Source organism: Micromonospora chalcea (genome assembly GCF_002926165.1).
Taxonomy (GTDB): domain Bacteria; phylum Actinomycetota; class Actinomycetes; order Mycobacteriales; family Micromonosporaceae; genus Micromonospora; species Micromonospora chalcea.
This window is the reverse complement of record NZ_MAGP01000129.1, coordinates 1-49,484: the sequence shown is the minus strand read 5'-3', so window position 1 is coordinate 49,484 and position 49,484 is coordinate 1. Positions and strand designations below refer to the sequence as shown.

The 49,484-nt window shown below is 73.7% G+C and carries 45 protein-coding genes; 20 read left to right on the top strand and 25 right to left on the bottom strand.

Annotated features, from left to right (window positions below; translation table 11 throughout):
- Positions 1 to 18 precede the first annotated feature (18 nt).
- Positions 19 to 471, bottom strand: coding sequence for a pyridoxamine 5'-phosphate oxidase family protein (locus BAW75_RS21040; protein WP_104114633.1), 453 nt, complete (start codon positions 469 to 471; stop codon positions 19 to 21).
- 43 nt (positions 472 to 514) lie between these two features.
- Positions 515 to 1,108 carry a pentapeptide repeat-containing protein gene (locus tag BAW75_RS21035; protein WP_104114632.1) on the bottom strand — a complete coding sequence of 198 codons (594 nt, stop codon included), beginning with the start codon at positions 1,106 to 1,108 and terminating at the stop codon, positions 515 to 517.
- A 56-nt stretch (positions 1,109 to 1,164) separates the two neighbouring features.
- On the opposite strand from BAW75_RS21035, the gene BAW75_RS21030 reads away from it, so the two are divergent.
- The gene (locus BAW75_RS21030; protein ID WP_104114631.1) at positions 1,165 to 2,397 is read left to right on the top strand and encodes a serine hydrolase domain-containing protein; all 1,233 of its coding nucleotides are present in this window, start codon (positions 1,165 to 1,167) and stop codon (positions 2,395 to 2,397) included.
- A gap of 54 nt (positions 2,398 to 2,451) precedes the next feature.
- A complete protein-coding gene (locus tag BAW75_RS21025) occupies positions 2,452 to 3,093 on the top strand; it encodes an NAD(P)-dependent oxidoreductase (RefSeq protein WP_043326240.1) in 642 nt (213 codons plus the stop codon).
- Between the two features lies 1 nt (position 3,094).
- Here BAW75_RS21025 and BAW75_RS21020 read toward each other — a convergent pair whose 3' ends face one another.
- Positions 3,095 to 3,559, bottom strand: a complete 465-nt coding sequence (locus tag BAW75_RS21020; protein WP_104114630.1) for a PPOX class F420-dependent oxidoreductase — start codon at positions 3,557 to 3,559, stop codon at positions 3,095 to 3,097.
- A 31-nt stretch (positions 3,560 to 3,590) separates the two neighbouring features.
- The gene (locus BAW75_RS32375; RefSeq protein ID WP_104114629.1) at positions 3,591 to 4,232 is read right to left on the bottom strand and encodes a DUF6642 family protein; all 642 of its coding nucleotides are present in this window, start codon (positions 4,230 to 4,232) and stop codon (positions 3,591 to 3,593) included.
- A gap of 256 nt (positions 4,233 to 4,488) precedes the next feature.
- Here BAW75_RS32375 and BAW75_RS21010 point away from each other — a divergent pair, with 256 nt between their 5' ends.
- Positions 4,489 to 5,268 (top strand): D-Ala-D-Ala carboxypeptidase family metallohydrolase, encoded by a 780-nt coding sequence (locus tag BAW75_RS21010; protein ID WP_043326248.1) that lies wholly within the window; start codon positions 4,489 to 4,491, stop codon positions 5,266 to 5,268.
- 124 nt (positions 5,269 to 5,392) lie between these two features.
- On the opposite strand, the gene BAW75_RS21005 is transcribed toward BAW75_RS21010, so the two are convergent.
- The 4 genes from BAW75_RS21005 to BAW75_RS20990 form a co-directional block, all read right to left on the bottom strand.
- On the bottom strand, positions 5,393 to 5,977 hold the full coding sequence (locus BAW75_RS21005) for a hypothetical protein (RefSeq protein ID WP_104114628.1): 585 nt from the start codon (positions 5,975 to 5,977) through the stop codon (positions 5,393 to 5,395).
- Positions 5,978 to 6,064: 87 nt separating this feature from the next.
- Positions 6,065 to 7,489 carry an ATP-binding protein gene (locus BAW75_RS21000; RefSeq protein WP_244206197.1) on the bottom strand — a complete coding sequence of 475 codons (1,425 nt, stop codon included), beginning with the start codon at positions 7,487 to 7,489 and terminating at the stop codon, positions 6,065 to 6,067.
- A 70-nt stretch (positions 7,490 to 7,559) separates the two neighbouring features.
- Positions 7,560 to 8,252, bottom strand: coding sequence for a response regulator (locus BAW75_RS20995; RefSeq protein WP_420915042.1), 693 nt, complete (start codon positions 8,250 to 8,252; stop codon positions 7,560 to 7,562).
- A complete protein-coding gene (locus tag BAW75_RS20990) occupies positions 8,228 to 9,463 on the bottom strand; it encodes a sensor histidine kinase (protein WP_104114626.1) in 1,236 nt (411 codons plus the stop codon). Before BAW75_RS20990 ends, BAW75_RS20995 begins: the two co-directional genes overlap by 25 nt.
- Before the next feature lie 132 nt (positions 9,464 to 9,595).
- On the opposite strand from BAW75_RS20990, the gene BAW75_RS20985 reads away from it, so the two are divergent.
- The 10 genes from BAW75_RS20985 (at position 9,596) to BAW75_RS20940 (ending at position 19,318) form a co-directional block, all read left to right on the top strand.
- Positions 9,596 to 10,495, top strand: a complete 900-nt coding sequence (locus BAW75_RS20985) for an ABC transporter ATP-binding protein (protein ID WP_104114625.1) — start codon at positions 9,596 to 9,598, stop codon at positions 10,493 to 10,495.
- Entirely contained in the window at positions 10,492 to 11,277 is a 786-nt protein-coding gene (locus tag BAW75_RS20980) for an ABC transporter permease (RefSeq protein WP_104114624.1), read from the top strand. The genes BAW75_RS20985 and BAW75_RS20980 overlap by 4 nt, the downstream gene beginning before the upstream one ends.
- 2 nt (positions 11,278 to 11,279) lie before the next feature.
- Complete coding sequence (locus tag BAW75_RS20975) at positions 11,280 to 11,984, top strand: YqeB family protein (RefSeq protein WP_104114623.1); 705 nt, start codon at positions 11,280 to 11,282, stop codon at positions 11,982 to 11,984.
- 153 nt (positions 11,985 to 12,137) lie between these two features.
- Positions 12,138 to 12,944 carry a CDP-alcohol phosphatidyltransferase family protein gene (locus BAW75_RS20970; protein ID WP_244206196.1) on the top strand — a complete coding sequence of 269 codons (807 nt, stop codon included), beginning with the start codon at positions 12,138 to 12,140 and terminating at the stop codon, positions 12,942 to 12,944.
- The gene (locus BAW75_RS20965) at positions 12,941 to 14,704 is read left to right on the top strand and encodes an alkaline phosphatase family protein (protein ID WP_104114622.1); all 1,764 of its coding nucleotides are present in this window, start codon (positions 12,941 to 12,943) and stop codon (positions 14,702 to 14,704) included. Before BAW75_RS20970 ends, BAW75_RS20965 begins: the two co-directional genes overlap by 4 nt.
- 13 nt (positions 14,705 to 14,717) lie before the next feature.
- On the top strand, positions 14,718 to 15,461 hold the full coding sequence (locus BAW75_RS20960) for an FkbM family methyltransferase (protein WP_104114621.1): 744 nt from the start codon (positions 14,718 to 14,720) through the stop codon (positions 15,459 to 15,461).
- Between the two features lie 37 nt (positions 15,462 to 15,498).
- Positions 15,499 to 16,038, top strand: a complete 540-nt coding sequence (locus tag BAW75_RS20955; RefSeq protein WP_104114620.1) for a DUF1697 domain-containing protein — start codon at positions 15,499 to 15,501, stop codon at positions 16,036 to 16,038.
- A gap of 42 nt (positions 16,039 to 16,080) precedes the next feature.
- The gene (locus BAW75_RS20950) at positions 16,081 to 17,256 is read left to right on the top strand and encodes an endonuclease (RefSeq protein ID WP_104114636.1); all 1,176 of its coding nucleotides are present in this window, start codon (positions 16,081 to 16,083) and stop codon (positions 17,254 to 17,256) included.
- Between the two features lie 115 nt (positions 17,257 to 17,371).
- Positions 17,372 to 18,226, top strand: coding sequence for an aldo/keto reductase (locus BAW75_RS20945; RefSeq protein ID WP_043330601.1), 855 nt, complete (start codon positions 17,372 to 17,374; stop codon positions 18,224 to 18,226).
- Between the two features lie 108 nt (positions 18,227 to 18,334).
- A complete protein-coding gene (locus BAW75_RS20940) occupies positions 18,335 to 19,318 on the top strand; it encodes an aldo/keto reductase (RefSeq protein ID WP_104114619.1) in 984 nt (327 codons plus the stop codon).
- 80 nt (positions 19,319 to 19,398) lie between these two features.
- On the opposite strand, the gene BAW75_RS20935 is transcribed toward BAW75_RS20940, so the two are convergent.
- On the bottom strand, positions 19,399 to 20,940 hold the full coding sequence (locus BAW75_RS20935) for a carboxypeptidase-like regulatory domain-containing protein (protein ID WP_146074875.1): 1,542 nt from the start codon (positions 20,938 to 20,940) through the stop codon (positions 19,399 to 19,401).
- A 353-nt stretch (positions 20,941 to 21,293) separates the two neighbouring features.
- On the opposite strand from BAW75_RS20935, the gene BAW75_RS20930 reads away from it, so the two are divergent.
- Together BAW75_RS20930 and BAW75_RS20925 are read left to right on the top strand one after the other, a co-directional pair.
- Positions 21,294 to 22,307, top strand: a complete 1,014-nt coding sequence (locus BAW75_RS20930; protein WP_104114617.1) for an ATP-binding cassette domain-containing protein — start codon at positions 21,294 to 21,296, stop codon at positions 22,305 to 22,307.
- Entirely contained in the window at positions 22,304 to 23,158 is an 855-nt protein-coding gene (locus BAW75_RS20925; RefSeq protein ID WP_043326269.1) for an ABC transporter permease, read from the top strand. Before BAW75_RS20930 ends, BAW75_RS20925 begins: the two co-directional genes overlap by 4 nt.
- A gap of 51 nt (positions 23,159 to 23,209) precedes the next feature.
- On the opposite strand, the gene BAW75_RS20920 is transcribed toward BAW75_RS20925, so the two are convergent.
- From BAW75_RS20920 to BAW75_RS20900, 5 genes are all read right to left on the bottom strand, one after another.
- Positions 23,210 to 26,419: an ATP-binding protein gene (locus tag BAW75_RS20920; protein WP_104114616.1), complete on the bottom strand. Its 3,210-nt coding sequence runs from the start codon at positions 26,417 to 26,419 to the stop codon at positions 23,210 to 23,212.
- Between the two features lie 43 nt (positions 26,420 to 26,462).
- Positions 26,463 to 26,870, bottom strand: coding sequence for a hypothetical protein (locus tag BAW75_RS20915; RefSeq protein WP_030501892.1), 408 nt, complete (start codon positions 26,868 to 26,870; stop codon positions 26,463 to 26,465).
- Positions 26,867 to 27,127, bottom strand: coding sequence for a hypothetical protein (locus tag BAW75_RS20910; RefSeq protein ID WP_030501893.1), 261 nt, complete (start codon positions 27,125 to 27,127; stop codon positions 26,867 to 26,869). Before BAW75_RS20910 ends, BAW75_RS20915 begins: the two co-directional genes overlap by 4 nt.
- 13 nt (positions 27,128 to 27,140) lie before the next feature.
- On the bottom strand, positions 27,141 to 27,854 hold the full coding sequence (locus BAW75_RS20905) for a hypothetical protein (RefSeq protein ID WP_064446897.1): 714 nt from the start codon (positions 27,852 to 27,854) through the stop codon (positions 27,141 to 27,143).
- Between the two features lie 138 nt (positions 27,855 to 27,992).
- Entirely contained in the window at positions 27,993 to 28,379 is a 387-nt protein-coding gene (locus tag BAW75_RS20900) for a globin family protein (RefSeq protein ID WP_244206195.1), read from the bottom strand.
- A 331-nt stretch (positions 28,380 to 28,710) separates the two neighbouring features.
- Here BAW75_RS20900 and BAW75_RS20895 point away from each other — a divergent pair, with 331 nt between their 5' ends.
- Positions 28,711 to 29,916, top strand: coding sequence for an IS110 family RNA-guided transposase (locus BAW75_RS20895; protein ID WP_104114634.1), 1,206 nt, complete (start codon positions 28,711 to 28,713; stop codon positions 29,914 to 29,916).
- A gap of 223 nt (positions 29,917 to 30,139) precedes the next feature.
- Here BAW75_RS20895 and BAW75_RS20890 read toward each other — a convergent pair whose 3' ends face one another.
- The 3 genes from BAW75_RS20890 to BAW75_RS20880 all read right to left on the bottom strand — a co-directional run bounded on the left by BAW75_RS20890 (position 30,140) and on the right by BAW75_RS20880 (position 34,344).
- Entirely contained in the window at positions 30,140 to 31,804 is a 1,665-nt protein-coding gene (locus BAW75_RS20890; protein WP_449843714.1) for a PucR family transcriptional regulator, read from the bottom strand.
- 87 nt (positions 31,805 to 31,891) lie between these two features.
- The gene (argG, locus tag BAW75_RS20885) at positions 31,892 to 33,343 is read right to left on the bottom strand and encodes an argininosuccinate synthase (protein WP_064445361.1); all 1,452 of its coding nucleotides are present in this window, start codon (positions 33,341 to 33,343) and stop codon (positions 31,892 to 31,894) included.
- 44 nt (positions 33,344 to 33,387) lie between these two features.
- Positions 33,388 to 34,344, bottom strand: coding sequence for a TrmH family RNA methyltransferase (locus tag BAW75_RS20880; RefSeq protein WP_420915041.1), 957 nt, complete (start codon positions 34,342 to 34,344; stop codon positions 33,388 to 33,390).
- Here BAW75_RS20880 and BAW75_RS20875 point away from each other — a divergent pair.
- On the top strand, positions 34,302 to 36,134 hold the full coding sequence (locus BAW75_RS20875; RefSeq protein ID WP_104114614.1) for a thiamine pyrophosphate-requiring protein: 1,833 nt from the start codon (positions 34,302 to 34,304) through the stop codon (positions 36,132 to 36,134). The genes BAW75_RS20880 and BAW75_RS20875 overlap by 43 nt on opposite strands.
- A gap of 4 nt (positions 36,135 to 36,138) precedes the next feature.
- Here the strand turns inward: BAW75_RS20875 and BAW75_RS20870 are convergent, their stop codons facing one another.
- From BAW75_RS20870 to BAW75_RS20855, 4 genes are all read right to left on the bottom strand, one after another.
- Positions 36,139 to 36,699, bottom strand: coding sequence for a dihydrofolate reductase family protein (locus BAW75_RS20870; protein WP_104114613.1), 561 nt, complete (start codon positions 36,697 to 36,699; stop codon positions 36,139 to 36,141).
- A gap of 106 nt (positions 36,700 to 36,805) precedes the next feature.
- A complete protein-coding gene (locus tag BAW75_RS20865) occupies positions 36,806 to 39,958 on the bottom strand; it encodes an AfsR/SARP family transcriptional regulator (protein ID WP_167435596.1) in 3,153 nt (1,050 codons plus the stop codon).
- A 162-nt stretch (positions 39,959 to 40,120) separates the two neighbouring features.
- A complete protein-coding gene (locus BAW75_RS20860) occupies positions 40,121 to 41,428 on the bottom strand; it encodes a hypothetical protein (RefSeq protein WP_104114611.1) in 1,308 nt (435 codons plus the stop codon).
- Positions 41,429 to 41,438: 10 nt separating this feature from the next.
- Complete coding sequence (locus BAW75_RS20855) at positions 41,439 to 42,536, bottom strand: TOMM precursor leader peptide-binding protein (protein WP_051611437.1); 1,098 nt, start codon at positions 42,534 to 42,536, stop codon at positions 41,439 to 41,441.
- 330 nt (positions 42,537 to 42,866) lie between these two features.
- On the opposite strand from BAW75_RS20855, the gene BAW75_RS33020 reads away from it, so the two are divergent.
- Complete coding sequence (locus BAW75_RS33020) at positions 42,867 to 43,007, top strand: hypothetical protein (RefSeq protein WP_244206194.1); 141 nt, start codon at positions 42,867 to 42,869, stop codon at positions 43,005 to 43,007.
- Between the two features lie 36 nt (positions 43,008 to 43,043).
- Positions 43,044 to 43,241, top strand: a complete 198-nt coding sequence (locus BAW75_RS33015; RefSeq protein WP_244206193.1) for a hypothetical protein — start codon at positions 43,044 to 43,046, stop codon at positions 43,239 to 43,241.
- A gap of 14 nt (positions 43,242 to 43,255) precedes the next feature.
- Here BAW75_RS33015 and BAW75_RS20845 read toward each other — a convergent pair whose 3' ends face one another.
- From BAW75_RS20845 to BAW75_RS20830, 4 genes are all read right to left on the bottom strand, one after another.
- Complete coding sequence (locus tag BAW75_RS20845; RefSeq protein ID WP_244206192.1) at positions 43,256 to 45,457, bottom strand: transglycosylase domain-containing protein; 2,202 nt, start codon at positions 45,455 to 45,457, stop codon at positions 43,256 to 43,258.
- A 90-nt stretch (positions 45,458 to 45,547) separates the two neighbouring features.
- Positions 45,548 to 46,351, bottom strand: a complete 804-nt coding sequence (locus BAW75_RS20840; protein WP_043329731.1) for a hypothetical protein — start codon at positions 46,349 to 46,351, stop codon at positions 45,548 to 45,550.
- A gap of 129 nt (positions 46,352 to 46,480) precedes the next feature.
- A complete protein-coding gene (locus BAW75_RS20835; RefSeq protein ID WP_104114609.1) occupies positions 46,481 to 47,587 on the bottom strand; it encodes an SPFH domain-containing protein in 1,107 nt (368 codons plus the stop codon).
- 5 nt (positions 47,588 to 47,592) lie between these two features.
- Positions 47,593 to 48,066, bottom strand: coding sequence for an NfeD family protein (locus BAW75_RS20830; RefSeq protein WP_104114608.1), 474 nt, complete (start codon positions 48,064 to 48,066; stop codon positions 47,593 to 47,595).
- Positions 48,067 to 48,164: 98 nt separating this feature from the next.
- Here BAW75_RS20830 and BAW75_RS20825 point away from each other — a divergent pair, with 98 nt between their 5' ends.
- Complete coding sequence (locus BAW75_RS20825; RefSeq protein ID WP_104114607.1) at positions 48,165 to 49,475, top strand: serine hydrolase domain-containing protein; 1,311 nt, start codon at positions 48,165 to 48,167, stop codon at positions 49,473 to 49,475.
- The last annotated feature ends 9 nt before the right edge of the window (positions 49,476 to 49,484 follow it).

Genomic DNA, 49,484 nt, shown 5'->3' with positions numbered 1-49,484 from the left:
GCGGGATGGTGGGTGGCGTCAGTGGCGGGTGCGGCGGTGCAGGCCCCGGGTGGGGTGCCAGCTCTCGATCAGCAGGTGGTCGGGCGGGTCACCCACCCGGGTGAGCACCACCTCGGTCAGCTCGATCCGGAAGCTGTGCGAGCCGTCCTCGGCGGGCTGCTCCTCGTGCGCCCGGCCGGCGATCTTCGCGTCCCCGTCCCAGGTGGACGGGTCGTCCGGCGGGGCGTCCTCGGTCGGGCTGTGCAGCGCCACCCGAGGATCGCGGCGCAGGTCGAGCGCCTTGACCGCGCCGGCCATGCTGCCCAGCCGCAGCTGCCCGTCGTCACCGAAGTCGAACTCGGTGCCGCTGATCCGCGGCGAGCCGTCCCGCCGCAGTGTCGCCATCGTGCCGTGCTTGCGGACCGCGAAGCGGGCGCGTATCCGCGCCGCGAACTCGGGTTCGGCCGCCACCAGATCGGACCACCATGTCATGCGCCCGATTCTGGCCGGGAAACCTGACAACCCGCGGCAGCTTTCAGCCGACCTGGAAACCGAGCGCCTGGGCCAGCATCACCGCCTGCTCGGCGTCGATCCGCGCGCCGGAACGCTGCACCGCCGTCGGGTCGAGCGCGGACAGGTCGCTGCCGCGCAGGTCGGCCCGGATCAGCTTGGCGGCGTGCAACTGGGCGCCGGACAGGTCCACGCCGGTCAGCGTCGCGCCGGTGAGGTCGGCGCCGCTCAGGTCGACCTCCCGCATCCGTACGTCGGTGATCCGCGCCCCGCGCAGGTCGGCGCCGGCCAGCGTGACGAAGGACCAGTCGCCCCGGTCGACCCGCAGCGGGCGCAGGTCGCAGCGGTCGAACGTGCTGCCGACCAGCTTGCAGCCGGTGAACTCGGCCTCGAAGAGGTTGCACTTGCTGAACGAGCACCTGGTGAACGCCGAGTCGGTGTGCCGGGAGGCGTTGAACGCCACGTTGCCGAACACGCAGTCGGTGAAGACCGCGCCCCGGCTGACCGCCTCGGTCAGGTCGACGTGGAAGAACTCGCACCGTACGAAGTGCCTGTCGGCCAACTCCTCGGCGTACCAGTCCTCCTGGCGGTAGGTGACGTCCTCGACCGGCTCCGGCATGCCACCGACCCTAGTGACACTTCCCGGCCGCGGTACCTGCGGGTAGGTTCGCGGTCGTGAGTGTCACCGTGAGCACCGACCCCGGACGTGTCGGCCTCGATCCCGCCCGGCTGGCGCGGATCGACGAGCACTTCGCCCGGTACGTCGACGACGGCCGGCTCGCCGGCTGGCAGATCGTCGTCACCCGCCGGGGCGAGATCGCCCACTCCTCGACGTACGGGCTGCGCGACCGGGAGGCCGGTACGCCGGTCGAGGCGGACACGCTCTGGCGCATCTACTCGATGACCAAGCCGATCACCTCGGTCGCCGCGATGATGCTCTGGGAGGAGGGCCGGCTCGAGCTGAACGACCCGGTCAGCCGCTGGCTGCCGGAGTTCGCCGACGTACGGGTCTACGACCGGGGTTCGGTGCTCAAGCCGTACACGGTGCCGGCGGTCGAGCCGATCCGGATCTGGCACCTGCTCACCCACACCGCCGGCCTGACGTACGGCTTCGCCCAGGTGTCGGTGGTCGACGGCCTGTACCGGGCGGCGGGCTTCGACCTGGGCGTGCCGCCGGGCGCGGACCTGGCGGCGGCCTCGGCCGGGCTGGCCCGGCTGCCGCTGCTGTTCCAGCCCGGCACGAGCTGGAACTACGGCGTCTCCACCGACGTCCTCGGCCGCCTGGTCGAGGTGATCTCCGGGCAGTCGCTCGACGCGTTCTTCGCCGAGCGGATCCTGGGCCCGCTGGGCATGACCGACACCCGCTGGTGGGTGGACGCGGCGGACGCGAAACGCCTGGCCGCCCTCTACGCCCCGCACCCGGCGACCGGTCAGGCGGTACGCGCCGACGGGGTGGGCCGGGCCGCGCTGGCGGAGCCGACGTGGCACTCCGGCGGCGGCGGGCTGGTCTCCACGGCGGCCGACTACCACCGGTTCACCCAGTTCCTGCTGCGTGGCGGCGAGCTGGACGGGGTGCGCCTGCTCGGGCCGCGCACGGTGCGCTTCATGACCCGCAACCACCTGCCCGGCAACCGGGATCTGGCCTCGTTCTCGCCGGAGGGCTTCGCCGAGACGATCCTCGACGGGGTCGGCTTCGGGCTGGGCTTCGCGGTCGTGCTGGACCCGGTGCCGTCGCGGGTGCCGAGCAGCGTCGGCGAGTTCTACTGGGGCGGCCTGGCCAGCACCGCGTTCTGGGTGGACCCGGTGGAGGAGGTCACCGCGCTGCTGTTCACCCAGTTGATGCCGTCCAGCACGTACCCGCTGCGCAGCCAGTTGCGCCAGCTCGTCTACTCGGCGATCGTCGACTGAGCCGGTTCGGCGGAACTCCCGCCGCCCGCCGGCAGGCTGCCTAGCCTGTGAGTCATGAGCGACATCGTCGTGTTCGGCGCCGGCGGGACGGCGGGCTCGCGGATCGCCGCGGAGGCGGTCGAGCGGGGGCACCGGGTGACAGCGGCGGTGCGGCGTCCGGAGGCGGTCGGCTACCTACCCCCAGGCGTACGCACGGTGACCGGCGACGCCACGTCGGCGCGGAGCGTACGCGAACTGGCCGAGGACGCGGACGTGCTGGTGGTGGCCATCGGCGGCGGCGAGCGGGCCCTGTGGCGCGACGCCGCGCGGACGCTGGTCGACACGCTGCGTGAGTTGCCGGACCCACCTCGGGTGATCCACGTCGGCGGTGGCTCGACGCTGCTCACGCCAAAGGGGACCCGGTATCTGGACGAGCCGGACTTCCCGGAGGAGTACCGGGACTCGGCGCACGGTCAGGCCGACGCGCTGGAGTTCTACAGGTCCAGCGCCGACGGGGTGACCTGGACGTACGTCTCCCCGCCGCCGCTGGAGTTCCACCCGGGCGAGCGGACCGGGCACTACCGCACCGGCACCGACCACCCGGTGACCGACGCGCAGGGCCGTTCGGTGCTCACCTACGAGGACCTGGCGGTGGCGATCGTCGACGAGATCGAGGATCCGCGCTTCGGCAACGCCCGGTTCACGGTCGCGTACTGATTCAGTCGGCCAGCCGGGCCGGGAAGCCGCCGGTGGCGATCGGGCCCCAGGACTCGATCGTGACCCGGATCAGCGACTTGCCCTGCGCGACCATGGCCGACCGGTACTCGTCCCAGTCCGGGTGCTCGCCGGAGATGCTGCGGAAGTACTCGACCAGCGGTTCCAGCGCCTCGGGCAGGTCGAGCACCTCGGCCACGCCGTCGACCTGCACCCACGGGCCGTTCCAGTCGTCGGAGAGCACGCACGCGGAGACGCGCGGGTCGCGGCGGATGTTGGTGACCTTGGCACGCTCGGGATAGGTGGAGATCACCAGCCGGCCCTCGGCATCCACCCCGCAGGCCACCGGGGAGGACTGCGGGCGCCCGTCGGAGCGGGTGGTCATGAGCACGACGTGGTGGCGGGGGCGGAGGAACTCGATCAGGGCGTCCCGGTCGACCCGGGTGTTCTTCGCGATGCTGCGTGCCATGCCTCGGTTCTACCAGGCATGTCCGTCGTTCTCAGCGCGGGCGGCCGGCGGACCGCTGCGCGGTGACCTGCTCCGGCACGCGCGGGCGGGCCGAGGGCCGCCAGGCGCGGCCGTTGGCGTAGATCACCCGGAAACCGAGGTACGCGGCGAGCGGCGCCCAGTGCGCCGAGCGCATCCGCAGCTCGGCGGCGTTGTGCCGCTGCCCGTTGGCGAGCACGTCGAGCAGCACCGTCTCGAAGGCGGCCGACTCGACCCAGTCCACCTCGCGGGTGAAGCCGCAGATCAGCGCCGCGCCGGTGACGTCGAGGAACGCGCGCAGCGTGGCGTCGGAGGCGCGCAGCACCGAGCAGCTGCCGAAGTAGAGGCGGCGGCCCTCGCAGCGGCCGGCCATCCGCTCGGCCACGTCCGACAGCTCGACCGAGTCCCAGTCGGTGAGGCAGAGCCGGCTCGGCTCGCCGTGCATGGCGAAGAAGCCCACCCGGTGGTCGGCGTACTGCTTGAGCAGCCAGCGGTCGACGAAGTAGAACAGCTCGTCGCGGGTGGCCGCGTCCTTGTGGATGTAGCGGATGCGGCCGAGCCGCTCCAGCAGGTCGAGCGTGGGCAGGACGGACCCGCGTTCGTTGAGGTCGCGGTGCCACTGCCCCTCGACGCAGAACACGCCGCCACGCGCCAACGCCCACCTCCCCGCCCGTCGAGGTCGCCGCCCGGTCCGGGAGCAGACGTTACCGGTCACGTCCGACGGGCGACACCCGGCAGCGCGTACGCAAACAGGCAGTATTCACAGCCAATACCCAGCAACCGGGCGATGTGAGAACAATTTCCGCTAATCACCACGAAGAATCCTCGTACCTGTCACGGTGAGAGGGACGGGACGTACCGGTCGATGTGCCCGTCGGATCCCAGTTCCGCTCTGACATCGGGAGGACTCTGTGCGCGTCAACACCCTGAAGCGGGCGGCGGTCGCGTTCGCGCTGGCCCTGCCCGGGGCCGCCGTGGCGACAGTCGTGGCCGCGCCACCGGCGCACGCCGACGGCTGCTACACCTGGAACCGGACGCTGTCCCAGGGAAGCTCCGGCGACGACGTCCGGCAGCTCCAGATCCGGGTGGCCGGCTGGGCGGCGTACGGCGGCATCGTCCGGGTCGACGGCGTGTACGGCCCGGAGACGGCCGCCGCGGTCAAGCGCTTCCAGACCGCGTACGGGCTGCGCGCCGACGGCGTGGCCGGGCCGCAGACGTTCGCCAGGATCTACGACCTGCAGAAGGACAGCGACTGCACGCCGAAGCACTTCAGCTACGCCGAGCTGGACAACGGCTGCGGCAAGGGCGGGTGGGCCGGTGGCCCGCTCTCCGCGTCGGCCACCCGGGAGAACGCGCTGCGCACCATGTGGAAGCTGGAGGCGCTGCGGCGCAGCCTCGGCGACAAGCCGCTCTACGTGACCAGCGGGTTCCGCAGCATCGCCTGCAACCGGCAGGTCGGCGGCGCCGCGGACAGCCAGCACCTCTACGGCAACGCGGCCGACCTGATCGCCAAGCACCGCAGCCTCTGCGACATCGCCCGCTCGGCCCGCAGCCGGGGCTTCAGCGGCATCTACGGCCCCGGCTACCCGGACCACGACGACCACACGCACGTCGACTCGCGGCGGGAGAACAACCGGGACAAGTCGTCGAACACGAAGGGCTGGTCCGCACCGGACTGCGGAGTCAAGTGATGCGGTGACGGCGGCCCGGACCGGGGGTGGGGGCTCCCCGTCCGGGCCGCCGTCGGCATGCTCCGGCGCGACCGACGCCACTCCGCGACGGGGCGTCGGCGCGACCGGAACCGGGCGCCGGGCGTCAGCTCGCCCGGGGCCAGCGGGGCCGGGCGGTGGGAGCCGACCGCCCGGCGACCGGCCGCAGACCGGGCCGCACCGGCGGCGCGGCGGCCCGCGGAACCGCACCGCGCGCCGCCTGCGCCGCGGCGGGGCGGGCGGCCTGACCCGGCACCGACCGGGCCGGCTGTCCGGGCACAGGGCGGCCGGCCTGACCGGGTACGCCGGGCCGCGCCACCTGACCGGGTACGCCCGGTCGCGCCGTCTGACCGCGGGCGGCCTGCCCGGGGGCGGGACGGGCGCCGGACGGTCCGGTCAGCACGAACGGGAAGGGCACGTGCACGAACGGGTTGCCGTGCCGGATCAGCGCGTCGATCTGGCGGTCATTGAGACCGTGTGTCTCCAGCACGCGCCGGCCCCAGCGATGCAACCGGCAGGGGAACGACGAACCGTCGTTGCGGCACTTCGGCCCCGCGGGCCACTCCTCGGCGGCGTGCACCACCACCGCCCGGACCGCGAGGCGGACGTCCTCGGGGGTCAACGGCGCCGGTACCGGCACCTCGCCCAGGATCTGGTCGATGGGATCCGTCGACTGCTCACCAACTCGCACGGCAGGCCTCCCGCAGTTCGGCAGCGGTGCGGCGGAACGGCCGCACCACATCCTCGACCACTGGTACGGCCGGATGACGGCAGCAGTTCAATCCCGCCACGCGGCGAGCAGTTCGGCCGGCCCGAGCGCGGTGACTCCGTCGACCGCACGGCCACTGCGCACCACCGCGACGACCGGTGTGTGGTCGTCGGCGCCCGGTAGCTGGGCGCGGTGGTGAAGCAGCCGGGCCAGGTCGTGACCGTCGAACGCGCCGTTCTCCAGCCACTTGACCGAGCCCACGAACGTGATCCGCTTGGCCACCGGGCTCCGATCGCCGCCGACCAGGTCGATCTCGGGATCGTTGGTACGCGTCCAGTAACCGCCCACCTCCGCCGTCCCGGACGGCAGGCTCCCCGGCGGCAGCCGCCGCAGGGACTCCCGGATCACCGGCTCGACCGCACGCCCTCGCCATGAGGTCCAGGACGAATGGATGCGGGCGAGCGTCAGATCCCCTCTGCCGCGCTCGATCTCGGCGAGGTAGGGGTCGAGGAAGGCGAGCCAGAAGCGGAGATACGGATCGGCGACCACGTAGCGGGTCTCGCGCGACGGACGGGTGGACAGCGGGACGGCGGCCTCCACGACCCGCTTGTCGGTCAGCAGTCGGAGCGCGCGGTGCAGCGACGCCTGCGGGATTCCGCCGGCCGCCCGCGCGATGGAGGAGGAGGTGCGCTCCCCGGAGCCGATGGCGCGCAGCACCACGCCCGGCTGGGACTGCGGCGGAAACTCGGCAGCGAGGGCCCGTTCCCCGCTGACGAGCAGCGCGGAAGTGGGGTCCGGGACGGCCTGGGCGAGGTAGTCGCGCACGGTCTCGCCGGGGGCCCAGTCGTCGAGGACGAGCGGCAGGCCACCGGTGACGAGGTACGCGTCGATGGCATCCGCCGGCGGCAACTGGAGCATCTCGGCCACGTCGCCGGGGCTCAGGGGCGGCACGACCATCTCGGTCGCGCGCTGGTGGAACGGGCGGCCGTAGTCGTTGAGCGCCTCCATCATCGCCAGGTCCGAGCCGACGCAGATCAGCAGGACCGGCCGACGGGACAGCTCCCGGTCGAAGACCTTCTGGAGGGTGCCCTCGAAGCCGGGGTCGGTGGCGATGAGGTAGGGCATCTCGTCGAGCACGACGACGCTGGGCTGATCCGTGGGCAGCGCGGCGGCGAGGAGGGTGAGAGCCGCGTCCCAGGTGGCCGGCGCCTGTCCGGCGAACAGACCCGCTCCAGGGAGCGTCGAGCCGGCCGCCGCTTCGACGAAGAGCCGCAGGTCGGCGGCGGGGGTGGGTTGCGCCGAGGCGGTGAAGAAGAGGTGGGGTACGCCCGCGCGCTCGACGAACTCCTCAACGAGGCGGGACTTACCCACCCGTCGGCGTCCACGCATGAGCAGCGCCCGTCCCGGGCGCCCCGCCCGGCCGCCGCGTTCGACGCGCGCCAACATGCCGTCGAGCCGGGCCAGCTCCCTCGTCCTGCCGACGAAACCGGCCACGTCATCACCTCATACTATCAGGACGGATACTCTCATCTCTGATAGTATCCCGAATGAGAGTGTCTGCGCCTCAGACCAGGCCGGCGTCCTGGACCAGCAGGGCCACCTGCACACGGTTGTTCAGGCCGAGCTTCGTCAGCAGCCGCGACACGTACGCCTTCACCGTCGCCACGCTCATGAACAACTCGGCGGAGATCTCCGCGTTGGTCCGGCCCCGGCCGAGCAGCACCGCGACCTCCCGTTCCCGTTCGGAGAGCCCGTCGAGCAGCCGTACCGCCCGCTCCCGCTTCGGGTCCGGGCCGGGTGCCGGCGCGGCACCGGTGACGTGCGCGATGAGCTTGCGGGTCACCGCCGGGGACAGCGTCGCCTCCCCCGCCGCGACCCGGCGTACCGCCGCCACGATCTCGGCCGGCGGGGTGTCCTTGAGCAGGAAGCCGCTCGCCCCGGCCCGCAGCGCCCGCAGCACCTGCTCGTCCGCGTCGAACGTGGTGAGCACCAGCACCTCGGGCGGTTCCGCTGTGGCACGCAGCGCCTCGGTGGCGGCCAGGCCGTCGACCCGGGGCATGCGGATGTCCATCAGCACCACGTCCGGGGCGTGGGCGGCGACGGCGTCGGGCACCTCGGCGCCGTCGGTGGCCTCGCCGACCACCGCGAGGTCGGGTACGCCGCCGAGGATCATCGACAGCGCGCCACGGACCAGCGGGTCGTCGTCGACGATCAGCACCCGTACCGGGGCGCTCACTGCGCCGCCCAGGGCAGCCAGGCGGTCAGCCGGAACGTGCCGTCGGCGTCCCGCCCGTGTTCCAGGCGGCCACCGGCGAGCGTGACCCGCTCGGCGATGCCGACCAGGCCGGTGCCGGTGCCCGGGATCGCGGTGGCCGGGCTGCCCACCGGCCACGGGTTGCTGATCTCCACTACCAGCCCGTGCCCCGGGCCACCGGCCAGCCGGACGGTCACCACCGCGCCGGGCGCGTGCTTGCGGGCGTTTGTCAGCCCTTCCTGCACGATCCGGTACGCGCTGCGCCCGATCGCCGCGGGCACCGCCTCCGGCTCGGCCACCTCCTCGATCACGCCGACCCGTACCCCGGCGTCGCGGCTCTCGGCGACCAGCGCGGGCACGTCGGCCAGCGTGGGCTGCGGCCGTTCGGGCGTGGCCTCGGAGCCGACCTCGGCCCGCAGCACGCCGATCACCTCGCGCAGGTCCTGGAGCGCGGCGTGCGCGCTGGCCCGGATCACCCCGGCCGCCCGCGCCACCTCCTCCGGCGGCGCGTCCGGCCGGAACTCCAGCGCGCCCGCGTGCAGGCTGAGCAGGGAGATCCGGTGGGCGAGCACGTCGTGCATCTCCCGGGCGATCCGGCCGCGTTCGAGCTGCCGGGCCTGGTCGAGCCGGAGCTGCTGCTCGGCCTCGGCCCGCTCGGCGCGGTCGCGCAGGGACAGCACCAGCTGGCGGCGGGCCCGGACGAACAGCGCCCACGCCACCACCACGCCGATGAACAGCGCGGTCCAGATCACCGAACCCCAGAACGGCATCGTCGGGTCGGGCCGGACGGCGAGGTAGACCGGCAGGCTGAGCACGTTCCAGGCCGCCAGGGCCAGGCCCACCGGCAGTGGCCGGTGCACCAGCACGGTGAACGTGATGACGAGCAACGCGACGCCGGAGGTGACCGAGAAGAACACCAGCGGCGCGGTGGCCAGTGCCAGCCCGACCGGCCAGCGCCGGCGTAGCCAGAGCGCCCCGCTGATCCACAGGCCGATCAGCAGGTCGACCTCCTCCAGCCAGGCCGGACCGGCGTTGAGCCCGAACTCCGGGCTCGCGCTGGTGACGTCGCCGTGGGCGATGAGCACCCAGAGCAGCGAGGCCACGAACAGCGCGCCGTCGACGAACCAGTCCCGCGGGGTCCGCCGGGCGGTCCGGGCGGGCACCAGGGAGCCCGGCAGGAGCCAGGGATGATCGGGTACGACGGCGCTGCTCACCCACCCATGCTAGGAAGCCGTCCGGACCGGCTACCAGCTACCAAAGTCGACGACTGCGGTGAACCGAGGTCGACGGCGACGCCGACCGCCGGCCGCAGCGCGTGGCCGGGTGGCCCCGGCAGGCTCGAAGGCATGATCGAAGTCGACCAGCTCACCAAGCGGTACGGCCCGCACACCGCCGTCGCGGACGTCACGTTCCGGTGCGAACCGGGCACGGTGACCGGTTTCCTCGGGCCGAACGGCGCCGGGAAGTCCACCACGATGCGGATGATCTGCGGGATGACGCCGCCCACAGCGGGCGGCGCCACGGTCGCCGGCCGCCCCTACCGCGACCTGCCCAATCCGGGGCGGGAGATCGGCGTGCTGCTCGACGCCTCGGCGCAGCACGCCGGACGCACCGGACGGGAGGCGCTCACGCTCGCCGCCCGCACCATGGGCGTGGACCGGGCGCGGGTGGCGGCGGCACTGGACCGGGTCGGGCTGAACGAGACCGCCGCCCGGCGCCGCGTCGGGGCGTACTCCCTGGGCATGCGGCAGCGGCTCGGCCTGGCGCTGGCGCTGCTGGGTGACCCCCGGGTGCTGATCCTGGACGAGCCGGCCAACGGCCTCGACCCGGAGGGGATCTTCTGGATGCGCGGCCTGCTGCGCGACTTCGCCGACCGGGGCGGCACGGTGCTGCTCTCCTCGCACCTGCTGCGCGAGGTGGAGGCGGTGGCCGACCGGCCGGTGGTGATCGGCGGGGGCCGGGTGGTCGCCCAGGGCGGCAAGGACGAGTTGCTGGCAGGCGCCGGCACGCTGGTGCGCGCCCGCGACGCGCACGCCCTGCGCCTGACGCTGGAGCGGGCCGCGCTGCCCGCCACGGCCGGCACCGACGGCGGCTACGTGGTCCGGGCCGAGCCGGGTCAGGTCGGCCAGGCCGCGGCGGACGCCGGACTGGTCCTCACCGAGCTGCGCCCGGCCGGCAGCGGCGGCCTCGAACAGCTCTTCCTCACCCTCACCGCCGGCGCGTCGACCAAGGAGGCCGTCCGATGACCACCACCACCCGTACCCCAGCGCCGCCGCGTCCCGAGGCCGCCGTCGCCGGACCGACGCTGGCCCGGCTGACCGGCGTGGAGCTGCGCAAGCTCGCCGACACCCGGGCCGGACGGTGGCTGCTGATCACGATCGGGCTGATCGCGGCCGTGATCGTGGTGGTGCAGCTCTTCGTCGTCGAGGCGCCGGACCAGACGTTCACCGCCTTCTTCACCCCGTCGCTGCTGCCGGTCGGCCTGCTGCTGCCGGTGCTCGGCATCCTCTCCATCACCGGCGAGTGGTCGCAGCGCACCGCGCTCACCACGTTCGCGCTGGTGCCCCGCCGGGAACGGGTGATCGTCGCCAAGCTCGCCGCCGTGGTGCTGGCCGCGCTCGCGTCGGTGCTGGTCAGCCTCGCGGTCGCCGCGGTCGGCACGCTCGCCGCCGGCGCCACCGGCGGGGCGGGCGCCTGGACGTTCGACTGGCAACTGCTGCCGCACGCGGCCGTGTTCCAGGTGGTGAACGTGCTGATGGGCGCCGCGTTCGGGCTGCTGGCCCGGAACACGCCGCTGGCGATCGTCACCTATCTGCTGCTGCCCACGGTGTGGAGCCTGCTCGCCGCGATGATCTCCGCGCTGCGGGAGCCGGCCCGCTGGCTCGACACGTCGTACACGATGGAGCCGCTGCTCGGCGCCGAGATGACTGGCGGGCAGTGGGGCCGGCTCGGCGTCTCGCTCGCCGTCTGGGTGCTCCTGCCGCTGGTCGCCGGTCTGGTCCGCACGCTGCGCCGGGAGGTGTCGTGACCATGGTGGCCCGGCACACCGGCGAGGACGTCGTGGTCGACGGCGGGCGCGGCGAGCTGGTGCTGTTCTGGGCGGGGTTCCCGCTGCTCGGGGCGGCGCTGGGCGCCGGGCTGACCGCGCTGTCCGGCTGGATCGCCGGGCTGCCCTGGTTCCCGTTCCAGGGCCTGTTCGAGCTGCTCGACCGGTGGCCGGACGAGCGGGCGTACCCGATCGGGGCCGGGCTGGGCCTGCTCGGCGGCCTGGCCCTGGCGGTGGTGGCGGTACGCGACCGGCTGACCGTCACGGTCGGGCACCGCACGGTACGGCTGCACCGCGACGGGCACGGCCGGGACGTGGCCCGCGCCGACGTCGCCGGGGTGTTCGTCGACGGTGAGGCGCTGGTGCTGCTGGACACCGCCGGTGGCGAGCTGGCCCGGGAGAAGTCCGACCTGGACACCGAGCGGCTGCGGGAGGCGTTCACCCGGCAGGGCTGGCCGTGGACCGGGCAGGACCCGCACCGGGACGCGTACCGCAGGTGGGTCGAAGGGCTGCCCGACGTGCCGCCGGGCGCGGACGCCCTGCTGCGCGCCCGGCAGCGGGCGCTCGACGGCGGCCACGACGCCGAGACCCGGGAGCTGCACGGGGAGCTGGCCCGGCTCGGCGTCGTGGTCCGCGACGAGGGCAAACGGCAGTACTGGCGGCTGGTCCCCGGACCGCCGCCGCGCTGACGGCCTCCGCTCCGGCGCCTGATCCGCGCGGTGCCCGCCGCGACGCCGGTGGACGTGACAAGTCACATCGCTGGCGCGTTTCCGGCATCAGAACGAACTGTTCGGGCATGTTCTCCGTACACAGGTGTGGTACGTGACGTCTACCTCGGAGGCATGGTGTCCGCAGTTCGAACTGATCCATTCGCGGGGGCGATACTCCAGGTCGGCGTACTGGCGGCCCTGGCCGGCACGGTCGGCCTGAGCGCGTACGGCTGGCTGGCCGGTCTGCTCTTCGGGGTGGTCATGGTCGCGGCGCTCGGATACGGGCTGCGCCGCTCGGGCGCGGACCGGCTCGGCCCGGCCGACTGGGTGACGCTCACCCGGGCCACGCTCGCCGGCGGGGTGGCCGCGTTGACAGTCGAGGCGTTCCGCGGCCCGATCGCGGTGCCGGTGCTGGTCGCGCTGGCCGCCGTGGCGCTCTCCCTGGACTGGGTCGACGGGCAGGTGGCCCGGCGCACCGGCACGACCAGCGCGCTCGGCGCCCGGTTCGACATGGAGGTCGACTCCTTCCTCGTCCTGGTCCTCTGCGGGTACGTCGCCGACCAGGTGGGCGCCTGGGTGCTGGTGATCGGCGCGATGCGGTACGTCTTCGTCGCCGCCGGCTGGGTGCTGCCGTGGATGCGCGGCTCGCTGCCGCCGCGCTACTGGCGCAAGGTGGTCGCCGCCACGCAGGGCATCGCGCTGACGATGGTGGCGGCCGGTGTGCTGCCCCGGCCGCTGGCCCTCGCGGTGGTGCTCGGCGCGCTCGCGCTGCTGGTCGAGTCGTTCGGACGCGACGTCGGCTGGCTGTGGCGGCACCGCGTGCGGCCGGCGCTCCCGGCGGCGCCGGTCTCCCCCGCGCCGGCGGGCCACGGGTCCGAGTGGACGCCGGGCACGCGGATCGTGCGCCAGCCCGTCGAGGTCGGCGGGCGGCGCCGGTGACCGACCTGTCCCGGCCGGCCGACGGCGACGACGTCTCGACCGGCGCCACGTCCACTGGCGACAGCACACCGGCCGAGAGCGGCGACCGCACCCCGGACGGCGCCGCGACCGACAGCGAGACGAGCGACCCGGGTGACAGTGCCGTCGGCGCGTGGAGCGCCCGGCGGCTGCTCGGCGCGGCGGTCACCGCGCTGGCCGGAGCGCTCGTGCTGGTGGCCCTGGTCGCGCCGAGCGAGGTCAAACTGCTGTCCCTCGGGGCGTTGCTCCGCATCCCGGTGGAAGGGCTGCTCGCCGTCGCCCTGCTGCTGGTCCTGCCGGCCCGCCCGCGCCGCGTGGTGGCCACGCTGCTCGGCGCGCTGCTCGGCCTGATCCTGGTGCTCAAGGTCACCGATCTCGGGTTCTCGATGGTGCTCGACCGGCGCTTCGACCTGATCGCCGACTGGACGTTCCTCGGCGCGGGCGCGGAGTTCCTGTCCGAGTCGTACGGCGGGGCCGCCGAGGTGGGCGCGATCGCCCTGGCCGTGGTCGCGGCGCTCGCCGTACCGGTGCTGGTGACGCTCTCGGCGCGGCGGCTGGCCCGCGCCGCGACCGCCCACCGCCGGGTGACCACGCGCGCCGTCACCGCGCTCGCCGCCGCCTGGGTGGTCTGCGCCGTGCTCGGCGCGCAGATCGTGCCCGGCCTCCCGGTCGCCGCGGACAACTCCGCCGCCGACGTCTTCGACCGCGCCCGGCAGGTGCGGGCGGGCCTGAACGACAAGGAGACACTGAACACGCAGCTCGCCGGTGACCCGTTCCGGGACGTGCCGGGCGAGCGGATGCTCACCGCGCTGCGCGGCAAGGACGTGCTGTTCACGTTCGTGGAGAGCTACGGCCGGGTCGCGCTGGAGGACCCGGAGCTCGCCCCGGAGGTGGACGCCGTCCTGGACGAGGGGACCCGGCAGTTGCGCGCGGCCGGTTACGACAGCCGCAGCGCGTTCCTCACCTCGTCCACCACCGGCGGTGGAAGCTGGCTCGCGCACGCCACGCTGATGAGCGGCATCCGCACCGACAACCAGTTGCGCTACACCAACCTGGTACGCAGCGACCACCTGACCCTCAACGGCGCGTTCAAGCGCGCCGGCTGGCGGACCGCGCTCGTCATGCCGGCGCTGAACCGGGCGTGGCCGGAGGCGGCATTCTTCGAACCCGACACGCTGTACGGGGCAAAGGAACTCGGCTACAAGGGGCCGCTGTTCAGCTTTTCCTCGCCACCGGACCAGTACACGCTGGCGGAGTTCCAACGCCGCGAGCGCGGCCCCGGGCGTACGCCCGTGATGGCCGAGATCCCGCTGCTCTCCAGCCACCTGCCGTGGACGCCGGTCCCGCCCCTCGTCGGCTGGGACGACATCGGCGACGGCTCGGTCTACAAGGGAACGGCGCGCGCCGACCGCTCGGCGGAGGGCACCCGGGAGGCGTACCGGCAGGCCGTCGTGTACTCGCTGCGCACGCTCATCTCCTACGTGCAGCGGTACGGTGACGAGAACCTGGTGCTGGTGTTCCTCGGCGACCACCAGCCCGCCCGCACGATCACCGGCGACGACGCCGGCAAGGACGTGCCGATCACCGTCGTCGCGAAGGACCCGGCAGTGCTCGACCGCATCGCCGGATGGGGCTGGCAGGACGGGCTCAACCCGGACCCGCAGGCCCCGGTCTGGCCGATGGAGTCGTTCCGGGACCGCTTCCTGCGGGCGTTCGGACCGCAGTCCACCACTCACAGTTAGGGATGTCGTGACGATGCTCGCGCGGGCCTGGGGGATCACCCGTTCCCTGGCCGTCTACCACGGTCAGCCGGCCAAGCACCGGCGTGCCCGGCAGCTCTACGGGCAGTTCCTCTCCCCCGGCGACCTCGCCTTCGACATCGGCGCCCACGTCGGCGGCCGGGTGCGCACCTGGCGGCGGCTGGGCGCGCGGGTGGTCGCGGTGGAGCCGCAGCCCGACTGCCTGCGGGTGCTGCGCCTGGGCTTCGGGCGGGACGCCGACGTGGTGATCGAGCCGACGGCGGTCGGTGCGCGGTCCGGGAGCGCGCGGCTGGAGCTGTCGTCGGCGACGCCGACGGTGTCCACCATGTCGTCGTCCTGGATCGAGTCGGTCACCGCCGATCCGAGCTTCGCCGGGGTCCGCTGGGACCGGTCGGTCGAGGTGCCGGTGGTGACGCTCGACGACCTGGTGGCGCGGCACGGCGTACCGGCGTTCTGCAAGGTCGACGTCGAGGGCTTCGAGGTCGACGTGCTGTCCGGGCTCAGCCACCCGGTGCGCGGGCTGTCCTTCGAGTACCTGCCACCGGCGCACGACGCCGCGCTCGCGTCGCTGGACCTCGTGGAACAGCTGGGCGCGTACCGCTACAACTACTCGCCGGTGGAGACCATGCGGTTCGCGAGCGAGAACTGGCTGGACGCGGCCGGGCTGGTGCGGCTGCTGGAGACGTACCGCCCGGCCGGTCGCTCCGGCGACGTCTACGCCCGGCTGTCGGACTCCTGACGTAGGGTCGGCCCCGAGCACGAGCCGAGGAGGGCCGATGGCCAGGTACGCCGCTCTGCTGCGGGCCGTCAACGTCGGGGTCAACAAGCTGGCCATGGCCGACCTGCGCCGCGTGGTCACCGACCTCGGTCACACCGACGTCAAGACCTACCTGCAGAGCGGCAACGTGGTCTTCACCAGCCCGCCGGCCCGGCCGGAGACGCTGGCCGAGGGCATCGCGAACCGGCTCGGCGACGAACTGGGCCTGCGGGTGCCGGTGCTGGTCCGCGACGGGGACGGGCTGGCCGCGGTGGCCGCCGCGAGCCCGTACGCGGGCCGGCAGGACGACCACACGCGGGTGCTCGTGGTGTTCCTGTCAGCCGCGCCCGCCACCGCACGGATCCGCGAGCTGGCCGTGCCGCCGGGCGAGACGATGGAGTACGAGGTGATCGGCCGGGAGGCGCACCTGCACTTCCCGGCCGGCGGCTACGGACGGACGAAGTTCACCGCCGCGTACCTGGAGAAGAAGCTGGGTGTGGTGGCGACGGCCCGCAACTGGCGGTCGGTGCTGGCGCTGCGCGACCTGACCGCCGCCTGAGCCTCTCCTCAAACCGGCCCGCGGCACCTAGCATTGCTGCTCATGAATATGAAGCGCGTCACCCGCTCGCGATCCGGGCGGATGTTCGCGGCGGTCGTGCTCGCCGTCGCGGTCGCGATCCCGCTCGGCGTGACCGGCGCCGCCTCGGCCGCGACCACGCTGACCGTGGCGCAGGCGCTCGCCGCGCAGGACGGCCGGACCGCCACCGTGACCGGCTACGTCATCGGCCAGCCCACCGCCACCGACACGGTGCTCACCTCCGGCTTCACCGCCGACACCGCGATCGCCATCGCCGACCAGGCCGGCGAGACCGGCACCGCCCGGATGCTGTACGTGCAGGTCACGGCCGCCTGGCGGAGCACCTTCGGGCTGCTCGGCAACCCGTCGCTGCGCGGGCGGCAGGTGACCGCGACCGACGCGCTGACCGCGTACTTCAGTCACGGCGGGCTGAAGAACCCGAGCGCGATGAGCCTCGGCGGCGGGGCCACGCCGAGCCCTTCCCCGACCCCGACCCCGGCGCCGACCGGCACGCCCGACGCCTACTACGCGGCCGCGGCCGGCAAGACCGGGCCGGCGCTGCGCACCGCGCTGCACGGCATCATCCGGGTGCAGACGAAGCTCAGCTACGACCAGGTGTGGGACGCGCTCAAGGACACCGACCAGGACCCGGCCAACCCGGCGAACGTGATCCTGCTCTACAGCGGACGCTCGCAGAGCAAGAGCAGCAACGGCGGCGGTGCGAACGACTGGAACCGGGAGCACGTCTGGGCCAAGTCGCACGGCGACTTCGGCACCGCCACCGGCCCCGGCACCGACGTGCACCACCTGCGGCCGGAGGATGTGTCGGTCAACTCGCTGCGCGGCAACAAGGACTTCGACGCCGGCGGCGGCGCGGTCGCCGAGGCGCCCGGCTGCTACACCGACGCCGACTCGTTCGAGCCGCGCGACGCGGTGAAGGGCGACGTGGCCCGGATGATCCTGTACATGGCGATCCGGTACGAGGGCGGCGACGGCTGGCCGGACCTGGAACCGAACGACTCGGTGTCGAACGGCTCCGCGCCCCGGCTCGGGCGGCTGTCGAAGCTGCTGGCCTGGAACGACCAGGACCCGCCGGACGCCTTCGAGCAGCGACGCAACCAGCGGATCTACGAACGCTGGCAGGGCAACCGCAACCCGTTCGTCGACCACCCGGAGTGGGCCCGGTCGATCTGGGGTTGACGCTCGTCCCCGATGTGAGGAAGCGTGGCGAGCGGGTAGAGACATCCGGTTGGCACGGCCGGGGCGGGCGGCACGGACGCGCCCCGGCACCGCACGATCGGAGATGAGACTCTTCATGGCCCCCAACAGCGTTCCGGACATCGCGCTCAACGACGGAAACTCCATCCCACAGCTCGGCTTCGGCGTGTTCCAGATCGAACCGAAGGACACCGCCCGGGCGGTCGGCACCGCGCTGGAGATCGGCTACCGGCACATCGACACCGCCCAGATGTACGGCAACGAGGCCGAGGTGGGTCAGGCGCTGCGCGCCTCCGGGCTGGACCGCGGCGAGGTCTTCGTGACCAGCAAGCTGAACAACGGCTTCCACCGCCCGGACGACGCCCGCAAGGCGTTCGAGCAGACGCTGCGGGAACTAAAGTTCGACTACCTCGACCTGTTCCTGATCCACTGGCCGCTGCCCACCCGCTACGACGGCGACTTCGTCTCCACCTGGAAGGTGCTGGAGGAACTGCGTGACGCGGGCACGGTCCGGTCGATCGGCGTGTCCAACTTCCAGGTCGCGCACCTGGAGCGGCTGGCCGCCGAGGCGGACGTGGTGCCGGCGGTCAACCAGATCGAGGCGCACCCCTACCTCGGCAACGAGGAGGTGCGGGCGTACGACAAGGCGCACGGCATCCTCACCGAGGCGTGGTCGCCGATCGCTCAGGGCGCGGTGCTCGACGACCCGACGGTCGTCGACGTGGCCGAGCAGGTCGGCCGGACCCCGGCCCAGGTGGTGCTGCGCTGGCACGTGCAGCGCGGCGACATCGTCTTCCCGAAGTCGACCACCCCGAAGCGGATCGAGGAGAACTTCGCGATCTTCGACTTCACGCTCGACGACACCGCGATGGAGCGGCTCACCTCGCTGGACCGGGGCGAGGACGGCCGGACGGGCCCGAACCCGGACGAGTTCGACTACATCCCGAGCTGAACCGCCGCACACCGAAGGGCCCCGGGGAACCGGGGCCCTTCGACGTTTGACTTCGCGCGCACTCGAAGGGGCAGGGTGACCGGCAAAGCTCCGACGGGGAGGAAATCCATGCGCTACCGCACCATCGGCACCGACCCTGCGACGCGCCGCAAGGTCAGCGTGCTCAGCCTCGGCGCGATGCTCTTCGGCACCGCCACCGACGAGGCCACCTCGTTCGCCATCCTCGACCGCTACGTGGAGGCCGGCGGCACGTTCATCGACACCTCGGACAACTATGCCTTCTGGCAGAACGGGGGCCAGGGTGGCGAGAGCGAGGAACTGCTCGGCCGCTGGCGGCGCAGCCGCGGGGTCGGCGACGAGGTGGTCATCGCCACGAAGCTCGGTGCCCGGCCGCTCGCCCCTGGCACCAGCTACGTGGACAACCCCGAAGGGCTGTCGGCGAAGGTGATCCGCGAGTCCGCCGAACGCAGCCGGGAGCGGCTCGGGCTCGACCGCATCGACCTGCTCTACGCCCACATCGAGGACCACACGGTCGCGCTGCGGGAGACCGTGGAGGGCTTCGCCGAGCTGGTCGCGGAGGGCACCGTCGGGCTGCTGGGCGCCAGCAACCACCGCGCCTGGCGGGTGGAGCGGGCGCGGGCGCTCGCCGCCGCGGCCGGGTTGCCCGGGTACGAGGTACTGCAGTACCACCGCAGCTATCTGCCCCGGCGGCTCGACGTGCCGAGCGAGCTGGACCGGGACGGGGACGTCGTCTGGGTGGGCCCGGACCTGCTCAGCTATCTGCGGGCCGAGCCGCAGCTCACGCTGGTGGCGTACTCGCCGCTGCTCAAGGGCGCGTACGTCCGGCCGGAACGGCTCGGCGAGGAGTACGCGGTGCCCGCCACCCCGGCCCGGCTGGAGGCGTTGCGGGCGGTGGCCGCCGAGACCGGGGCCACCGTCAACCAGGTGGTGCTGGCCTGGCTGATGGGCGGCGACATCCCGTCGATCCCGCTCGTCGGCTTCTCCTCGGTGGCGCAGCTGGAGGAGAGCCTGGGCGCTGTCGACCTGGAGCTGACCCCGGAGCAGCGGACCCGGCTGGACTCGGCGCGCTGACCGGCGCCGGGCCGGGTGGCTCACTCGCCACCCGGCTCGTGCCGATCGACCGCTCGTGCCGATCGACCGGATCGTGTCGCTCAGCCGGCCGGGTACCGGTCGACAGCGACGTCGAGCCGCAGGGTGCCGGTGCCGGGCAGGGTCACCTCGGTGGCGTCGGCCGGGCGGGCCGCGCCGTCGTACCAGCCGGTGTAGCTGACGAACGGCGGCGTCCAGAGCCAGGCCACGGTGACCGGCTGGGGGCCGAGTACGCGCAGCGCGTACTCGCCGTCGCGGTCGGCCGTCCGGCCGATGACCTCACGGGTACGCGCGTTGCGCACCGTCAGCTCGGCGACCACCGGGCGGCCCTCCGGGTCGACGAGCCGGCCGGTGACCAGGACGCCTCGCCGCACGGCGAGGTCGTAGACGGTGGTGGCGCCGGCCCGGACCGTGACCGGCACGGCCTTGCCCCGCAGGGCGAACCCACCGGACCACTGGGTGGCGTTGTCGGCGGTGGTGAACAGCAGCGGCCACGCGTACGGGCCGAGCCAGTCGATGCGGTAGCGGCCCTGCGCGTCCAGCTCCACTCCCCAATCCGGGAAGTCGCCCGTCTCGGGCGCGAGCGTCACGGTGCCGGAGGTCGCCGGCCTGCCGGTGGCCGCGCTGGTCACGGTGCCGGTGACGACACCGGCGCGGTCGAGCCGGATCGGCGGCACGGTGACCGTCTGCCCGGCCCGGAGGGCGACCACCCGGGCCTGCTTCGCGTCACCGGTGCCGCCGGTCGCGCCGACCCACTGCGCGCCGTACGCCGATCCGCCGGCGGGGCGGACGAACAGGTTCCAGGAGCCGGCCGTGATCAGGCCGACGCGGACGTTCCCGGAGGCGTCGGAGCAGTACCGTCCCGGGTTGGCGGGCAGCTCGCCGGTGCCGGCGGGCGCCGGCGTCACACAGGCCCCGGCGACTGGTGCGCCGGTCGCCGCGTCGACCACCCGGGAGACCACGTTCGCGGCCGGGGTCAGGACGACCACGGCGGTGCCGCTGCCGGCGGCGAGGACGTTCACCGTGGCGTAGCGGGGCAGGTGGGTGTCGTCCCGGGTGTAGACCCACACCTCCTGCGGGCCGGGGATCAGCGGCGGGACGGTCACCCGGGTGTCGCCGCACGGATTGCGCCGGGGGTCGAGGAACACGCACAGCCCGTCGACGGCGGCGCCGGTGACCGCGTCGCGCGCCCGCAGGGTCGACCCGCTGGGCACGAGCAGGCGCTCGGAGACCTCCGTCGTGTCCCCCGCGGACACCCGGACCGTTCCGGCCTGCGCCCAGCTGGTCCGGCCCGGCACCCACTGCCGGAGCACCTCGTCGTCCTGGCCGTCGCTGTACACCGGGGTGACGGCGATCTTGTAGTCGCCGGCCGGCACCTCCACGCTGAGCTGCCCGGACTCGTCCAGCGGCAGCAGGTCCTTGTCGTAGCTGCTGTCGGCTGCGGTCACGGCGACGTTACCGGCGGCCGGGCTGCCGTCGGTCCCGGTGACGGTCAGGTGGAGCAAGCCTGCCGGATCAGCCGCCGCACCGGCGGCGGTGGGTGCGGCGGTGACGGCCAGGGCCGCCACGGCGAGTGCGCCGAGCACTCTTCGGACGATGGACACGGTGGACCCCTCTCGGTTTCAATGCGCTCAAGAGGCGTCCGCGTCACCACAACCAGGACACGCCCCCCGTGCGTCGGATGCCGGCGCAGCATATGGCGGACGATCGATCGCGCACTGTCCGCGACCGGTCATCCGGCGGACTGCTGCGGGAACGGTCATAACCCCGTCTTTCTCCCGTACCGGGCCGCCGTCGGCCGGGAATCGCGACCGCCAGATCGGATCTGGCGGACCGTCTGGCGCCGAAGGGGTGAGGCCGGCACAACACCACAGCTCCCCGGCCTCGTTGAAACAGGCGATCGGTCCGGCGGCACGCCGTACGCCTGTCGAGACACCGACGAGAGAGGTAGCAATCCATGAGTAACCGGAACACCGGCCTGGCCGTCGAGGCCGAGGGCCTGGTCCGGTCCTTCGGTACGACGCGGGCGCTCGACGGGCTGGACCTGCGGGTCCCCGCCGGCACCGTGTACGGGGTGCTGGGCCCCAACGGCGCCGGCAAGACCACAGCCGTACGGGTGCTGGCGACGCTGCTGCGCCCGGACGGCGGCACCGCGCGGGTCTTCGGCCACGACGTCGTGCGCGACGCCGACGCGGTCCGCTCCCGGGTGAGCCTGACCGGCCAGTACGCCTCGCTGGACGAGGACCTGACCGGTGCGGAGAACCTGATTCTGCTGGCGCGGCTGCTCGGGCTGAGCCGGGCGGGCGCCCGGGACCGCGCCGACCAGCTGCTCGCCGCCTTCGGGCTGGCCGAGGCCGCCGGGCGGCAGGTGAAGAAGTACTCCGGCGGGATGCGGCGGCGCATCGACATCGCCGCGAGCATCCTCAACACCCCGGATCTGCTGTTCCTGGACGAGCCGACCACCGGGCTGGACCCGCGCAGCCGCAACCAGGTGTGGGCGATCGTGCGGGCGGTGGTGGCGTACGGCACCACAGTGCTGCTGACCACGCAGTACCTGGACGAGGCGGACCAGCTCGCCGGGCGGATCGCGGTCGTCGACCACGGCCGGGTGATCGCGGAGGGCACCCCGGGCGAGTTGAAGTCGTCGGTCGGATCCGGCAGCGTCCACATCCGGCTGCGCGATCCGGGGCAGCGGCCCCAGGCCGAGAAGGTGCTGCGGGCGGCGCTGGGCGTACCGGTGCAGCTCGACACGGACCCGGTGGCGCTGACCGCCCGGGTCGGCGAGGACGGCACCGACCTGGAGGCGAGCGCGCAGGCCGCCCGCGCGCTCGGTGAGCTGGCCGGCGCCGGCATCGTGGTGGACGACTTCTCCCTCGGCCAGCCCAGCCTGGACGAGGTCTTCCTGGCCCTGACCGACCACCCGGCCGTCCCGGCGGACGAGCGGGACGACGAGCTGGAGGCGGCGCGATGAGCGACACCGCGATCACCACCGGGCGCGCGCCGTCCGTCTACGTCCCGTCCGCCGAGGCGCTCGCCACGGTGCTCGCCCCGGCGGAACGGCCGGCCCGGCCGAGTCCGCTCGCCGCGTCGCTGACGTTCGGCTGGCGGGCCCTGCTGAAGATCAAGCACGTGCCGGAGCAGCTGTTCGACGTGACCGCGTTCCCGATCATCATGGTGCTGATGTTCACGTACCTGTTCGGTGGCGCGCTCGCCGACAGCCCGCGTGCGTACCTGCAGTTCTTCCTGCCCGGCATCATGGTCACGAGCGTCGTGATGATCACCATGTACACCGGTGTGGGGCTGAACAACGACATCGAGAAGGGTGTCTTCGACCGGATCCGTACGCTGCCGGTCTGGCGGCCGGCCGCGCTGGTCGGGATGATCTTCGGGGACGTGCTGCGCTACGTGCTCGCCGCGGTGGTCATCCTCTCGGTCGGGCTGGTGCTCGGCTTCCGCCCCGACGGCGGGCTGCTCGGGGTGCTGGCCGGGATCGGGCTGCTCGTGGTCTTCTCGTTCGCGTTCTCCTGGGTCTGGACGTTCTTCGGCCTGGTGCTGCGCAGCGAGAAGTCGGTGATGGGGGTCAGCATGATGGTGCTGTTCCCGCTGACGTTCCTCAGCAACGTGTTCGTGGAACCGTCCACCATGCCCGGTTGGCTGCAGGCGTTCGTCAAGGTCAACCCGATCACCCACCTGGTCGGCGCGGTCCGCGCGGCCATGGCCGGCTCGATGGACGGCCCGAACACGATGTGGTTGCTGCTCTGGAGCGCCGGTTTCGTGGTCGTCTTCGGCACGCTGACCATGTACCGCTACAACCGCCACTGACCGCCCGCCGGGGTGGCGGGACCCGAACCCGCCACCCCGGCGTACGGCAGGTCAGAGCCGCCAGGACACCGGTTCGGGCGGCAGGTAGCGGCAGGTGCCGCCGGTGGTGACGGACTCGCGCAGATGGGCGGCGAGCGCCGGATGCCGCTGGCCGATGCGCCGCAGCGTGTCCCGGATCCGCCCGGTCACCGCCTTGCGTGCCCGTTCGGCCTGGTCACCGAGGCGGCGGCTGCGCCCGGCCAGCCCGGCGGCGGTCCGCAACTGGTCGAGCAGCGCGGCCCGCTCGGCGTCCAGCGCGGACAGCCGCCGCTCGTCGTGGCGTACGGCGGCCCGGTCGATCTCGTCGTCGAGCCGGCGCAGATGCCGGCGGTAGCGGGCCTTCGCCTCGTCGTCCAGCACCGGGTCGGCGCCGAGGCGGCGGGCCGCGACAAGTTCCGGGCCGGCGGCCGGGTCGAGCAGCTCGACGGCGGGCACGTCGGTGCCGGGCCGGCTCAACAGCAGCCGCAGGTCGTGCAGCCCTTTGGCGTCGGGTAGGTGCACCACCACACCGCCGTACCCGAGGCGCCACACCGGCCCGTCCGGGCGGAACTCCGGCGGAGCGGACACCGCCGGGCGAACAGCGGCCAGCGGAGAGACCGCCACCGCCGGGGCATCCGCCCGGGCGGCGGCCATCCGGCCGGGCACCTGTCTCATGCCCAGCGCCCGCGCCTCGGCCGCCGTCGCGGCGCGCAGCCGCCGCGCCTCGGCCGCGTCGCCCGGCCCGTCGCGCCCGGTCAGCGCGGCCACCAGCCCGGCCCGGGCCAGCACCGACCACGGGCGGGCGCCCAGCCGGTCGGCGGCGTCCCGGGCCGCCGTGTAACCGGCGACCGCGTCGTCCCACCGGCCGTCGGCCGCGTCCACCGCGGCCAGCCACAGGTCGACCGGGCCGGCGATGTCGCAGCCGAACAGCGCGGCCATCCACCGTCCCCGGTGCGGCGCCAGCGCCGCCCGCGTCTCGGCGCACCGGCCCGGGTCGCCGTCCACTGCCGCCGCCTGGGCCCGCAGCCGCAGCCACAGCGGCGACACCGACCGGGGGTACGTGGCGCCGGCGGCCTCGATCCCGGCGGTGAGCCCGCGTACGGCGGCCGGGTCGCCGCGTTCGGCGGCGGTGATCGCCCGGAGCAGCTCGGCGGCCGGGTGGCCGGCGCCCACCTTGTCGAGCAGGGCCTCGGCCTCGGCGACGCGGCCGTAGAGAAGCAGCACCGACCAGCGGATGTGGTGCGTCATGAAGGCGTGGTCGGAGTGTTCCGGCTCGGGGTGGCTCTCCACCTCGGCGAAGCACTCCTCGGCGGTGGCGAGGTCGCCCCGGAACGCGGCGATGATGCCGCTGTCCATGGTGGCCGCCATCCGCTGCCGGGGAACCTCGCCCTGCCGGGCGCCGGCCACGAACGAGGCCAGCTCCCGGCGGTATCCCGGGTCGCCCAGTTCCAGCAGCGCGACCCAGCGCAGCGCGGTGGCCCACAGCTCGGTCTCCCGGTCGCCGCCGCGGCGGGCCACCTCCCGGATCTCGGCGGTCACCTGGGCTCGCTCCTCGGCGGTCCCGAGGCCCCAGGTGGTGTCGTGGCGGGCCCACAGGCTGAACGTGAGCGCCTCGTCGTCGCTGCCGTGCCTCGCGAGCGTCTCGGTGGCGGTGATCAGGTCGGTGACCAGGCTGCGCACCGACCGCGCCGGATCCGGCTCGCCGATCAACCGCCGGTACGCCTCGCGGACCAGGTCGTCGGCGTCGAGCCGGCGGCGGGTGGCCGAGTGCCGCCGGTGCGCGGTGAGCGCCACCCGGGTCAGCACGCCGGGGTCGTCGGCCTGCCGGGCCAGCGCGGCGGCCTCGGTCAGCAGCCGCTCGACCTCCTCGGCCGGGCCGATGTGGTGCAGCAGCCCGGCCAGTTCCAGCAGCAGCCGGACCCGCGGGACGGGCTCACCGGGAAGATCGAGCGCCCGCCGGTAGTGCCGGACCGACTCGTCCACGGCGAGCCGGCCGGCCGCGTCCCGGGCGGCTGTGACCAGCAGCTCACCGGCGCGTACCGGGTCCAGCTCGGCGCCGGCCAGCCACGCGTGCCGGGCCAGGTGGGCGGGGCTGAGCGCGCCGGCGAGCGCGTCGGACCTGTCCACGGCGCGGACGACGCCCGCGTGCCGGGCCCGCCGCGCGTCCGCGGCGAGCCCGTCGTAGAGCGTCTCGCGGACCAGGTCGTGCACGAAGACGAACCGCCCGCCGCCCCGGGGCAGCACCAGCCGGGCCGCGGCGGCGCGGCCGAGCATGCGGTCGACCTGGGCGACCGGAGCGGGTACGCAGGCCGCCACCGTCCCCCTGTCGAACTCGTGGCCGAGCACCGCGGCGACGGTGAGCGCCTCGACGACCGGGGCGGTCAACTGGGCGAGCCGGCGGCGCACCACCTCCCGGACGCCGGGCGCGATGGTGTCGGTCAGGCCGTCGGTGTGCCAGAGCCGGGCGGTCTGCTCGACGAAGAACGGGTTCCCGCCGGTGCGCCGGTGCACCTCGGCGACCAGATCGGCGCCCGGCTCGCGGCCGGCGGTGCGGGTCATCAGGGCGGCCACGTCGTCCCGGCCGAGGCCGGTGAGCGTGACCGTGGTGGCCTTCGCGCTCAGCGGCACCAGCAACGGGCGCAGCGGATGCTCGCCGGACTCGACCTCGGCGTCCCGGTAGGTGCCGACGAACAGCAGCCGCTCGAACCAGGTGTGCCGGGTGACGAACTGGAGCAGCCGGACCGACGCCGGGTCGGCCCAGTGCAGGTCGTCGAGGACCACCACGACCGGCCGGTGCTGCGCGACGGCGACGAGCGCCGCGGTCACCGCGTCGTGCCTGTCGAACTCGGCCCGGCCGCCGTCCCCCGCCTCGTCGCCGTCGTCCCCCGCTTCGTCGCCCTCTCCGGCGGGGCGCTCGCCGAGCAGCGCGGCCAGCCCGGCGTCGACCGCTTCGCGGGCGCCGGACGGGTCGTCGGCGAAGCGGGCCAGCCGGCGCAGCACCTGGACCCAGGGCCAGTAGTCGGGGGCGGTGTCGGAGTCCCAGCACGCGGCGCCGAGCACGAGCGCGCCGCTTCGGCGGGCCTCGTCGGCGGCGGCCGAGACCAGTGTGGTCTTGCCGATGCCCGGCTCGCCGGTGACCAGGGCGAGGCCGCCGTGGCCCGCGGTCAGCCGGGCCACCTCGGCGCGCAACAGCGCCGCGGGGTGTTCCCGCCCGATGATCTGCTCGCCGAACCGCGGCTCCATGACCTCCCGACGCTAGTCGAGGGGTCCGACAAGACGACAGCGATCAGGTCCGCGCGTCGGTCACCACGTGCGCGCACGCCGGGCACGCCGACGGCCCCTGCTCGGCGAACCACCTGCAGGTACGCCGGATGGCGCACTTCGGCAGCGCCTCCTCGGCGGGCGGGGCGGTCTCGGCGTACGAGGCGGCCATCCGCGCGCCCAGCCCGCAGTGCGAGCCGGTCCAGAAGCCGCAGGACGAGGTGACGCACGGACCGGCGAGCCGGACCCGTGCCTCGACCGGCTCGTCGGAGTCGCCGAGCCCGGCGAGCGCCACCTCGGCCGGTACGGCCGGGGTCACGTAGGCCACCCGGCCCGCCGGAGTGATCATGCCCAGGAACACCGTGGCGTTCGACGCCGGGGTGCTCGGGCACATCCGCTCCGGCGCGCCGGCCGGCCGGGCGGCGTCGGTCACCGCTGGATCCAGAACCCGATGTCGTTGATCTTCTGCCCGAGGTCCTGGGCGAACGGGCCGTCGATGACCCAGAGCCCGTACCACTCGGGGCGCAGCTTGATGTTGCCGTGGCCGACGGTCAGCGGGTTGGTCAGTTTCGCGTCGGCGGTACGCAGGGCGGCCAGGCCGGCCTTCTGGATCTCCGCGGCGATCAGCGTCTGCTGCTCGGCGCTCAGGTCGACACCGTCGACCACGAAGCGGAACTCGTTGCGGGCCATGTGCTTCCTCCGGTCACTCGTACGATTCGGTGCCCAGCCCGCGACGCAGGCTGGTTCGGGTGAAGGCCGCCCAGCCGGCGTGCGAGGCGGCGTCGGTGCGTTGCCCGGCGCGGGCGAGCACCCGGGCAGCGTGTTCCGCCCAGCGGCCGGGGGTGGCCGCGGCGTCGCCCCACAGTTCGCGGCAGGCCGCGACCGCGAAGGCGACCTGCTCCGGCGCGCCGGTGAACCCGGCCGGTCCGTCGGCGACCCGGATCGTGCCGTCCGGCCGGACCCGCACGTCCGGGAAGTGGTGGTGCAGGCTGGCCAGCGTGGCCAGGTGGGTGGCGTCGCGCCGGCCGGCGGCGAACCCGGCGTGCAGCTCGTCGTCGCGGCGGTGCCGGATCGCGTGCAGCACCAGCGCGTCGCCGGCCGGCTCGACCCGGGCGACCACGTGCACCGGCGTACTCCAGGCCGGCGGCGAGTTCGCCGACCAGAAGGCGAGCCAGGCGGCGAGCCGGGCGTGGAAGTCGGTCTGGACGCCGACCGCGGGCGCGGAGCCGTCGGGCGCGCGCAACGCGGCGGTGGCGATGCGGTCCCGGGCGATCAGCGGTGTCGCGGGACGGGCGGGAGCCGCCGCGGCGGCGGCTCCGGTGGAGGCGACGGCCAGGCCGGTCACTGTGACCGCCGAGGCTGCCGCCGCGCCGGCGAGCAGTCGCCGGCGGTCGAGCGGGTGTCCGTTGTCGTTCATCGTCGGCCCTTCGTCGACGGCAGTGGCCCGACGTTATCGACCGGAAGCGATCAGAAAAACACCCCGCGTGACGGGAGGTTGACAGGAAAACCGGGGATTCCCGGCGGCGTGAACGACCATTCCTGTGCTGGTGGGCGATCAGGCGCGCAGCAGTCCGGCGACCGCCCGCTGGGCGTCCACGAGCGCGGTCGGCGGCAGGTCGAGCGTCCAGAGCGCGGCGGCCAGGTAGTCCAGGACGCGCCAGCGCTGCTCCTCGCTCAACGGCGGTCGCCGCGCGCCGCCGAGGACCGGCCCGCCGTCCGACCCGGTGCCGCCGGGGCTGCGCCACACACCGCCGAGCGCCGCGTCCAGCCGGTCGGTGAGCAGCGCCGCGAGCCGGCGGCGGTCGACCCCGATCAGGTACGGGGCCAGTTCCGCGTCCGCCGCGATCAGCCGCAGCCAGCGGTGCACCGCCTCGCGTACGGCGACCGGGCCGAGCCGGTCGCGCGGCTCGCGGGGACAGGTCACCAGCTCCGTGGTCCGCACGACAAGGGGTACGGATGATCGAGCCCGGTCAGTTCACCACCACGCTTGATATCGATGGATACCTATCTATAGGCTGGCGGCGTTCCGCTCACCCGTTACCTTTTTGATCGTCCCCAGCCGGGGACCCTCGGTCGCCCGGCCCGGTATGACTTCCTGCCCCTGTCGTACGGATGATCCGGGGGGTGTTGTCGCCGGGTCGGGTGGCGTCGGCGGACCGCTGATAGGGACACGGCCACCCGTGTTGGGGTAGGTCTCTTCGTAACGTGGCTGCCGGCAGTCCGACGCCTGGACCAGCGGCCGAGGCCACGGACGATGCGTGGAGGCGGGTCTGGTGAACGACGAATACGGCGTCTACCTCGGCTTGGACGTCGGTAAGGGTGACCACCACGCAGTCGGGCTGGCTCCGGACGGCAAGCGGCTGCATGACGCGGCGCTGCCGAACACCGAGGCCCGGCTGCGGCAGCTGTTCGACAAACTCGCCCGTCATGGTCGGCTGTTGGTGGTGGTCGACCAGCCGGCGTCGATCGGCGCCCTGCCGGTCGCGGTGGCTCGGGCGTGCGGGCATCAGGTGGCCTACCTACCCGGCCTGGCGATGCGCCGCATCGCTGATCTGCACCCAGGCTCGGCGAAGACCGACGCCCGCGACGCTTACGTCATCGCTGATGCCGCCCGCACCCTGCCGCACACGCTGCGGCGGGTCGACACCGGCGACGAGACCCTGGCCGAGCTGGAAGTCCTGGTCGGTTTCGACGACGACCTCGCCGGCGAAGCCACCCGCGTGTCCAACCGCATCCGAGGACTGCTCACCCAGATCCACCCCGCCCTGGAACGGGTCCTCGGCCCGAAACTGCACCACAAGGCCGTCCTGGAGTTGCTGTCGCGCTGCGGCGGACCCGTCGGTCTGCGCAAGGCCGGCCGCCGCAAACTCCTGTCCATCGCCGCCGTCCACGCACCCCGCATGGGGCAACGCCTCGTCGAGCAGATCATGACCGCCCTCGACGAGCAGACCGTCACCGTCCCCGGCACGACAGCGGCGGAAACGATCCTGCCCCGCCTCGCCGACAGCCTCCGCGACGTCCTGAGACAACGCGACCAGGTCGCCACTCAGGTCGAGAGGATGCTTGATGCGCACCCTCTTGCCGGGGTCCTGACCTCGATGCCCGGCATCGGCGTCAGGACCGCAGCCCGGATCCTGCTCGAAGTCGGCGACGGCAGCAGCTTCGCCACCCCCGGCCACCTCGCCGCCTACGCAGGCCTGGCCCCCGTCACCCGACGATCCGGCAGCAGTATCCGCGGCGAACACCCACCCCGAGGCGGCAACAAGAACCTCAAACGCGCCTTCTTCCTCGCCGCGTTCGCCGCCCTCGCGGACCCCGTCAGCCGCGCCTACTACGAGCGCAAACGCGCCGAAGGCAAGCGTCACAACGCCGCCCTCATCTGCCTCGCCCGACGCCGCTGCGACGTCCTATACGCCATGCTCCGCGACAAGATCCCCTACCAACCACGGCCGAGAGATCAGGCACCCGTCCCCGCTTGACGAAACCCATAGGGACACCCCCCCGCGCCCGCCCCGCCGCGCTGATCATGAAGTTGGCGGGGCGAATCCGGGCAAAACACCGGCCTAACCTCATGATCACCGCCTCGGCCCCATCGATCTTGGAGTTGTGGCGGCGCGCATAAGCCGCGGTTCTGGGCATCCTGGGCGCCACAAGTCCAAGATCGGCGGGGTCGGCGGGACCGGCGTGACGGCCCGGGGTGGGTCAGGGGGTTCGGATGGCGTCGAGGGCCAGCAGGGCCACGTGCAGGGACAGGCACCTGTCGACCGAGTCCAGGTCGGCGTCGAGGATGCGGCCGATCCGGGCCAACCGCTCGTAGAACGCCGGCCGGGACAGGTGCGCCGCGGCCGCGCCCGCCGACTTGTTCCGCCCCTGCTCCAGGTACGCGCGCAGCGTGCCGAGCAACTGCTCACGCGGGTGCTGGGCGTCGTACGCGAGCAGTGCCCCGAGTTCGCGCTCGACGAACGTCTGCAGCCGGGGCTCGTCGCGCAGCAGGTGCAGCAGACCGGCCAACCCGACGTGCGGCAGCCGGTAGCAGGGCAGGTCTCGGGGGTCCCGCCGCGCCGCCTCGGCGATCTGACGCGCCTCGACGAGTGAGCGGCGCGCCTCGCGCAGACTGCCCACGCCCGAACCGGCCGCCACCACGGTACGGGTGGCCGGAGGGCGGGACGGGGCGGCGTCGAGGCGTACCCGGCGCAACGCCGTGGCGAACGCGGCGAGTGCCTTCTCCTCGTCGGCCGCGTCGGGCAGGGCCAGCAGCGCCCCCACCGCATGGTCGTCGACGGCGCTGGTCAGGGCGGTGAGTTTGGCGTCCCGCACGGCCTGGCCGACCGCCTCGGCGAGGTCACGCAGGCGGGCCGGACCGGCCTCGGGGTCGGCGTCGGCGCCCGGGCCGGCGGCCGGCTCGTCGCCACGGTGCCGGACCACCACGCCGACCAGGTGCCGTCGGTCCAGGACGACGCCCAGCGCCTTGGCGCGCAGCGCCACCTCGTCCACCGGGCGGGAGTGGTCGATGAGCGCGGTCAGCAGCGTACGGTGGATCTGCCGTTCCAGGCCCTCGGCGTCGCGCCGGATCAGCCGCCCCAGGGCCAGCGTGGAGGCGGCCCGCTCGATCAGGATGGTCAGCCGGGTCGGCGGGGTGGACTCGGCGACCGGCCAGCGCAGCAGCAGCCGTCCCCAGTCCTGCCCGCGCGCCCCGACTGTGGTGACGAGCCAGCCGCTGCCCGGGTCGTACGCGGTGCGCCCGGCCGGGCGGATCTGCCGGGAGTGCTGTTCCCAGCCGTCCAGCAGCAGTTCCGCGTTCTCCCCCGCCGGGTCGTACGCGAGCACCTGCCGGGACAGGTTCTCCAGCACCATCGGGCAGCCGGCCAGTTCGGCGGCCTGCCGCAGCACCTCGGCCGGTTCGGCGCCCTCCACCGACAGGTCGGTGAACCGCTGGTGGATCTCCTCGGTGGCGCGCAGCTCGGTGAGCTGGGCGTCCACGATCAGCCCGTGCACCGCCTCGGTGATCCGGACGAACGGGGTGCCCCGGCGCAGCTCGACCAGGGGCAGGCCGCGGCGTTCGGCGGCGGCGGCCATCACCCGGGGCACTCCGGTGAGGTACCGGCGGCCCAGCTCGACCACCAGTCCGGAGGCGCCGACGTCGGCCAGGGTGCCGATGAACTCGCGCAGCCCGGCGTCGTCGGCCGGCAGCCCGATCCCGGTGGTCAGGACCAGTTCCCCGCCGCCGAGCAGGGTGGCGATGTCGGGCACCTCGGCGATGTGCACCCACCGCACCGGCCGGTCCAGCCCGGCGTTCCCGGCGACCAGGCGTGGCGCACCGTGGCGCATCGGCACCAGGTCCAGGACCTCACGCACGGTAGGGAACACGGGCGACACGCTACCCTGCGTCACCGTCGTTGCCGAGGGCCGCACCGGCCGGCTCGCCGGGGAGGACGAGCCGGCCGGGCTGCGGGATCAGTCGACGCCGAACTCCATGGCGGCCCGGTCGAGCGCCTCGTCCTCGGCGGTGGGCACGCCCCGGGAAGCGATGGCCTCGGCGCCGCCCTGCGGCATGGCGCCGATCAGCCCGGTCGAAGCGGCCTGGGCGGCGCCCACGACCCGCTGCGGGTTGCCGCCGCCGACCATGCCGACGGAGGCGTACTGCTCCAGCTTGGCGCGCGAGTCGGCGATGTCGAGGTTGCGCATGGTGAGCTGGCCGATCCGGTCGGCCGGGCCGAACGCCGAGTCCTGGGTGCGCTCCATCGACAGCTTGTCCGGGTGGTAGCTGAACGCCGGGCCGGTGGTGTCGAGGATCGAGTAGTCCTCGCCCCGGCGCAGCCGCAGCGTGACCTCGCCGGTGACCGCCGTGCCGACCCAGCGCTGCAGCGACTCGCGCAGCATCAGCGCCTGCGGGTCCAGCCAGCGGCCCTCGTACATGAGGCGGCCGAGGCGGCGGCCCTCGTTGTGGTAGTTGGCGAGCGTGTCCTCGTTGTGGATGGCGTTGACGAGCCGCTCGTAGGCGGCGTGCAGCAGCGCCATGCCGGGGGCCTCGTAGATGCCCCGGCTCTTGGCCTCGATGATCCGGTTCTCGATCTGGTCGGACATGCCCAGGCCGTGCCGGCCGCCGATGGCGTTGGCCTCCAGCACCAGGTCGACGGCGCTGCCGAACTCCTTGCCGTTGATCGTCACCGGGCGGCCCTGGTCGAAGCCGATGGTGACGTCCTCGGTGGGGATCTCCACGGACGGGTCCCAGAACTTCACGCCCATGATCGGCTCGACCGTCTCGATGCCGGTGTCCAGGTGTTCGAGCGTCTTGGCCTCGTGGGTGGCGCCCCAGATGTTGGCGTCGGTGGAGTACGCCTTCTCGGTGCTGTCCCGGTAGGGCAGGCCGCGCTCCAGCAGCCACTCCGACATCTCGGTGCGGCCGCCCAGCTCGGTGACGAAGTCGGTGTCCAGCCACGGCTTGTAGATCCGCAGCTGCGGGTTGGCCAGCAGGCCGTACCGGTAGAACCGCTCGATGTCGTTGCCCTTGAACGTCGAGCCGTCGCCCCAGATCTGCACGTCGTCGGCGATCATCGCGCGCACCAGCAGCGTGCCGGTCACGGCCCGGCCCAGCGGCGTGGTGTTGAAGTAGGCCCGCCCGCCGGAGCGGATGTGGAAGGCGCCGCAGGTCAGCGCCGCCAGCCCTTCCTCGACCAGGGCGGCGCGGCAGTCGACGAGGCGGGCGACCTCGGCGCCGTAGGTGTGGGCGCGGCCGGGCACCGAGGCGATGTCGGGCTCGTCGTACTGGCCGATGTCGGCGGTGTAGGCGCACGGGATGGCGCCCTTGTCGCGCATCCACGCGACCGCGACCGAGGTGTCGAGGCCGCCGGAGAAGGCGATGCCGACACGTTCGCCGATGGGCAGGGAGGTGAGAACCTTGGACACAAGGAAGATTATGCACGCTGTCGCATGGTCATGCAAGCCGGTCGTCAGAGCGGGTCGTCCCGCCCCAGCTCCCAGAACGCCACCGCCGCCGCGGCGGCCACGTTCAGCGAGTCCACGCCGCGCCGCATCGGGATCACCACCCGCACGTCGCTGGCGGCCTGCGCCGCCGCGGTCAGTCCCGGCCCCTCCGCCCCGAGCAGCAACGCCGCCCGCTCGCGCTGCGCCGGGGTCAGCCGCTGCATCGGTACGGCATCAGGCGCGGGCGTCATCGCGAGCACGGTGAACCCGGCCGCGCGGACCTGGTCCAGCCCGCCGGGCCAGCGCTCGAGCTTCGCGTACGGCACCGCGAACACCTCGCCCATGCTGACCCGTACGCTGCGCCGGTAGAGCGGATCGGCGCAGGTCGGCGACAGCAGCACCGCGTCGACACCGAGCGCTGCGGCGCCCCGGAAGATCGCGCCCAGGTTCGTGTGGTTGTTGACGTCCTCCAGGATCACCACCCGCCGGGCGGCGGCCAGCACCTCGTCGGCCGAGCGCAGCGGCTTGCGGTGGAACGACGCGAGCACGCCCCGGTGCACGTGGAAGCCGGTGGCGCGCTGGAGGACGTCCGGCGTGGCCGCGTACACCGGCGCGTCACCGGTGTCCAGATCGGCGAGCTGGTCCACACGCTTGGCGTCGACCAGGTACGACCGGGCCGGGTAGCCGGCCCGCAGCGCCCGCCGCAGCACCAGCTCCCCCTCGGCGATGAACAGCCCGTGCGGCGGTTCCCAACGGGTACGCAGCTCCACGTCGGTGAGCGCGCGGTAGTCGGCGATCCGGTCGTCGTCGGGGTCGGTGATCTCGTGGACGGGCACGAGGCGATTCTGCCCGGCGCGCCCGGCCGCCCCGGCACGGGCCGGGTTTCCGCCGCCCCGGGCGGGGAACGGAGCCGGAAGGCCGACGCGACGGAGGAACCACGATGGGCGCGGATCACAACGGCAACCTCCCCCGCGACGCCACAGTCGCCGACTACCTGGTGGCCCGGCTCGCCGAGTGGGGCGTGCATCGCTACTACGGCTACCCGGGCGACGGGATCAACGGCATGACCTCGGCGCTGCAACGCGCCGAGGGACACGCCCGGTTCATCCAGGTCCGGCACGAGGAGACCGCCGGTTTCGCGGCCGGCGCGCACGTCAAGTACGGCGGCGGCCCGCTCGGCTGCGTGGTGGTGACCAGCGGCCCGGGCGCGATCCACGCGCTCAACGGCCTCTACGACGCCAAGCTCGACCACCAGCCGGTGGTGGCGCTGCTCGGGCACACCGCGCTGCCCGCCGAGGGCGGCGGCTACTACCAGGAGGTGGACCTGCTCTCGCTCTACAAGGACGTGGCGTCGGCCTTCCTGGCCCAGCTCGATGACCCGTCGCAGGCCCGGCACCTGGTGGACCGGGCCTGCCGCACCGCGCTCGCCCGGCGTACCGTGACCGCCCTGGTCCTCCCCTCCGACGTGCAGGACCTGCCGGCGGTGCCGCACCCGCCGCACGCGCACGGCTACTACCACACCAGCGCGGTGCCGAGCAGCGAGCCGACAGTGCCGCCGGAGGCCGACGTGCGCCGCGCTGCCGAGGTGCTGCGCGGCGGCGAGCGGGTGGCGATGCTGGTCGGGCAGGGCGCGCTCGGCGCCGAGGACGAGGTACGCCGGATCGCCGACCGGCTCGGCGCCGGGGTGGCCACCGCGCTGCTCGGCTTCACCGCCGTCGACCACCGGCAGCCCTGGGTGACCGGCGCGATCGGCCTGCTCGGCAGCCGCCCCAGCTGGCAACTCATGCGCGAGTGCGACCGGCTGCTGATCGTCGGCAGCCAGATGCCGTACTCGGAGTTCTACCCGCCGGAGGGGCAGGCCCGGGCGGTGCAGATCGACATCGACGGCAGCCGGATGGGGCTGCGCTACCCGACCGAGGTGAACCTGACCGGCGACGCCGGACCGACGCTGCGCGCACTGCTCAAGGAGCTGGGCCCGGGGCCGGGCCCGACCGCCTGGCGGGCCACCATCGCCGACGCCACCGGCAAGTGGCGGGCCGCGCAACGCGAGGTCGCCGCGCAGCCCGCCGACCCGGTCAACCCGCAGTCGCTGTTCACCTCGCTCGACGACGCGCTGCCGGACGACGCCGTGCTCGCCGTGGACTGCGGCACCGCCACCGCCTGGTACGCCCGGCACGTGCGCGTGCGCCCCGGCATGCTGGCCAGCCTCTCCGGCACGCTGCTCTCCATGGGCGGCGGCATGCCGTACGCGCTGGCGGCGAAGTTCGCCCACCCGGACCGCCCGGTGATCGCGCTGCTCGGCGACGGCGCGATGCAGATGAACGGCGTCAACGAGCTGATCACTGTGGCGAAGTACTGGCGGGAGTGGGCCGACCCCCGGTTCGTGGTGCTCGTGCTCAACAACCGGGACCTCGCGTTCGTCAGCTGGGAACAGCGCTCCAGCGAGGGCACGCCGATGTTCCCGGACAGCCAGGACCTGCCGGACGTCGCGTACCACAGGTGGGCCGAGGTGCTGGGCCTCGGCGGTGAGCTGGTCGACTCACCCGACCGGGTAGACGGCCTGTGGCAGCGGGTGCTCGACGCGGACCGGCCGGTCGTGGTCAACGCGGTGGTGGACCCGGCCGAGCTGATGCTGCCGCCGCACTTCACCGCCGAGCAGGCCCGCAAGACCGCCGCGGCGGTGCTGCGCGGGGACAGCGACCGGGCCGGCATCGTGCGCCGCGGCGTACCGGCCGCGCTCGCCACGTACCGGCCCCGCCGCCGGGGCCGCTGACCCGTCAGGCCCGCACGTAGCGCAGCAGCACCGACCGCCCGTCGAACTGACGCGTCTCGACCAGCCGCAGGTGCTGGCGGGCCTGGTCGGGCAGCACCTGCCGTCCGCCGCCGAGCACCACCGGGTGCACGATCACCTCGTAGGTGTCGACGAGCCCCAGCGCGGCCAGCGCCGTCGCCGCGCCGGTGCCGCCGGTGACCAGCAGGTCGCCGGGAAACCGCTCGCGGACCTCGGCGAACTCCTTCGCCAGGTCGCCGCCGCCGACCACCACGGCGCCGTGGGGAGCCTCGGCGAGCGTGCGGGAGACCACGATCTTCGGGGTACGCCGCCAGATCGGCGCGAACGCCAGGTCGTGCGGGTGGTCGGAGATCGACTCGACCTGCGGCCAGTAGGAGGCCATCATCTCCCACACCCGCCGCCCGTAGACGAACGCGTCGGCCCGCTCGGCCAGGTCGATCGAGTACGCGGACAGCTCCTCCCCCATCTGCGGCCAGTCGAACTCGCCGTTCGGCCCCTCGATGAAGCCGTCGACCGACGTGTGCACCCCGTAGCTGACAGTGCCCATGATGTGTTCCTCCGCGTTGCGGCGCGTCCCGGTCGGGCGCGCTCGCCGGTGGGTCGGAGCCGTCCGGCCGGATCCGACAACCCGGCCCCGACGACTCCCGGCCAGGTTACGGTCCGGCGAGCCGCCGCTCGATCTGCTCCGCCGTGGCAGTGGCCCCGATCCGGGCCGCCACCGCGTGGGCGCGCCGCCAGACGTCCCGGGCCGCCTCGGCCCCGGTCAGCCGCTCCACCGCCCGGGCCAGGTCCATCAGTGCCTCCATCTGCAGCGGCGGGCTGGCCGTCAGGTCGTCGGCCGCCTGTTCGAGCAGGACCCGCGCCCGCGCCGGCTCGCCGGACATCAGGCTGATCCGTCCCTGGGCGTACCGGGCGTAGGCCAGGTACGCCGCGACCCGCATCTGCCGGGCCTGTTCCAGGGCGGTGTCGGCGTATCCGGCCGCCTCGCCCAGCCGGCCGTGCCCCGCGAGCATCGCGGCGACCTCGCTGAGCAGCGCCACCTCACCGAGCCGGTCACCGTGCCGCCGGACCAGTTCCAGGGCCTCCAGGTACGCCGCCCGGGCCTCGTCCACCGCGCCACGGTGGTCGTGCCAGCGGCCCGACGCGCGCAGGCCGAACGCGAGCGGCCGGGGCGTGCCGGCGGCCCGCAGCAGAGCGACGGCCCGGGCGAGCGTCTCCCCGGCGGCCGGATCGCCTTCCTGGAACTGGAGGACGCCCAGCCGGGCGAGTTTCGGTCCGGCGGCCACCTCGTCACCGGCCTCCTGGTACAGCTCGATGGAGCGGACCAGGCTGGCGCGTGCCGCCGGCCGGTCGCCCAGCCCTTCGTACACCTGGTTCTCGACGCCGGCGATGTCGGCCCGCAGCCAGGGCTGGTCGAGCGGCTCGGCCGCCGCCGCGGCGGCCCGCGCGTAGCCGAGCGCGGCCTCCAGGTCACTGCGTAGCAGGGCCGCGAACGCCACGCAGAGCCGGAGCCGGGCGATCCCCTCCGGGTGCCGCCGGCGCTCGGCGGCCGCCAGCCCGATCTCGGTGACCCGGGTCAGGTCGTCCACCCGGGCATCGACGAACAGGTAGTAGTCGCAGTGCCAGGCCAGCGCCCAGGAGTAGTCCTCCAGGCCGGGCGTCGCGGCGGCCTGCTCGAGGCCGGCGAGCAGGGCGGACCGTTCGGCGCCGAACCAGCGTTTCGGGTCGCGCAGGTGCTCGCCGGTGGGCGCCGGTGACCTCGGCAGGTCGGCGACGATGACGGCGCCGCCCTCCTGGCTCAGCGCCACGCGGGCCTGCTCGGTCAGCGTCAGCCAGGTGCCGAAGACGCGCCGCAGCACCTCCGGCCGCTCCCGCGGCCCCTCCTCCCGCGCGGCGCGCTCCCGGGCGAAGGCGCGGACCAGATCGTGCAGGTGATAGCGGACCTGGCCCAGCTCGTCCGGCCCGGTCACCTCGACCAGGTTGGCCTCGACCAGACCGGTGACCGCGTTCGCCGCGCCCGCCTCGTCGTCGAGCAGGACGGCGGGCAGCCACGGCGGGGCCCGGTCGAGGTCCAGCACCGCGAGCCGGCGCAGCAGCCGGCGGGCCGGCGCGTCCAGCGCCACGTACGCCGAGTGGAACGCCGCCCGTACGCTGCGGTCGGCGCGGGTGAGATGGTCCAGCCGGTGCGAGAGTTCGGCGAGCTGCGCCGCCGCCTGCCGCAGCGACAGCACGCCGGGTATCGCCAGCCGGGCGCCCGCGATCCGTACCGCCAGCGGCAGCAGCCCGCAGTGGTGGACGACGTCCGACGCGGAGCCGGGCTCGGCGGCGACGCGGTCCGCGCCGATGATGCCGGCCAGCAGCCGCAGCGCGTCCGCCTCGGGCAGCGGGTCCAGCCGCAGCTGGTGGGCGCCGTCGACGTCGACGAGCGCGCGCCGGCTCGTGACCAGCACGACGGTGTCCGTCCCGGGCAGCAGGGGGCGCACCTGCGCCGCGTCGGCCGCGTTGTCCAGCAGCACCAGACCGGGCCGCTCGGCCATCGCCCCCCGGAACAGCGCGGCGCGTTCCTCCAGCTCCGCCGGGATCTGGGCGCCCGGCACGCCGAGCGCCCGCAGGAACCGCCCGAGCACCTCGACCGGGGGCGCCGGATGGTCGTGCCCGTTCAGGTCCACGTAGAGGTGCGGACCGGGGTACGCCGGGCCGAGCTGGTGGGCGATCCGGACCGCGAGGGTGGTCTTGCCGACGCCGGGCAGGCCGCTGATCGCCGGCCCGGCGACCGCCGGCCGCTCCGGAAGCCACTCCAGGACCGCCGCGATCTGCTCCTCCCGGCCGACGAAGTCGGTGAGGCCGGCCGGAAGCATCCGGACCGGCGGACGTACCGCCCCGTCCGGTCCGGCGGCACCGTGTTGTGCGGCGCCTCCGTGCTGTGCGGCGCCTCCGTGCTGTGCGGCGCCTCCGTGCTGTGCGGCGATTCCGTGCTGTGCGGCGGCGGCCGGGCGCGGTCCGGCGGCGGGCGGGCGGTCCGGCGGCGCGACGACCGGGCCCGCGTCGGGCGACGACCGGAGGCTGGGGTCGTTGCGCAGGATCAGGTCGCGCAGCCGGATCAGCTGGGCCGTGGGGTCGATGCCGAGCTCCTCGGCCAGGCGGCGGCGCAACTGGTCGAACCGGTCCAGCGCCTCGCCCTGCCGGTCCGCCAGGTAGAGGGCCCGCATGAGCTGACCCACGAGCGACTCCCGCCACGGGTACGCCTCGACCAGCTCGGTGAGCCGGCCGATCACGCTGTCGTACCGGCCGAGGCCCAACTCCAGGCCGAGGCAGCGCTCGACCACTGTCATCCGCCGCTCGTCGAGACGCTGCGCCGCCGCGGTGAGCGCCGGCGTACGCAGGCCGTCGAGCGCCGGACCGCGCCACATCGCCAGCGCCTCGCGCAGCCCGGACACAACCTCCTCCGGGGCGCCGCCCCGGTCGAGGAGCCCTTCCGCCCGGCGTACCCGTTCCTCGAAGACGTCCAGATCGAGCTGACCGTCGGCGACGGTGAGCAGATATCCGGAGCCGTGGGTGCCGATCACGTCGCCGGGCAGACCGGCGGCGCGCAGCGCCCGTCGCGCCGCCGCGACCCGGTTGCGGACCTGGACGTCCGCGCTCGCCGGCGGATGGCCGCCCCAGGCCGCGTCCATGAGACGGGACACCGGGACGATCCGGTTGGCTTCCAGCAGCAACGCGGCGAGCATGGCCTGACTGCGGGGGCCACCGACGCGGACCGTCCGATCGTCGAGGCACACCTCGACCGGGCCGAGCAGCCGAAACATGACCGCCGGCACCATTCGCTCCCCCCGAAGCGCGCGGACCCGGGCGACCACGTCAAGATCGCCCTCCGGCCCCACCCTAGACGAGTTCGCGCGAGGCCAGGGGGTGACGCGTACCAGCGGTGACCGGGGGGACACACCACTGTGTCCGGTCGTCGTCGGTGGTCAGCCGATCGGGTCCGGCGCGGCGTGCGGCGCTTGACCGGACGTGGCCCGCGCCCGGCGCCGCCGGGAGTGACGGCGGTAGAACGTGACCAGGAACATCGCCTGGAGCGTGCCCTCGACGAGCAGGACGAGCGCGCCGTCCACGGCCGCGAGCAGGCTTCCGCCGGTTGCGCCGGCCAGCACGGCCGAGCCGGCCTGGATCGCGCCGTGCGCGACGATCGGGATTCCGAACAGGACGAAGCTGGACAACGCGACGGCGCTGCCCGCCACCACCGCCAGCGCGTAGATCCGTACCGCGCGCCGCTCGTGCGGCGGCAGGACGGCGGTGGGGTCCCCGGCCGACGGTGTCACCCGGCCGGGAAGCGCCGCGTGCAGACCCCGGCGCAGCAGGTGCCGGGCGTACGCGAAGCCGTCCTGGAACAGGTTGCGGCACCGCAGCAGGTCCAGCAGGACGAAGTAGCAGTCGGTACGCATGTAGACGTGCAGTTGCAGCGCCATCGACATGACGATCACCAGAACGACGGCGGACAGCAGGCCGCCGACCAGCGGATGCGGCCGGGCGTACGCCATCACCAGCAGCGCGGCGCACACCACGGCGGAATCCCAGAGCAGGCCGCTGAGGTAGACGCGGTACCGGTGGCGGCGCGGCACCGACCAGATCGCCGTCACGTCGGTCTCCAGGACCAGATGGTGCAGCCGGGTGGCGAACCGGATCCGGGCCGGCGCATCCAGCGAACGGGCCGCCACCAGGTGACTGAACTCGTGCAGCACCGCCGTCCCGGAGAACAGCACGGTGTTCACGAGCACGGCGAGACCGACGTAGCCGGTCCAGAAGAAGTCCCGGTACGACGGCAGCAGCTCGGGACGGCGTACCACTGTGGCCAGCGTCGCCGCGACCAGCGCGACGTAGGCCACCTTCGCCGCGGGGCCGAACAGCCAGCGCACGTGCCGGGCCCGCAGCCAGGGCAGGTGCGGCCGGTCCTCGCGGCGGGGTCCGCGGGCGGGCCGGCCGTCGACCTCGGCCACCAGGCCCGCCTCCCGCAGCGCGAGCACCAGGTCCACGAGGTCGAGCTCCACGTCGTGGTCGGCGGCGATCCGTTCCTCGGCCACGCCGATCGGCGCTCCGCCGTCGAGCAGCTCGACGGCGCGGACGCCGATCATCGGCAACTCCACGAACTCGCCGACCTCCGGCCGGCCCACCACCACCGAGTCCGGGTCGTCGTCGGACGGCCGGATCCGCAGCGGGTGGAACCGTACCCGCGTCGCGGCGCCCAGATCCGGCGCCGCCTCGGGCCCGGTGGTCGTCATCGCCCGGTCCTCACGCGCCGCGCGGACCGCACGAGGGGCAGTCCGGGTCCCGCGGCACGTCGATGAAGTAGTGGTGGTCCCAACGCGCGGCGTTCTGGTGGAAGACCCGCCCGGCGACCTGCTGGGGCAGCCCGCCGAGGTGGTAGAGCACCTCCAGCGCGCAGAGGTGACCGGTCACGTTCGCGGTGGCGGCGATCACCGCGTTCGGTCGTTCCCCGCCGCGCAGCGGCGTGCCGTCGGTCTGGATCTCGTGCTTGTCCGGCCGCCGCCGCAGGCAGGTGTAGCACCCGGTGCGGCCCGGGAGGAACGAGCCGACGACCGTCATCGGCCCGGTGTAGAGCGCCATGAACCACGGCGTGCCGGTACGCAGCGCCGCCTCGTTCGTCCAGTCCTGGATCTGGTCGACGGGCCGGTCCGCGCAGAGGACGAAGACGTCCCGCCCGTTCATCAGCGGCACCAGGTCGTCGGCGGAGCGGACCCGGCACTCCTCCCCGGTCACGTCGACGTGCGAGTTCATCGCCCGCAGCCGGTCCACGGCGACCTTCACCTTCGGCTGGCCGAGGTCGCTCTCGGTGTAGAGCAGCTGGCGGGTCAGGTTCGGCTGGTCGATCACGTCGAAGTCGGCGCAGTGCAGGCCGCCGACGCCGCTGGCGACGAGTCCGGCCGCGACCGCCGTGCCGGTGCCGCCGAGACCGAGTACGGAGACCCGCGCCCGCCCGATACGCGCCTGCACCTCGAAGGGCGAGCTGCGGGGCTGGGTGTCGATCCAGGCGTAGAAGTGCCGGGCCCGGTCGTAGCGCTGCGCGGCCTCCGCGGTGAACCCGTCGGGCAGCGGGGCCGCCGCGTCCTCGACGAAGCCCTGCGCGATGAGCTGGTCCACCACCTCGCGGACGCTGCCCTCGTCGATGCCCGGGTGCGTCTCGGCGAGGTCCGCGCAGACCTCCCACACGTACCGGGTGCCGTCCAGCAACGTCAGGATGCGGGCGATCGTGCCGTCCTCGTCGTCCTGGATCTCCGACGCGACGCCGTACTGCATCAGACCGATGATCAGCCGGTTCCCCGGCAGCGTGTAGGGCTCGTGGACACTCTTGACGCGCGGCTTGAGCATGGGACCGCAACCTCACTAACGCTCGGCGGAAGAGGGGAAGCGGCACCCCGGCCGCCGCGGTAGGTGGCGGCGACCGGGGTGCCGGCGCGGATCAGGCGCCGTTGCTCTCGCGGATGACGGTGGTCTCCAGCCGCTCCAGCTTGCGGACCTTCAGCGAGAGCTTCTTCTTGCCGGCCTGCTCGATCGTGGCCTTCTCCATGGACGCCTCCTCGATTCGGGTACGCCTTCCGTGGTGCCGGAAGGCGAGCCCAAGCCTGTCGCCCGGCGTCACCGGTCGATCACAAGTCGATCATCAGCGGCCGTTGATGATCGCCGCCACCATCCGGGTGCGTGGCCCGACCTGTGATGATCGCGTTGCTCGGCGTCGACGGCTCCGGCAGGACCAACCAGGCGAAGGCGCTGGCCGAGCGGCTGCGCCGGCGAGGTGTCCGGGCGCGGTACTTCGAGAACGCCGGTGGGAGGCCACTGTGAAACCGGCTGGCCCGGGCGCTCGGCCGGGCCGACGGGTTGGCGCTGTTCGGCCGTACCGTCCATCCGGCGCTGGAGGCAACCGTGCGCGCGGCGGCGATGGCCCGGACCGTGGCGGTGGCCCGCCTGACCGGCCGGGTGGCGGTGCTGGACCGGTGGACCTGGTGCCAGGACGTGATCAAGGCGGCCCGGGGCGACCGGAGACGGCGGGTGGCCGCGCGCCGGGGGCGGCGTTAAGAAGGGGCCCTTCCTTACCCGCGGTCGCGCAGCCAGCGCAGCACGCTGGAGGGCAGCTCGCGGTCCTCGCGCTGCTCGCGGCGGTCCGGCTCGGTCCGCCGGGGCGGCTGCGGACGCTGCGGGTCGCCGACCAGCGCCCGGCTCGGCGCGGTGAAGTCGGCCACCGGCTTGCCGGTGACCGCTGTCCTGATGGTCCGCGCGACCGCGTCGATCACCTTCGCCTGCACGGCGGAGCCGACCAGGTCGGTGACGTCGTCCGGGTTGGCGGCGATGCCGGCCACGGCGACCTGCGGGGTGTACCCGACGAACGTCTCCGTGGCGTTCCGCTCCGAGCTGCCGGTCTTGCCGGCGACCGGGCGGCCGACGATCGAGTCGACGGCGGTGGCGGTGCCGCCGTTGCACTGCCCGAACGCCGACTGCTGGCCGACCGGGCAGCGGGCCGCGTCGGTGGCGGCCCGGGCCACGTCCGGGTCGAGGACCCGCTTGCACTCCGGTTGTCCCACGTCGACGGTCCCGCCGTCGGGCGTGGTCACCGAGACCACCGGCAGCGGCGTGCAGTACGTGCCCTCGGCGGCCACCGTCGCGTACGCGTTTGCCAGGTCGAGCGGGGTGGTGGCGGCCACGCCGAGCGTGAACGCGCCCCAGTCGGCGGCGTGGTCGCGGGCGAACGTGGCGTCGGAGTCGGCCCGGAAGGTGATGCCGAGGCGCTGCGCCATCTCCACCACCTTGTCCTCGCCGACCTGCTCGGCCAGCCAGACGAAGTACGTGTTGACGGAGCGGCCGAAGCCGTCCCACATCATCCGGTAGCCGTCCATCCACTGCGGGTTGGCGTTCGCCGGGCACCAGGTGCCGTCGCAGTTGCCCTCGTCGTCCGAGGCGTACCGGGTGGGCAGCCGGCTCGGGGCGTCGAAGCCGGTGGACAGCGGCTTGCCGGCCTCCAGCGCCGCCAGCATCGTGAACATCTTGAACGTCGAGCCGGCCTGGTAGCCGTCGACGCTGGCGCCGCCGGAGATCAGCGGGTTGACCGTGTTCGGGTGGTTGGCCTGCCCGTCCGGGTTGGCGTCGAGGCTGTAGTGCCGGTTCACCGCCATGGCGAGCACCCGGCCGGTGCCGGGCTCGACCGCCGCGATCGGCAGCGCGCGCTTGTTGCCGTACCCGTAGACCTTGGTGGCCTGCTCCTGCGCGGTCTCCTGGATCTTCGCATCCAGCGTGGTGACGACCCGGTAGCCGCCCCGGCGCAGCGCCTGCTCGCGCTCCTCGGGGGTGGCGCCGAACGCGGGCTGGGTGAGCCACCAGCGGCGCAGGTAGTCGCAGAAGAAGCCCCAGTCGTCGTGCCCCTGGGCGGTGGCGGTGCAGCCGTTGGGCTGGGCGGTCGGGCGCAGCGTGGGCGCCTGCGCCTTCGCCGCAGCGGCCTGCTGGGCGGTGATCGCGCCGGTCTCGGCCATCGCCTGCAGCACGGACGCCCGGCGGTCCAGCGCCTGGTCCAGGTCGCCGTCGATCGGGCTGTACGCCTCCGGCGACTGGACCAGGCCGGCCAGCAGCGCCGCCTCGCCCAGCGTCAGGTCGGCCGGGGCCTTGCCGAAGTAGCGCTGGCTGGCGGCGGCGACGCCGTACGCGCCGGAGCCGAAGTACGCGATGTTGAGGTAGCGGTTGAGGATCTCGTCCTTGGACAGCGACTGCTCCAGCGCGTTCGCGTACCGGATCTCCTGGAGCTTGCGCCCGACGGTCTGCTCGGTGGCGGCCTGCCGCTCCGCCGGCGTGCGGTTCGGGTCGGTCTTGAGCACGTTGCGGACGTACTGCATGGTCAGCGTGGAGCCGCCCTGCTCGGTGCCGCCGCCCTTGACGTTCGCCACCAGCGCCCGGGCGATGCCGCGCAGGTCCGCGCCGCCGTGCGAGTAGAACCGCCGGTCCTCGGCCGCGATGATCGCCTGCCGCATCACCGGGGCGATCTCGTCCAGCGACACGTCGGTGCGGTTCACGTCGTAGAACGTGGTGATCAGCGTCTTGCCGTCGTTGGCGTAGAGGTAGGAGCGCTGCGGCTGGGCCGGGGTGCGCAGCGCGTCGGGCAGGTCCGCGTACGCGCCGAGCGCCGCCCGGGCGGCGAACCCGCCGAGCAGTCCGGCGGGAAGCGCGGCGACCGCGAGGACGAGCCCGGCGAGCAGGCCGGCCAGCAGCACGGTGAACAGCCGCGACAGCGGCGACCTGGGTGACGGCATGAAGGCAAGGATTGCCACGAAAGCCGCCTACCGGCCACCTCGCCAGGCAACTGTCAGTTACTTCACGGCAACCGCCCAGCTCCGAACCGGTCAGCCCGCCCCGAGTGGGCCCTTCGGTGACGCGGGCGGCACGGGTGCGGCGGCGACGCTGGCGGCCGCCGCGTCCCGGGCGATCGTCTCGGGCACCAGGCGGCCGCTGCGGTAGCCGATGCCGATGCCGGCGACCAGCACGAAGATCGCGCCGAACGTCTGCAGCGAGCCGATCAGCGCGCCGCCCAGGCCGAGCAGCGGGGCGGCGATCATCAGCATGGTCCCGTCGCCGTAGGAGAACATCCCGGACCGGGCCACCGACCAGCCGGTCAGGAACCAGCCCACGCTGTAGAGCGTGGCGCCGAACAGCACGATGCCGCGCGCGGTCACGCCGAACACGGGCGTCTGCTCGGCCAGCCCGGCGAACGGCAGCATCAGCACCATCCCGCCGATGCTGGCGAGCAGCCCGGCCAGCGCGACGCGGCGGCAGCGGGTGGCGGCGAGCAGGCCGGTGAGCGCGAGCAGGGCGAGCAGCCCGAGCCACACCGAGGCGACCCAGCCGACCAGGTAGAGCGGCCGGCCGTCGGCCGGGTACGGGTCGTTGCCCACCCCGCCGTCGCTGGCCATCGCCACCAGGCCGTAGAGCACCGCGTACGCGGGCAGCAGCCAGACCGCCGCGCGGGCGAACCGGCGGATCGACCAGGCCCAGGTCGCGTCGGTGGCGGGCGCGCCGGGGCCGGGCTCGGAGACGAACGGCAGGACCCCGAACCCCCCTCCGGTACGCCGGGAGCCGATCGGCCCGGCGGGGTCGTGCGCGCCGGGGACCGGGGTACGGGAGAACAGCCGGTTCGCCGGGTCCTTCATGGGTCACCTCGTTCGCGCCGCGGGTGGCCCGGGACACGCAACGGCGCTCCGGCCCTGCTCACCACCCGTCCTCAAGACCGATGGTGGCAGTCGCCGGAGCGCCGTATGAGGACTTTTCGGATTTGCCGGTCAGCCCCGCTCGCGCTGGTCCGCCGGGTCGTTCACCAGGCTGGCCGGCGACACCGGCTCCGGCGCGGGCAGACCCTGCGGGGTGTTGCCGCCGGTGGCCTGCGCCTCGGCCACCCGTACCTCGTTGTGGATCTCCTGGGCCGCGACGGCCGCGGCCACGGCGGCCTCGGCGGCCTCCCGCTCGACCTCGCCGGCGCTGCGGGCGGCCTCCGGCGACGGCACGTCGCCGGCCATGTTCGCCAGCCCGCCCAGCGCGCCGCCCATGCCCTCCAGGGCCTTGGTCAGCTCGGTCGGGACGATCCAGACCTTGTTGGCAGTGCCGTTGGCGATCTGCGGCAGCGCCTGGAGGTACTGGTAGGCCAGCACCTTCTGGCTCGGGTTGGCGGTGTGGATCGCGTCGAAGACGGTACGGATCGCCTTGGCCTGGCCCTCCGCCTGGAGGATCCGGGCCTGCCGGTCACCGTCGGCGCGCAGCACCGCGGCCTGCTTCTCACCCTCGGCGGTGAGGATCTGCGACTGCTTGTGGCCCTCGGCGTTGAGGATCGCGGCACGGCGGTCCCGCTCGGCGCGCATCTGCTTCTCCATCGAGTCGCGGATGCTCGGCGGCGGCTCGATCGCCTTGATTTCGACCCGGGTCACCTTGATGCCCCAGCGGCCGGTGGTCTCGTCCAGCACGCCGGACAGGTGCCGGTTGATCTCCTCGCGGCTGGTCAGCGCGCGCTCCAGGTCCAGCGAGCCGATCACGTTACGCAGCGTGGTGACGGTGAGCTGCTCGATGGCCTGGAGGAAGTTGGAGATCTCGTAGGTGGCGCGAACCGAGTCGACCACCTTGAAGTAGAGGACCGTGTCGATCGAGACGACCAGGTTGTCGGAGGTGATCACCGGCTGGGGCGGGAAGCTGACCACCTGCTCACGCATGTCGACCTTGGTGCGTACCGCGTCGACGAACGGCACCAGCAGGTTCAGGCCCGGGTTCAGCGTGCGCTTGTACCGGCCCAGCCGCTCCACCACGTCCTGCCGCTGCTGCGGCACGATCCGCACCGCCTTGAACAGCGTCACCACACCGATCAACGCCACCGCGATCATCAGGATCGCCAGAAACTCCATACCGTTCACCTTTTCGCTTCGGGCAGCTCGCCCGGGGGAGAAATGTCGTCCTGCCACACCAGGGCGGTAGCGCCCCGGACCTTGATCACCTGCACCCGCTCACCCTCGGCGTACGAGCGCGTCGCGTCGTACGAGCGGGCCGTCCACAGCTCACCATCGATCTTGATCATCCCGCGCTCGGAGTCGACCGGCTCCAGGACCACAGCGGTGGCCCCCTCCAGCGCCTCCACCCCGAACGGCTGCTCCCCGGTCTCGATCGCCGGCCGCGCGTGCCGCCGGACCACCGGACGGACCACCGCCACCGACAACGCCGACACCACCGCGAAGATCACCGCCTGCAGCGCCACCGGCGCACCGAGCGCCGCGGCGCCGGCCGCGGCGAACGCCCCGACCCCGAACATGATCAGGAAGAGCGTCGTCGTAAAGATCTCGGCGACCGCCAATACCACACCCAGAACGATCCAGAACACGGCGTCCACGAGAACAATCCTGACACGTCAACGCACGTGTCATCGAACTGTCATGATCGCTAGGCTCGGCTCGGCGTACCGCGCCCACCGCCGACGAGGAGGACGAGATGCCCCCGCTGCCCGAGACCGCGCGTCAGGTGGACCTGTTGGTCGCCCGGGCCCAAGCCGAGGGGCGGGGCCCCTCACTCGCTCTCGGCGTGGTCCGCGACGGCCGGCTGGCGCACCTCGCCGTCGCCGGTGAGACGCCCCGCCCCGACGCCGACCTGCAGTACCGGATCGGCTCGATCACCAAGACGATGACCGCGGTGCTGGTGATGCAGCAGCGCGACGCCGGCCGGCTGTCACTGGACGACCCGCTGGACGCCCACCTGCCCGGCACCCCGGTCGGCTCGGTGACGGTGCGCCAGCTCCTCGGCCACGTCAGCGGCCTGCAACGCGAGCCGGACGGTGACTGGTGGGAGCGGGTCGGGGGCACGGACCTGGACACACTGCTCGCCGGGCTGACGCCGGACAAGATCGCCTACCCGCCGCAATTCGTCTACCACTACTCGAACCTGGCGTACGGGCTGCTCGGCGCCGCGCTGGAACGGATCACCGGCACGCCCTGGGCGGAGCTGCTGACCGAGCGGCTGCTGGCCCCGCTGGGCATGCGCCGCACCACGTACCACCCCACCGAGCCGTACGCCCGCGGCTACGTCGTCCACCCCTGGCACGAGACGCTGCGGGAGGAGCCACGCACCGACACCGCGGCGATGGCGCCGGCCGGCCAGCTCTGGTCGACGGTCGAGGACCTGGGCCGCTGGGCCACGTTCCTGGCCGACCCGGACCCGGCGCTGCTCTCCCCCGCCACGCTCACCGAGATGTGCGCCCCCATGGTCATCAACGACCTCGACTCGTGGACCGGCGGGCACGGCCTCGGCATCGAGCTCTACCGGGTCGGCGACCGCGTGTACGCCGGGCACGGCGGATCCATGCCCGGGTACGTCGCCGGCCTGGCCGTGCACCGGCCCACCCGAACCGCCGTGGTCAACTTCGCCAACTCGTACGGGCTGCGCGGCCACCACATCGGCGCGCTCGGCCGGGAGGCGCTCACGCTGGTGCTGGACGCCGAACCGGCCGCGCCCGCCCCCTGGCGCCCGGCCGACCCGCCCGCCGCCGACGTGGCCGCGCTGACCGGGCGCTGGTGGTGGATGGGCGGCGAGTACGAGTTCCGCGTCGACGCCGCCGGTGACCTGGTCGGCGGCCAGGTGGGCAGGCCGCAGCTGCGCTTCACCCCCGAGGGACCGGACCGGTGGCGGGGCCGCGCAGGCTCCCAGGACGGCGAGATCCTGACGGTGATCCGCGACGAATCAGGCACCCCGGTAGCCCTGGACATAGCCACCTTCGTCCTGACCCGAACCCCCGACGAGCTCCCGTAACTCCCGCCC

Excerpts from the sequence above, each read along its gene's own strand:
- BAW75_RS21040 (WP_104114633.1), bottom strand. The coding sequence starts at position 471 with ATGACATGGTGGTCCGATCTGGTGGCGGCCGAACCCGAGTTCGCGGCG.
- BAW75_RS21035 (WP_104114632.1), bottom strand. The coding sequence starts at position 1,108 with ATGCCGGAGCCGGTCGAGGACGTCACCTACCGCCAGGAGGACTGGTAC.
- BAW75_RS21025 (WP_043326240.1), top strand. The coding sequence starts at position 2,452 with ATGAGCGACATCGTCGTGTTCGGCGCCGGCGGGACGGCGGGCTCGCGG.
- BAW75_RS21020 (WP_104114630.1), bottom strand. The coding sequence starts at position 3,559 with ATGGCACGCAGCATCGCGAAGAACACCCGGGTCGACCGGGACGCCCTG.
- BAW75_RS20985 (WP_104114625.1), top strand. The coding sequence starts at position 9,596 with ATGATCGAAGTCGACCAGCTCACCAAGCGGTACGGCCCGCACACCGCC.
- BAW75_RS20980 (WP_104114624.1), top strand. The coding sequence starts at position 10,492 with ATGACCACCACCACCCGTACCCCAGCGCCGCCGCGTCCCGAGGCCGCC.
- BAW75_RS20975 (WP_104114623.1), top strand. The coding sequence starts at position 11,280 with ATGGTGGCCCGGCACACCGGCGAGGACGTCGTGGTCGACGGCGGGCGC.
- BAW75_RS20970 (WP_244206196.1), top strand. The coding sequence starts at position 12,138 with ATGGTGTCCGCAGTTCGAACTGATCCATTCGCGGGGGCGATACTCCAG.
- BAW75_RS20960 (WP_104114621.1), top strand. The coding sequence starts at position 14,718 with ATGCTCGCGCGGGCCTGGGGGATCACCCGTTCCCTGGCCGTCTACCAC.
- BAW75_RS20955 (WP_104114620.1), top strand. The coding sequence starts at position 15,499 with ATGGCCAGGTACGCCGCTCTGCTGCGGGCCGTCAACGTCGGGGTCAAC.
- BAW75_RS20950 (WP_104114636.1), top strand. The coding sequence starts at position 16,081 with ATGAATATGAAGCGCGTCACCCGCTCGCGATCCGGGCGGATGTTCGCG.
- BAW75_RS20945 (WP_043330601.1), top strand. The coding sequence starts at position 17,372 with ATGGCCCCCAACAGCGTTCCGGACATCGCGCTCAACGACGGAAACTCC.
- BAW75_RS20940 (WP_104114619.1), top strand. The coding sequence starts at position 18,335 with ATGCGCTACCGCACCATCGGCACCGACCCTGCGACGCGCCGCAAGGTC.
- BAW75_RS20930 (WP_104114617.1), top strand. The coding sequence starts at position 21,294 with ATGAGTAACCGGAACACCGGCCTGGCCGTCGAGGCCGAGGGCCTGGTC.
- BAW75_RS20925 (WP_043326269.1), top strand. The coding sequence starts at position 22,304 with ATGAGCGACACCGCGATCACCACCGGGCGCGCGCCGTCCGTCTACGTC.
- BAW75_RS20920 (WP_104114616.1), bottom strand. The coding sequence starts at position 26,419 with ATGGAGCCGCGGTTCGGCGAGCAGATCATCGGGCGGGAACACCCCGCG.
- BAW75_RS20910 (WP_030501893.1), bottom strand. The coding sequence starts at position 27,127 with ATGGCCCGCAACGAGTTCCGCTTCGTGGTCGACGGTGTCGACCTGAGC.
- BAW75_RS20905 (WP_064446897.1), bottom strand. The coding sequence starts at position 27,854 with ATGAACGACAACGGACACCCGCTCGACCGCCGGCGACTGCTCGCCGGC.
- BAW75_RS20875 (WP_104114614.1), top strand. The coding sequence starts at position 34,302 with ATGGGCGCGGATCACAACGGCAACCTCCCCCGCGACGCCACAGTCGCC.
- BAW75_RS20870 (WP_104114613.1), bottom strand. The coding sequence starts at position 36,699 with ATGGGCACTGTCAGCTACGGGGTGCACACGTCGGTCGACGGCTTCATC.
- BAW75_RS20865 (WP_167435596.1), bottom strand. The coding sequence starts at position 39,958 with ATGTTTCGGCTGCTCGGCCCGGTCGAGGTGTGCCTCGACGATCGGACG.
- BAW75_RS20860 (WP_104114611.1), bottom strand. The coding sequence starts at position 41,428 with ATGACGACCACCGGGCCCGAGGCGGCGCCGGATCTGGGCGCCGCGACG.
- BAW75_RS20855 (WP_051611437.1), bottom strand. The coding sequence starts at position 42,536 with ATGCTCAAGCCGCGCGTCAAGAGTGTCCACGAGCCCTACACGCTGCCG.
- BAW75_RS20845 (WP_244206192.1), bottom strand. The coding sequence starts at position 45,457 with ATGCCGTCACCCAGGTCGCCGCTGTCGCGGCTGTTCACCGTGCTGCTG.
- BAW75_RS20840 (WP_043329731.1), bottom strand. The coding sequence starts at position 46,351 with ATGAAGGACCCGGCGAACCGGCTGTTCTCCCGTACCCCGGTCCCCGGC.
- BAW75_RS20835 (WP_104114609.1), bottom strand. The coding sequence starts at position 47,587 with ATGGAGTTTCTGGCGATCCTGATGATCGCGGTGGCGTTGATCGGTGTG.
- BAW75_RS20825 (WP_104114607.1), top strand. The coding sequence starts at position 48,165 with ATGCCCCCGCTGCCCGAGACCGCGCGTCAGGTGGACCTGTTGGTCGCC.